Below are 57,671 nucleotides of genomic sequence, written 5' to 3' on the forward strand. Positions count from 1 at the left end.
TTTTTATTCATACGTAGCAGTAAACATCTGTTTTTCAAATTGTTTGTTCTTAATTTCATCAACCAGTGCTAGCGCCAAGTCAGCATAACTGATTTCTGAGATTCCTTTTTTATCAACGATCACGTAGTCGGTTCCTGTCCGATAATGACCAGTTGCAGGTCCGTCAAAATTATAGTGGAATGGCGGTGCCAAATAAGTCCAATTGACGTCCTTACTATCTTGCAAAACTTGGTATGCTTCTTCTAGCAATTCTGACTGTTTCTTCATCGCAGGTAAAAAGTCGAGTACTTTTTTATTGCGGGAATCGTCGGTATAGAGGTTGGCACCTGTTCCGACCTCGATCAAACGTGTGTCAGTTCCAGCAAAGATGTCGACAAAATGTTTATTAACTGGAATATGCTGTTGCTCCTGCCCCACGCGGACTCCAAAGCAACTTACGACAACATCAAATGGTTCGATATCCTCTTTAGTCAAATCTAAGATATCCCTTTTTATCACTGGAATATCTTCTTGAAGTTTTTCAGGCGAACGAACGATGGCAGTTACGTCATAGCCCTGTTTTAAAGCTTGCTCAACTACTAAATGTCCAGTTTTACCAGTTGCTCCAATTACAGCAATTTTCATATTGCATTGCACTTCCTTCAAAAATCGTTGACTCTATTTTACCAAATATGAACACGTTCGGATGGAGCTAACCACATTGAATCTCCAGATTTAATATCGTAAGTCGTAAAGAAATCATCAAGATTCTGCAAAGCGACTGTTGCTCTCAATGGTTGTGGCGCATGAACGTCAACGGCTAATAAGTATTTTTCATAAGTAGGTGTAGCTTTATAGCGCCAACTCTTAGCCCATGTAGCAAAAAATTCTTTAGCATTGAAATTATGCTCAGCCTTGGCAGCTTGTAAAGCAGCATTCAAACCACCGTTATCAGCCATATTTTCACCAACTGTTGAATCCCCATCAACGGTTCCACCGGCATATGGAATGCCATTCCACTCGTTGGCCATTTCTTTAGTAAGTTTTTGGAACTTTGCATAATCAGCCTTGGTCCACCAATTATCGAGATTACCATCTTTATCAAATTGAGCACCAGAATTATCAAAGGCATGAGAAATTTCATGGCCAATTGTGGCACCAATACCACCATAATTTTCACTATCTGTTTGTTCAGTTGAATAAAATGGTGCCTGTAAAATAGCAGCTGGAATCGTGACATCATTAAATTGTGGGTCGTATTGAGCATTGACTAGATAACTAGGCATGCTCCAAACGCTCCGATCAACTTTTTTATCAAAATCACGAACTTGGGCATCAAAGGTAGCTTGATTCAAGTCTTTGACTGTCCGATACAAGCTTTCATCATCTAAAATTTTAACGTGTTGATAATCGTCTTGAATGCTTTCTGGATAAGCTACTTTCAAAGTGATCTTAGCTAATTTATCCAAAGCATTTTGTTTAGTAGCATCGCTTAGCCAGGTATTGTTTTGAATCCGATCATGATAGACTGACAAGATATTTTGAATCAATCTAGTTGCATCTTTTTTGGCATCAGCACCAAAATAAGTTTTTCCATAATACTCGCTCAAAATTTGTTCAAAGTTATCATTGGTTAATTGATAAGCACGCTTTTGATTGTTGGGTAAAGCTGAAACGCCTTTGTATTTTTCGATATAAGGAGCAATTGCTGAAGTCGTTTCCTTCCCTAGTAGTTGTGCGTTATCAGTCAATAATGTCACGATCATCCATGACTTAACCTCTTCGAAATTATTCTTGCTGAGCAAATTGTTGAAATTAGCCATAAATTTCTTATCGCCAATATCGACTACATCAGTATTGCTTGGATAAACGGCTTCTGCAAAATCTCCCACCTTCAAAGTCTTGAAGGATTTAACAAATTTTTGGAAATCCATTGGATGATAAAAGGCATCTGGATCATCGATTGCATTTGTCGGATCAGAAGTATAGTCAGCAATCTTACGGTCAAAAGCTAAAGTCTGTTCTACCATCTTAGAGGCAGTCGTATCATCGTAGCCCATCAAGTTCAGGATTTTTGAAGCTGCTTCTGAATATCTTGAAAGCATGATCGTGCCATCATCGTCGTTATCATAATAAGAACGGTCAGGCAAAATAGTATCAGGAGCGGTAAACATCAAAATATTTTTAGTGGCATCCTTTAAACCAACTTCTGGTTCAAGGTCAAATGGAAGCGGAATGCTTGATTCTGAAAAATTGGCCAATTGTTGATTAAAGTCGTCATAGTCTTTCATTTCTGAAATTTGATTGACGTCAGCTTTAATATCTTGATAGCCACTCTGGTCTTGTTTATAGGTTTCTAAAGCTTTTTGATAAAAATCAACTGCTTGTTGAAGCTGTTCTGAACCTGTTTGCTTGCTGCCGTTTGAAAAACTATTCAAGTCGTTCAACATTTTGGTCGTGACATTATTTTGCATTTCTTCAGACACGCCAATTGAAGACTTATCAGCTGGAATTTCAGCAGATGCCTGCCATTTTCCGTTTACAAAATAGTAGAAATTTTGTTGCGCGGTAGCAGTTGTTGGATCAACGTCCCAGTCCCCACCAGGATATTGTTGAGATGCTTGTTGACTGCTTGTGTTTGTTTGATCTGCAGTTGTATCAGTGTCAGTTGTCTGAGTTGTTGTTGCCTGATCAGGATTGTCTGACGTCTGATTTTGTTGAACTGCCGTTGTTTGATCAGTGGCAGTGACAGTATCGGCATTTGCTGTTTGAGTCGTAGTTAAACCCAACAAAATACCTAATGCAGCTGTACAGATCAATATGCTTCCCCTATGTTTCAATCTAAACCCCTCCTACAAATTAATTTATATACCTACATTTTCATTCAAGTTGACTTAAATTACAATTAATTTTATTAAAGCGATTTAAATTTTGCATAATTAAAAAGCATTTCTGGAGTGTTAACTCTAGAAATGCTGAATACTATTAATTATTATCATTCGAAAATGCGACATACAAGGTAGTTACATCCTTATCACTGACAAACTCGTCAGTTGCCACCCTGTAAAAAATTTGCCCGTCAGATAATCTGACATTTGCAAAATCTGTGTACCAAAGAGTGTTGTTTGCCAACGACAAATTGGGAATAACATTACCTTGATCATCATACAAAGCTGCTCCATTATCATTAAATATAGCAACATTGTAATCAGTCTTAATTGACGAAAAGCCCGTGTCTGGTTGATTGGTAACTCCCGTAGCTGCCTCAGCCGATTGGATCGTGCTAAAACTAATCATCCCCAGTAGCACAAATACTAAACTTATAATAATTTTTCTCATGATTCTCCCCTTTTGATTATTATAAATTTAATTATACGCCACAGAATTTCCACTTCAATCAAGCAAAATAAAAAAGCCTTTCGGCTTTTTCATTATTATCCGAATACTCTTGCGAATCCGGCGATGTTACCTTTGTATCCTGTATAAATTGATGATGTTCCAACATATCCAGGCCATGAATCGATCATGGTATTGGCATCTAGTAAAATACCAACGTGCCAAATAATTCCTGTTGAAGGATCTGTGAAGAATACTAAATCTCCACGTTGTCTTTGTGATGCAGCAATATGTGGTAAGTGTGCTGTATCATTCCACATGTAACGACTGTTCCACTCATTTCCTGGTTGAGCGTGTTGAATTGCTGAAACTGGAAGTGGTGAGATACCTGAAGCGTACATTGCTTGTGTAACTAATCCTGAACAGTCAACACCATAAGCAGGTGAACTAGCTGCTCCTGATACCCAAGGTTGACCAACATACTTGAAGGCTTGGTTGATCATTGCTTCGATATGATCAGAACGTGTACTGTTGATGCCTGTTTGAAGCGGTGCAACGTATGAATCGATTCCATACCAATCTGCTTCAGAAAAGCCCATTGCTTCCCAAGTTGCCAAGTCGGTTTGACCAGTTACAGGAAGTCCTGCATTAGCTTGAAAACGTCTAACCGCATTGATTGTGGCACCGTCATACTCTGTATGACCATTACCTAAACCGAAATATTGTCTAACTTTGTAAGTCTTGATTCCTTCAACGCCGTTGTATAACCAGTATCCAGGTTGTCCATCAGGTTGAATTTGTGTATTAGAGATTGGGAAATAGCCAGCAGGATTTGAATAAACTGGAGTGGTTGTGGCATCAAATGAATTGATCCAGAGGTTATTACCAACTTCCCAATAAGAAATTCCATTTACTGTATCTGTACGACCATATTGCCAGGTTGAATTTGGATCTAAGTTAGCCAAACCGCTGTCTTTAAATCCTGAATCAGAACGGTTTGAAGTCTTTGCTCCCCAATCCTTTACTCTAACCACGCCGTTTTCAGCTTTACCATAGTTTAATGAAACATTGCTACCATTAACATAAGCATTGTTACTTACACGATAATAAGTATTACCAGCTTGTGTTGAAAGCTTTTGGTCAGTGATCCAGTCTGTCTTTGGTTGAAGACTGATAGTTAATTGATTGCCATCGCCATCGTATAAGCTAGCCAATGAATCGCCAGTTGTTACAACACCATTTACGACAGGTGTACTAATTGGTTGATCAGTTGCACCAACGCCACCAGCCTGTGTGTTAGCTTGAGTGGCTTGGTCTGCTTGTGCAGATACTTGAGCAGCCTTTGTTTGTGGTTGAACTGTTGCAGTAGTAGCTTGTGCTGTTTGATCAGCATCATTACTTGCAGTAGCTTGAACTTGAGCAGTTTGAACAGCTGAGTCAGTAGTGTCAGCCTTGGCATTGTTTTGCATCATGGCAACTGAAAGTCCAGCAAGAACTAGGTTGCTAAAAATAATTACTTTATGTTTAGTTTTCATATTTTCCCCTATTTAAAAGATAGTTTAATAACTAATTGCACGTCTATTTTGTGTGTTCCAATTTTGAATAAATGCATTGATATCCATTTGCGTAGAAACGTCAGTCCAACAATCGTTGTAGTAAACGTACTGCGAATCATAGCCAGTAACGGTCAAGGCATGATATGGAAAACCATGCAAAGTATTCCAAGTAACGACCGGGTGACCAATATCAATTTGATATTTAATCGCGTCAAAATTTTGACCAGTCAAATCTTTGGCAGTACCAGCATATTTTTCAACCAGACTCATCAAAGCATTTGGAAAAATAGTAATACCTGTTGAATCCCAAGGTTGTCCGATATAGCCATAATTTGGATCGCTGTTTCTTGGCATTTCTTTGGCTAATTGCATCTTGTCGACATTTGCTCCAGCATATTGAAGCATCATGGTTACCGCTGTGATCTCACAACCATTTGGCAATTCAGGTCTTTGAGCAATCAAAGGAACGCCACTGACCCACGCTGCTGGCAACATGTCAGGTGCATCAGATACAACTAAATAATCTTGTGGAACCCACAAGTTATTGCCGACTTCATACCAATACTTCCCATTTATATTGGCACGTTTGTCGATTTTCCAAGCTGAATCTGTTGGTAAATTAGTTCCAGTGTAACTGGCAGAATCGCCATAGCCAGTGAATGCATGAACATCTGCACCCTTTTTATAGGTAATAGTTGCTGTAGAAGAATAGTCGCTAACGTTACTAGTAAAAGTTCCAGCTTTAGAATTGATATATTCCAAAGTCGATACTCGATAATAAGTTTCTCCTGATTCAGCAGTAACTAATTTATCAGTGAACCAAGCTGACCCTGCGGCAACACTACGATTACTAGGATTTGTCCCAGTTTGATCAGTTAAAGGAGTAGTTTCACTTCCCACAGTAAACACTCCGTTAACATCTACAACACTCGGTTGTGATTGATCATTAGTTGTAGTTGCTTGGGTACTGCTTGTTGTTTGTTTAGCATCATTGCTATTACTATTTTGAACAACAGTCGAACTTGGCTGGTTCTTTGGATCCTGAATATCAGTGTTTTGTGTTGCTGAAACAGCTGGTACATCAGTCTGTGAACTAGTTTGAGAGCTCGACTCATCTGAACTATTCTCAGCAACAGTCTCAGTCGAAACTGACTGTTGATCAGAATCGTTAGTGGCTGCTTTTGAAATTGTTGGATAAGCCAAAACAGACATTGAAACTAATAAACTCGCGTAAATAGAATATTTGAATTGTTTTTTCACTATCTTCCCCCTGTCTAAAGTTCCCTATAACTATAGAACATGAACATGTTAAATATAATGATAAACACGCATCACGTCAATGTTATTTTATAAATCAGAAAAATATTATTCATTATTTTTTTAATAAATATGGAGATTTGACTAATTTAACAACCTTTATTTTTTAAAAAAATGCGTAAAAAAATAATCCATGAAATTATTCATGGATTATCGTTTAGTCACCTCTGGTATAAGAAGCGACGTATTTCTCTCGTTTTTCTTCATCAAATTCGTGTTCACTCTTAGCAATAATGATTGTTGCTAGTGAGTTACCGACAACGTTAACAGCGGTACGTCCCATATCGACTAGTCGATCAATACCAGCGATAAATGTTAATCCTTGCATTGGAACACCGATAGTTGAAACAGTTGCCAACAAGACAACAAATGATGCTCCAGGCACACCGGCCATACCCTTTGAAGTCAGCATTAGCACAACGATCAAAGTGATCTGTTGTCCAAGCGACAAATGAATATTGTAAGCTTGAGCCAAGAATAATGCGGCTAATGATTGATAAATGGCTGAACCATCAAGGTTGAAGGTATATCCCGTTGGAATAACGAAGGAAACAATACCCTTGGTAGCACCATATTTTTGCATCTTATCCATCATCTTTGGCAAAGCAGCTTCCGAACTAGCTGTTGTAAAAGCTAAAACAACTTCGTTTTCAATGATTCTGAATAGTTCATAAAATCTGACGTGGAAAATTCGACCTACCACAGCCATAACTACAAATACGAAAAATGCCATCGTGGCGTAGGCAATCACGATGAATAGTCCCAGTGGTTTCAAAGCTTCAAAGCCCATTTCACCGACTGTTACACCAATCAAGGCACAGACACCAATTGGAGCAACTCTCATGACCCAGTTAGTAACTTTAAACATAACGTTTGCTGTTGCATCGAGGAACTGAGTAATAATCTTACCTTGTTCGCCAATTGCAGCCGTTCCTAAACCGAAGAAGACTGAGAAGAAGATAACCGGCAACATTTCGCCTTTACCCATCGCGTCAAAAATATTAGTTGGAATAATACTCATCAACACCGACCAAATTCCTTCGTGTTGAGCCGTTTTTGCAGATGACGTATATTGCGAAATATCTGAACTCTGCAGATCGTGAATATTAATATAAGAACCGGGATGCGTGACATTAGCAACGATAATACCAATAATGATTGCCAGTGTTGTCATAACTTCGAAGTAGATCAAAGTCTTAGCACCAATTCTACCTAACTTTTTAATATCACCCATGTTAGCAATACCAACTGTTAAACAGGAAATAACAATTGGTAGAACAATCATTTGAATCAAACTGATGAACATCGTTCCGATGTTCTGCATAACTTGAATGGCGCCTTTATTATGGTAAAAAATTTGTCCGAGGATTATACCTAAGACTAATCCAATAATAATTTGCCAGCCAAGACTAATTCTGAAATAGCGTTTTCTTTGCAATTTGGACATCCCCTTAAAAACTCGCTTTTACAATTATATCAAAAATATAGGCCATGGTTGGTATAAATTTAATCAATTAAGACCAATTTTAATTTAATAATGTATTTTTTTATGGAGTGATTTGATTGCAGCGGTTTAGGTTCACTGCCGGTGTCGGAGGAGGATTGCTTCTTTGGCACCGTGACGTAGAGGGCACACTTCGAGCCTCCCGACTTCGTCGCCAGTCTTGAAGCTGTACCTTCCACTAAGCACTGCTTCGCATTGCCAAGTGGAATTTCTCTACTTGGGCCAAACGCAATCCTCCCCCGCTACCTAGGTTAGTTTAGTTCAAAATCCATATTTTTTTGTTGAAAGAAGGTATGTCGGCAGTTTTTTTGCTGAATGTTTAGCTGGTCTAGTTGTATTTACCGACCTTTGGGCGGTTACATGCTGACTTGCTTCGCCTTAAACTGACCAATCAAAAACATATAATTTCATCGGCATAATTGAAGAATATTTTATCGATTATTTATTTTCTAGTACAATTAAGAAAATATTTTGTTTTCAAAAATGTACAGTATAGTTTACATTTTAAATAATTTTAATTATAATGAACTCATAAAGGTTGTGTGCACATGATCGAGAATGAAAAAAAAATCTCAAACAATCTAAAACAATATCGAAAAGCAGAAAAATTATCCCAGCAAGATTTGGCCGATCAAGTGGGAGTGACGCGACAATCGATATTATTGATTGAAAAGGATAAGTTTAATCCCAGTATTTTGTTGGCATTAAAAATTGCCAATGCACTCGGAGTTGATGTAAACGACTTATTCTTCCTTGAGTAAAAGGGGAAATTATTATGTACGATTGGCTAATAAGGAAAATCCTCGGCGTTTCTGTTGTCGATGAATATAAGAAAAGTATGGTCGGAAAAATATTTACAGTGACGTTATCTGTCGCCCTTCCGATAATATTTTTTAGCACCTGGATTGCATCTAACTTTACGACCGATGGAACTACAATTGCTGCTATGGTAATGGTAGAAATTTGTGCAACTTATTTATTTATTACTTTTTTGATTATGAAATTTCGTTTAGATATTCGTGATCGAGATCCACATTATTATCGAAGGACGATTATGCTAACTGTCTTATTGATGGTAATTATGCTAATTGAAGGAATTGTACAACATTATTCATGGCAAGTAATTGCATTCGGGGTAGTGTTTATCGGCATCATATTTCCTATCTTAGAAATCCCGTTACATAATCTTCGTAATCGCAACGATAGAATATAAAAGAATGAGGATGGAAGAAAACAATATAGTTTTCTTCCATCCTCTTTGCGTATACCCATAATTTTGCTTTTAAATTTTTAATAATTCATAATTCAGCATAAGAACTGCCGACATTCCATCTTTCAATCAAAAAAAGGAGATTTTGATTTGAACGTATCTAGGCTCCGGACGGAAATCGATGCCTGGCTCAGCCGAGAAGTTGTCGTTAGCCGGCGATGACGCCAGCTTAGGGCAAATTTAGGAACGTACGTCGCCCTTGGCGCGTGCGCAACAGTTTAAAGTGTTGGCTACGCCAACGAACAACCAAGGATGCCAGACAGATGGCAATCGATTTCCGTCCAGAGCCGGCAGTGAACCTCCACATCAACAATCTCCTCTAACCCTCGCCTACCAAATTGTTACTCGTTCGGTTGGATCTAGCCACATTGCATCTCCCTTTTTAACGTTAAATGCTCGATAAAACTCAGGTTGATTTTGGGCTGTCACGTTCACTCTGATTGGGTATGGTGCATGTGCTTCAAACATCATCCCCGCTTCTCCATCTTTGGCTACGCGGATTCTCCACGATTTTGCCCAAGTATTAAAGAACTCCTGGGCATTAAATCCTGGCAATGTTTGTGCCACTTGCAGTGCCACGCTTAAGCCACCGTTATCAGCCATATTTTCATTCAAACTGGATTGACCATTAACAGTTCCCCAAACGAAGTCGATTCCATCGTATTCCTTTAACATGTCTTGACTAAGTTCAGCAAACTTAGCCTTATCAGCATCAGTCCACCAATCTTCTTTGATTCCGTTCTCGTTGTATTTGGAACCGTTGTTGTCAAAAGCGTGGGTGATCTCGTGTCCAATAACTGCACCGATGCCGCCATAATTTTGGCTGTCAGATTGTTCTGTTGAGAAAAATGGGGCTTGGAGCATTGCTGCATCGATCGTGATGCTGTTTGAAATTGGATAATAGGTAGAGTTCCAATCATAACTAGATTTGGTCCACATTGTTCTATCTAATGGAAGCCCGAAATTGTCACGGTTATAGATGTATCGTGAGTTATTTAATTCCTTATTAATATCGTAAAGACTCTCATCATCAGTAAATTTAACTTTTGAAAAATCCGATTTAGCTGGAATTGATTCTGGATATCCAGCTAAAATAACTATATTTTCAAGCTTGTTGATAGCAGCTTTTTTCGTAGTATCGCTGAGCCAAGTGTTATTCTCTAATTTCTGAACATATGCATCACGAATTTTTTCAGCCATCTCTTGGACCTTCGCACGTGCATTGGATCCGAGATGTTTCATTCCATAATACATGCTGAATTCGTCTTGGAAATAATTCTCAGCAGCATTAAACGCCTTGGTCTGTTTAGATTGAGTTATATTCGCCAACAAATGATCGTCGTTGCTAAATTTTGCCAAAGCTGCTTGACCTGTGGGGCCAAACAATTCAGCGTTTTTATAAACTTGAGAAACTGCTAGCCAATCTTTGAGACTTTGGAAATTCCCATTGCTAAAAATTTTATTGTAGGAATCTGTGTCAAATGACTCTGGTATTTGAACGTTAGTAGCATTGGGAAAAGTATCCCTCATTAACTGTTCTAATTTCAAATAACTTTGAGTTGGATAAACCTTACTGAGTGGAACGGTCGTCAAGTTGCTTGAGTCGGTCCCATTGTTTGTAGGCAGGTCAGCCAATGTACTCGTCAGGTCATTTTGGAAATTCAACGCCCGTTGAATCATCAAATTAGCTTGAGATTGACTGATTCCAAGTTGACCCAATAAAATCGTCATCCCATCAATGAAATCAGCTTTTGAAGTGCTGTTGGCAGTCGAAATATACGGCATATTTGACGCATCTAAGTTAAATGATAAGTCCGTTTTAGTGTTGTCATCGAGATCATTTTTATAAGTTAGACTAAATGGCAAGCTGGCACCCTCAGCATACATTTGAGTCAGTTTACTATTCAGTTCAGAATAATCTTTTAAATTTTCAATGTCAGTAACATCACTGCCTAGAGAACCAGTGTTGATGCTTGAGGAATTCAGCATCAACAAATATCTTTGATAATAATCGGCTGCTTGCTGAATTTGCGGAACGTTAGTTTTTTCAGAACCATTACCTAAATTATCAATATCTGTGGTGATATCTTTGGTAGCTTGCTGCGACTGAATTGTTTGATAGCTAATTACGCCGCCGTCTGAGTCGCTCACTTGAGTATTGTTTAGCCAATCACCATTGACGGAATAATAGAGATTGTCTTGGGGAGTGGCAGTTGTGGGATCAATCGACCAATCTCCGCCAGCATTACTGACAGATTGAACATCCGTGGACGTCTTCGCAGTACTCGTTGTGGACGCTACGGCAGTGGTGTCACTGGAGGTATCAGCTGCTTGAACTGATTGGGTTTCAGCATTTATTCCTATTAAAATAGTCAATACTGCCGAACAAATGAAGATGCCACTTTTTAATCTCATAATTATCCCTCCACGAAGATATTTATCAATTTAATTATACAAGTTGCTCGGCCTAAAAAGATACGATTGTCGGATTTTTCCATAAAAAAACGCCTAATTCTAGTTTGAATTAGACGCTATTTTTGAACTTAAATTCAGCTTCTACCAAATATTGACACGTTTGTCTGGATCCAGCCACATACCATCGCCTTTTTTGACGTTGTAGGTTGTGTAGAAGTCGGAAATGTTTTGGATGCCGACATTTACTCGAAGTGGACCAACTGTATGTTCATCCTTACTAGGTTGTGAATATACTTCAGGAACAACTGGTTGAGCAAATTCCGAAGCCCAATTAGAGAAGAATGCATCAGCATCAAAGTCTGGAAGTTTCTTTGCCGCTTCAAGTGCGACATTGAGGCCTCCATTATCTGCCATATTTTCACTCAACGTTTGTTGACCGTCAATTTGTTGTCCTAATAGAGGTATCCGATCATATTCTTTGACCATTTTATCAGCTAATTTGTCAAATTCCGCCTGATCTTGAGTATTCCAAATATTTCCAAAATCACCATTTGACTGATAATTAGTTCCGTTTTTATCAAAAGCATGAGATATCTCATGTCCAATTACTACACCGATTCCACCATAGTTTTGAACATCTGTATTATCCTTTGAAAAGTATGGATCCGTTATTATTCCCCCGAAAATATAGAATGAATTACTCTCCGGAATGTAATAGGCATTCATAGTAAAACTTGGTTCTGGCCATGCAGAAAAATCATTTGGTTCATTAAATTGATTTGCATCCGTTTCAGTAGAATGCTCATCCATTGCATTTTCCAAATCATACACATTGTCGAACTGTGAAAAATCGATTCCTGAGTAATCAGTATCAGCTGGGATCACTTTGGGATATCCAACATATAGCTTCATGTTGGAAAGTTTATTTAATACTTGTTGTTTACCATCTTCGGATAACCAAGTATTATTCTGAAAACGTTCTTTATAGGTATTGATGATATCGTCGGCAATACCGGTAACCTGATCGATTGTTTCATCATCAACATTTTTCTGACCATAATATCTACTCAATGTGTCCGCAAAATAACTTTCAGTGGTAGAAAATGCCATTGCCTTAATAAAGCTATCTTTGACATCTTGGGTAGCATCATTTGGCAAAGCCATTGTAGAACTGACTGAACCCAGTAAATAGCTTTCGCTATATACTTTACTTACAACCATCCAATCTTTCATTGCAGCAAAGTTAGCTTGATTGAAGATGCTGGATAATCTCGTCAATAATTTTTTATTTTTGATTTGTATTTTAGTTGCCGTTGGATATGCAGTTTGAATATATTCCTTAAGATCAAGATTTCCCGTTTGACGATAAAAGACATCTAGATCCATAAAATCAGGTTTTGAATCTTGTTCAAACTGATATTCCTGCGTGTCCGTTGAAATAGCAGCATCGTTTAAAAGCTGATTAAAGTTCAAACTATTAGTAACCATTTGATTAGCTTTTTCAGTTGAATATCCCAACTGTTCCAAAAATTTAACGTTTTGAGAAATAAAATCTGTGCGTGCTTCAGAATCTTCTTGATCTAGTCCCAGGTTTGGTAAGTGAGACATAATCGATGATTGGTCAAAGGACACTACATGATCCAAATGATTGAGTGAATTAACTAACCATGAAATTGAAATTGGCAATGAGTAACCTTTTTTTACAAGAGTCCATAATTGTTTACTTAAATCTTGGTAATTAGAAATATTTTCTAATTGCTCAATATCTGATTGAAAACTAGAATAATCTGGATTGTCATCATTCAAAAGATCAATTACTCTTTGATAATAATCAGCAGCTTGTTGCATTTGGATTGAGTCAGCTTCTTCTTTGCCAGAAGAAATATTATCCAATCCTTGCATAATCTGGGTATTGGGATCACCATTATCAATCGAATCAGTAGCTGATGAATCATCAACATTAGTAGTCTCAGTATCGTCAGGATTATCTACAGTATCCGGAAACTCATCGGTCGAATCATTCCCAGTCGAGTTTGAAAGTGATTTGACGGATGCATTTAGTGATTCGACAGCATCCTTATTGACCGACAAATAATAATTATTTTGAGGCGTTGCTTCATCTAAAGATATATTCCAATTTCCACCTGCATATTGATCGTTATGTTTAGCGTCATCAATTTTCTCATCTGAGTCATTGGTTAATGGAAAATTCGGTGTCTCAACAATTGTTTGTTGAGTGTTTTCCAATGTCGTTGTATCAGCTTTCGCTGTTTGTGTTTCAATTCCAATTCCTAATAGAATTGTTAAAACTGCTCCACAAATAAATGTCGTACTTCTAAGTTTCATAGGTCCCCTCCTATAATCTTGATTAATAGTATGAATGAAATTCTATTTGATTACAATTATATTTATGTACATTGAGAGTTTTCACTCATATACTAACTGTAGTTAAAGATAAGCTCATCCAGACTTAAATAATCACCGTATATATTACAGGGGGGGAATCCTATGGACAACGAATCACAAACACTTTTTAACTTGATCGACACTGCCTACAACAAATTAGATCAAACTCATGAACAACTGAAACAAAATCTCTTCAACTGTGCTGTGGCGATGAATCAAGATGTCGAATTTGATGAGGTTGTAACCAAAACATACCTCGTTTTACGCAAGTTATCAGCTGAGGATAGGATCAAAATTCCTGAACTCAAGGCCTTAACCGAATATGTTGCACCTATATACAATCAATTAGATGCTAAAGCTCGTCGCAAGGGTGCTTTGGGTGGCGGCATCATTATCGTTGGTGGAATTTAATACTAAAAGAATCCTGATGGATTCTTTTTTTTGCGTTATAACGCCTCTTTTTATCGGTGCAACTATAAAGTCCTATCAATAAAATTAATAATCTCATATGATTTAACTAGAGAGAGGGCGATAGAATGAAAATTAGCGAACAATTAAAGAAGCAACGTAAAATCAATGGGCTTTCCCAACAAGAACTGGCTGACCAATTGCATATCACTCGACAGTCTGTTTCAAAGTGGGAAAACGGCTCGGCTTTACCTAGCTTTTCAAATGTTATTGCAATCAGTGATCTTTTTGGAGTTTCGTTAGACGAATTAATTAAGAAGGATGATGAGCTGAAGATGAAATTTGAAAAAAACACTTCGAGTTTAAGCATATTAGCATTTTTATTCACTGCGATTCCTGTTGCAATGATTATCTACATCATTGCTAATCAAGCATTTGGCGTAAATCAAGCTAATTTCTTGGACTGGGTTTCGGTCATTACATTCATTTCATTTATTGGGATGCTCTTCACCGTAGATTGGGGAAAAATCAAAAAGACTGCCTCAAAATGGAGCATCATTTGGACGGTGCTATTTTTCCTAATGCTGATTATGTCCGGCATACCTTCATTCATTCAAGGTCTCATGCAAGGAATTGCGGATGGTAGCAAATCATTATAGTAGGATGCTGAAAAATTCGGCATCCTTTTTAATTGCTATTTTAAAATACATTGCATGATGTCTAATTTTAGAATAAACTTTTAGCATTATATTTATAGGAGGCACTCAGATGATCTATTCACCATTGAATGAATGTGACGTTCCTGCTATCCGCTAGTCAGTGGATAGCATCCGCTGGCGATTTCATAATGCAAATCACACGCGGAGGAACAATTAATGAATCACGATAAATTATTAGGTGCAATATTTTTAAGTTTGGCAGCAAGCATTTGGGGCGGCATGTTTGTCGTCGTCAAGGTGGTAGTCGCAATCATACCACCGATAGAACTAGTCTTGCTCAGATACTTGATTGCCATAGTCGCTTTATTACTCTTTTCAATCATCACTAAAACCAAGTGGCACATCCGTAAAAAGGATCTCGGACTGATATTTCTGATTGGCCTCATTGGAAATACAATTTCAATTGTTTTCCAAGAAACTGGCACCTGGCTTTCATCTGCTCAAACTGGTGCTGTTATCACTTCTTCAACACCAACATTTATGGTCATTTTTGCTTGGTGGATCTTAAAAGAAAAACTTACCAAGGAAAAAATCATTTCTGTCTTGATGGCAACGCTTGGTGTTATCATGATCGTCGGCGTTCACTTTGAGGGCAAAAACATGTTATTGGGTTCAGTCTGTTTGGTGATTGCTGCACTAACTTGGGCGTTAATGTCCGTCTTAGTGAAAAAAGTTTCTGACCACTATACATCGTTACAGATCACGATCATGTCAACTTTTGTGGCTATCATCTGTTTGACACCATTTGTGATCTCGAATTTTTCAACGATCCAACGAGTTAACTTTGCCGAACCGAAAGTATTTTTAAGTCTGCTTTACTTGGGGATCATTTCTACCGCCCTAGCCTTTGTGCTTTGGAACCGTGGATTAGCACTACTGAATGCCGCAAGTTCAGGATTATTTTTCCTATTCCAACCTCTAGTTGGAACGATTTTAGGATGGTTTTTCCTAGGAGAAAGCATCTCCTGGATGTTCGTCATCGGATCATTGCTAGTAGTGGGAAGTATTTGGTATTCAATTAGATTTTCAAATTAAATGGGGGGATTTAAGTGTCTAGTTCTAATAAGCGGCGTGGAATTTTATTTGCCATCGTTGGATCAACTCTTTGGGGAATGTCCGGAAGCGTGGCGCAATTTGTTTTTCAAAATAAATCGATCTCGCCACTTTGGCTAGTAGGCATTAGGCTTTTCTTCGCCGGACTATTGCTACTAGTGTGGTATACAGCCACTAATGGTAAAAAAGTTTTTTCCATTTTTAAATCTTGGCATGCCGTTCTAATATTGATGATCTTTTCTTTTCTGGGAATGCTGCCATCGCAACTAACTTACTTTATGGCCATTCGTTATGGTAACGCCCCGACGGCAACCGTCCTGCAGTTTCTGGGACCATTGTTCATCATCATTTATTTGGCTTTTGCCAACTGGGAACTTCCCAGACGAGTCGATATGTTTTCAATTGCGTTGGCACTGTTTGGAACATATTTGTTGGTCACTCAAGGAAACTTCAATAAATTAGCTTTGTCTCCATTAGCATTGATGTGGGGGCTTTTAGCTGGTGTCAGTCAAGCATCGTACACGCTGATACCTCGCAAATTATTGGCTGAATTTGACGCACGTTTAGTCGTCGGCTGGGCAATGTTGATCGGTAGTTTACCTTTTGCAAAAATCATTACCACAACCTCAGTCCAACACGTTTCAACTATAGATATCGTAAGTATCATTTTCATCATTGTCTTTGGAACAATGTTTGCTTACCTACTTTATTTAAGAAGCGTCCAATTCATTTCACCATCAACTACTGGAATGCTAAGTGCATTTGAGCCTTTAACGGCAACCATTTTATCTGTCACCTTGTTGAGCACGCCAATTTCCACACCTGAGGTAATTGGTGGGATTCTAATTTTATGCACAACATTCTTACAAGCTTTGCCGCAAAAATCTAAAATTGATATTTAACCTAAAAACGTTGATCAAAAGTGATCAACGTTTTTTTAGTATTAATAGACTGTAAAATCCGACAATGGCCAATACCGCAGAGCGACTTTACCGACAACGGCCTTTTGCTTGATGAAACCAATCAATCGACTATCCTTTGAGACCGTTCGATGATCTCCCATTACAAAATAATCGTTATTTGGAACGCGGTTAAGTTTTTGGATTTTCAACAAATACGGCTTGCTATAAACCTTTTGCCAATCTGGCGACTGCGCCAAAGAATTGATCGTAAACGCATAAGTATACGAATACGGCAAATTCCCATACACGCTATTCTTAGGCTCTTTCAATTTCGAACCCGCCTGCAAAAAGTCTTCCTTGTATAATTTGCCATTGATGTAAATTTTATTATTTTTAGATGTCAGCTTATCTCCTGGAAGTCCAATCACGCGTTTGATATAGAGTTCATTTTTTTCATCGGGAGCTTTTAAAATGATCACATCTCCCCGATTAATCGGGGCATTTCGAATTGCAATCACGTGATTGCCACTTTTAAAGTTGGGCTGCATCGATGGTCCGGTGATATAATTTTTCGATAATAAATATTGGAAGCTAAAATAAATTGTACAAAACACTAAAACAATTACTATGAGAGCCCAGATCAGATGTTTCCATTCGATTTTGGGCATCAATTGTTTGTCTTTGGTATTCATCCCTCTTGCCTCAATTGATCGATAAATTTAATGATGTCACCAGTTATAATACTCCAAAAAATAAAAAATCTTTCAAATTATTGAAAGATTTTTTTAATTTATTAAATTATATCAACACTATTAACATATTCATGTGTTGAGACGCGATAGAAAATTTCTCCGGTCTTAGTATTTTCCTTCATGCCGTTAGTATACCAAGCACTGTCAGCACCTAATGCCCGGCGTTCAATGATCTGGCCATTCTCATCGTACAATGGAATGCCGATCAAGTCTTTGGTATGGATAACTGTATCCAACGGCGTTGTCTTCCAAGTTGGCGTTTCCGAATTCATCGCTTGAACAACGTCAGTAGATTTAACGTATTGATGTTCGCCATTGATTGGGTACAAATAAGTTCCATCGTCCAACTTGATAATATCTTTAGTCGATACTTCATAGTTAGTATCGCCAATTGGTGCCAGCATCTTCAAGTCCATCCCGCTTGGGCTATAGACTGGCGCATTTCCCTTGATCATAAAGGCAATGTAATTGTCGCCAGTTGTTTCTGTGGTATCAGCGTTGTCAGCTTGTACCATCGTGGTATTAATTGTTGCGGCAGTACTGAACAATAATAATCCTGCAAAAAGTCCACCTAAGATTTTTTTCATAATCTTCACCTCAACTTCAGTGTACGGGAAGCGCTTGCAGGTTTCAACCGCTTATTGACCAATGATGCCATAGAAAAACAAGTGAACTAATTCTTTCTCATGTTTCTTCATCTGAGTGGCACGTTCAACTGAAACTCCACCTGGTTGCATAACGTATTTGACATACATGTCTAAATAGATCATTGCACCATAATCAGACAGTTCATCGCTAACAACATGCTCGGTTCGACCTTGGGCGAGTAATTTTCTCCAAAAGCCATATTTCAAACGGTCATATTCTTCCATGACATGGGTGTCGCCATTGCGTCCTTGGAATTCATCGATCATAAATCGGAAAAAGTCATCGTTCATTTGATCTGATACGCCAACGCTTTTTTCCATCATTACTTTCATCTTATCGATAAACGGTTTTGTGGGATCATCTAATTGCTTTTCATAATGGGCATATCCATCGACGACTAACGACAGCACGACTTCACGGGCTAAGTCAGCTTTGCTAGGAAAATATTTGTAAAGCGTCACCTGCGACGAATTAGCCTTTTTAGCGATTTGCTGTACGGAGGTTTTCGTGTAACCATTGGTCACAAACATTTCTGTAGCTGCATTCATAATTGCTTGGCGTTTTAATTTTTTCCGTCTTTCATTGCCGTCCATTATCCTCACCTCAAAAATTATTCTCAAAATATTTCACTTAAAAATGTGTCGTAATAACGTTTTGGATTTAGCTAAGCTGCGATAGTTCAGTTTGTCTATCTTCGTGATTGACAGGGCTTTCTGCTGGCTATACTATACGTGTAAATAGTGAACTATTCAAGAACGATATTTCATTTTTAGGGAGGATCTACAATTATGACTACTGCTCCTATTTTGCATATTGACCATCTTCAAAAAAGCTTTGGAAAGTTTCAAGCATTACGGGATGTCACCTTTGATGTATATCCTGGGGAAGTCTTTGGTTTCATCGGACCTAATGGTGCCGGTAAATCAACGACAATCAGAACAATTTTAGGTATCCTGCGTGCAAGCGGTGGTCAAGCCACCCTATTTGGACAGGATGTTTTTAAAGAATCCGTGTCGATTCACAAACGTATCGCCTATGTTCCAGGAGACGTGTACTTGTGGCCTAATTTGACCGGTGGAGAGATCATCGACTTATTTTTGAAATTGGGCGGAAGCAAGCACTCTGCTAAAACTGATGAAATGATCAAACGATTCCAACTAGACCCAACTAAGAAAGCTCGGACTTATTCAAAAGGTAATCGTCAAAAGGTCGCCTTGATCGCAGCTTTTTCAACGGATGCTGATTTTTACATTTTCGATGAGCCTACTTCAGGTTTAGACCCATTAAATGAAGAATACTTTCAAAAGTCGGTGGCTGAGTTGAAGGCAGCCGGAAAAGCGGTCCTATTATCCAGTCACATTTTATCTGAAGTTGAAAAGATGTGTGACCGCATCGGGATCATTCGAAACGGCGAGATTGTTGAAACTGGAACACTTGCCGAGATGAGACATTTGACTCGAACCGTCATTGAATTTCAAACTGACGAACCGACTGCTGAGTTATCTGGCATGAAAGGCGTCCACAATGTCGTCAAATCTGACAATGGAGTTCAAACATTCTCAGTCGACAGCGACCAGATCGGTCAAGTTATGGACTACTTAGCCTCAAAGAAAATCATCACTCTGCAATCAACTCCACCAACTTTGGAAGATTTATTCATGAGATACTACAACACTAACGGTTCAGTAGGTGGTGAAAAAGATGTTCAGCAATAAATTTGCAAAAACTGGCTTTTTAACTAGATTCAGTTTTCGACGCGACTGGTTAAAATTAGTCGTTTGGACAATTGCTATGGCGGGCTTATTTACATCGGTCGCCGCAAAGTTCACTTCGCTATATGGCACTAAAGAAGCCATCAATTCCATCCTCGATACCCTCAAGTCGCCAGCAATGACTTCCTTATTTGGGAAAGTTCCTGCTGGTGCTCACACTTCAGCCGATATTTTTGCCGCTGAAATGACGGTCTTCATGGCGATCATGGCTGCGATCATGAATTATTCGATCGTTATCAAAAATACTCGTGGCGATGAAGATTCAGGAATCTTAGAAATCATCAGATCAAAGTCGGTCGGCACCCTGTCTAATTTGAGTGCCACTTTGATTGAAGTGACCATCCTAAACTTAGTCATTGGATTACTCTACTCAGTTGGATTAATGACTGCCAACTTAGATGGTACCGACATTAACGGAGACTTTTTACTAGGAATAGGGCTCGGCGTTTCCGGATTGATGTTTGCTAGTATTGCAGCCTTGATTGCTCAATTAGTCGACAATGCCAGAGCTGCTTCAATCTGGTCATATATGATTTTCGGGATCATGTACATTGCCAGAATGGTCACTGATACTACGCATCCCAAAATGACTTGGTGGGTACCCTTTGGCTGGGTCGAAAAATTTTCTACCTATAAAAATAACAACTGGCTACCAGTTTTATTGATGCTGATTTTTTCAATCGTAGTTTCAGGACTGGCTCTTTTCATCAACGGCAAACGTGACCTCGGCTCGGGAATGATTGCTACTAAACCAGGACGTGCACGAGCTTCATTCATGCTAAACGGGCCCTTGGGACTGTTCTGGAGATTGCACCGCACGTCGATCATCGTCTGGACTGTCGGTTTATTGATCTTAGGATTCACCTACGGTTCAATCTTCAACACAGTTGGCGATATCATCAAAACTAATCCGATGATGTCACAGCTGTTAGGGTCAAGTGCCATTAGATCCGCCAATGTCAAAATCATCAAAGAGTTCGTCAGCGTCTTAATGATTGTCTTTGGCGTTTTGGCATTGATTCCAGGAATCCAAATCATCAATTATTTAAAATCAGGCGAAAATAAGGGTTACTTAGAAATGATCCATGCCAAACCTGTCGGCAGAACTCGCTTAATGTCTGACACGATCATCTTGGCAGTCTTCACAACCTTTTTAGCTTTATTCGCCGGCATTTGGGGACTGCAGCTTGGTGGAGTTTACTCTATGACTCATCCGTTAGGACTAGAAATTTTTATGCGTGGATTCTACGCTTACCTATCACCAACGCTGATCATGTTAGGAATTTCAGTCTGTTTAGTCGGCTGGCTTCCAAAATTAGTTAGTTTAAATTATGGCTATTTAATCATTTCCATGTTTATCCAATATTTTGGACAATTGCTCAAATTACCAGATTGGACGCATAAATTAACGCCATTCGGCTACATCCCGAAAGTTCCCGTTCATACTTTGGATATTGGGACCTTCTGGTGGCAAATTGCTATCGCCGTAGTCTTGATTGCGGTTGGTTACATCGGTTATGCTAAACGTGACATCAATGGAGCCAACTAAAGGAGTTAAATTGTTGAAAATAATCGAAGTAACTAATCAGAATAAAGCACTAACCACCAACTTAGTGGATATTTGGGAAAAATCAGTCTTAGCTACCCACGATTTTTTATCAACAGAAGAAGTTGCTACTATTAAAAAGTACGTCCCGCAGGCGATTGCTGAAGTCGAACACTTGGCAGTTGCTGAAGAAGACGGCTCAACCTTGGGATTTATTGGCATTGACCAACATAGAATCGAAATGCTATTTCTCGATCCAGACATCAGAGGACGTGGCCTTGGCAAAAAATTGATTCAATTCATGATCGACAATTATCACGTCGATTCAGTCACAGTCAATGAGCAAAATTCTCAAGCAGTAGGTTTTTATCAGCACTTAGGTTTCAAGACCTACCAACGAACTGACCTTGACGAAGAAGGAAACCCTTATCCACTTTTGTATATGAAGATGTAAAAAGACCTTACTCAGTTAATTTCTGGGTAAGGTCTTTCTGATTGTCTTCTATTTAAACTTGTCCAATCTCAACTTGGACATCCTTGGACAATTTATCTTCTAAATATTTCTCAATGTCTTTATACGATCTCTTAAAGTTCAACTCAATTTGCTGTGGACGTTTTGTGTTAAAGATAACTGCCACACGTTCATTTTGACCAGGTATCTCAATCGGGATCAAGGTAACGTGAACGATTTGCGAATAATCTAGCACACCAGAATAAAATCCACTCAAGATGATCTTTTTAGAACCAATTCCACCAACGCCATTCATGATCGTCAAGGTCACGAACTCAGCAACCATAAGGATGTACGGCAAGCGATTCACCGGAGAAATCATCAGCCATGCACCAACGAAAACCGCAAAAATCAAGGTTGATAGTTTGTAAGTCGCTCTGATTTCAATTTGTGATTGCCAATAAATGCTAAAAATAGCACCTACTAAGAATACGATATCGATAAAAATTATTATTCCATCCATAATCTTCACCGTTCCTTTCTTCGTTGACATATGGAAGAGACACCGGTAAATATTCTTCCTAGTACCTGTATTGTAAGTTACCTACAGCTCTATTTCAATTATTCTAATTTTGTTGTGAACTAACTAGCGAAAAGCCTGATCTCTGACCATTAGCTATCAAATATGATTGATAATTGAAATATTAGCAATCATATTTTTCATTTTTTTAGTAAATAGTCAGAATGTGTTAAGTAATTCACAGAAAATTGTTAATTAGAACTAAGAATAATTAAGCTAAAAATCGATCAGATTTATTCAAAATAAAGAACTGCTCTTTACTATTTACATTATAATCTATTATTGATACTTTGTGTAATATCACTAAATAAAACTTAACGACATCATATTTGATTTGTTCAATAAATATTGCGTCTATTTTTGTAATCAAAAAATTGAAAATGAACTACCAAAATGATATCTATTTTTTATTCACTTTTTAAATAGTGATAAATAGTTATAAAATATTGCTCAATTCGTTACATAATTAACAAAGTTATTGAAATGCCTTTCATGAATATATAGAATAAATTTATATTAAAGAGGAGGAACTCTTATGAAAGAAAATTTCGATTTCTTAATGCCTAGTGTTAACTTCTTCGGCGCTGGCGTTATTAAGAAAATTGGCGACCGTGCCAAAATGTTAAATATGACTAACCCATTGATCGTTACAGATAAGTTTTTGGAAAGTGTCGACAATGGACCTGTTGCACAAGCTACTGACTCATTAAAAGCAGCTGGTGTTAAATTCACTATCTACAACGGTGTTGAACCAAATCCTAAGGTTCACAACATTCAAGAAGCTAAAAAAGTTTACTTAGATAACAACTGTGACGGTATCATCACAATCGGTGGTGGTTCAGCTCATGATACTGGTAAAGGTACTGGTATTATTTTGACAAACGGCGACGATATCACAAAACTTGATGGTATCGAAACTTTGGACAACGCTCTACCTCCATTGATTGCTGTTAACACAACTGCTGGTACTGGTTCAGAACTTACAAGACACTGTGTTATCACTAATACAGAAACACATCTCAAGTTTGTTGTTGTTTCATGGAGAAATATCCCACTTGTATCATTCAACGATCCTATGTTGATGTTGGATGTTCCAAAGGGCTTAACTGCCGCAACTGGTATGGATACATTCGTTCAATTGATCGAACCTTACGTTTCAACCAACCGTAACGAAATCACAGACGCTCAATGTCTTGAAGGTATCAAATTAGTTGAAGAAAGCTTACGTGAAGCTTACGCTAACGGCCATGATGTTGAAGCTCGTACTAAGATGGTTGAAGCAGAAATGCTTGGTGGTATGGCATTTAACAACGCTGACCTTGGTTACGTTCACGCTATGGCTCACCAACTTGGTGGTCAATATGACGCTCCTCACGGTGTATGCTGTGCTATTCTTCTTCCTATCGTTGAAGAATACAACATCATCTCAAGTCCTGAAAGATTTGCTCAATTAGCTGTTGCTATGGGCGAAGACATTTCTGGTCTATCAACTCGTGACGCTGCCGAATTAGCTATCAAAGCTATGAGACAAATGGCTGATGATGTTGGTATTCCTCGTTCAATCAAAGCTATTGGTGCAAAGCCCGAGGACTTTGAATTGATGGCTGAAAATGCTTTGAAGGATGGTAATGCCTTCTCTAACCCTCGTAAGGGTAACAAGCAAGAGCTTGTTGAATTGTTCCAAAAGGCATATGACGCTGAATAATTTATTTTGATTATAAGAAAAAGGAAAACCTTAATTGGTTTTCCTTTTTTTTTTGGCTTTAAATGCTTTGTTGGAGGTATGCGGGCCGACTCCGGGTGGAAAGAGATTGCCCTTTGGACGGCATCCTTGGTTGTTCGTTGGCGTAGCCAACATTTTTAGCAGTAGCGCACGCGCCAAAGGCGACGTACGTTCCATCGATTTTTCGTAAGCCGGCGTCGTCGCCGGCTAATGGCAAACAGACTAAGTTAGGTGAGTAAGCTAATTCTCGACGGAGAATCAGCTTACTCACTTTTTTGTTAAAGTGAATGTGAGATGAATGTCGGATGTGAAATCGGCACATGATGCCGCACGACAAACAGGCAATCTTACTAAGATCATTAGAATCTGCTCTTAGTCTGTGGGCCAATAGGTCATGTATAGAAAATTAAATATGATGGTCTTAGTAAAGATTGATTTCATCTCAACAATTACAAGAAGAGGCAAGAATATGAGAACAGTATTTGGAATCGATGTCAGTAAATCTACTTCGAACGTATGTGTATTGGTAGATTCGAACAAAGTCAGTGAATTTAAAATAGATAACGATCTTATAGGATTTGGGAGATTAGAATCAGCCCTAAATAGTTTTGTGGATCCTGAAGTAATTTTTGAAGCCACCGGTGTCTATTCGAGAAGATTGGCTTATTTTCTTCAGACCCACCACTTGTCGTATGCACAATTGAATCCATTGCAAGCTAGCAAGGAAATGGATGGACTTAGAAAAAACAAAACAGACAAAAATGATGCTTTTCATTTAGCTGAAACGCAGTTCATATTAAATCGTGAGAAGACACGTCTTCAAGATCCTATTTACTCTGAGCTAAAAGACGAAAGCCGATTCTATCAAGAACAAGTGAACGATCTTGTTCAAGAAAAGAATCGACTTCATCGTATCCTACAAATTTCTTTTCCAGATATCACTCAGTTGTTTTCAAATCCTTCAGGTCCCATGTATTGGAACATCGTAAAGACGTTTCCTATTCCATCCATGGTGGACGTATACAGTATTGAACAACTAACGGAAATGATACATGAATTTTCTGGAAATAACGTTGGAGTTAGGACTTGCACAAACCTTGCAAAGAAATTAGTAAATCTTTCAAAAACAGCGGTATCATCCGTATCAATAGATTCGTTGGTAATTGAACAAGTCAAACACCTCGCGACAAGATTGCTAGAGATAAGCCAATGGGAAAATAAAATAATCAAATCAATGGAAAAACTTGCTAAAAAGCTTCCAGAACTAGAAGTACTAAAAAGTATTCCTGGAATCTCCACAGTTACTGCCGTTTCACTAATAGCTGAATTAGGTGATATTCGAAGATTTAGGACGACCAATCAGATCAATGCTTTTGTTGGTATTGACCTAAGACATTACGAGTTTGGTAATTACACAGCCTCTGATAGGATCAGTAAACGCGGTAATCCTTATGCAAGGAAAATACTTTACCAGGCAGTAATGGCTATGGTTTCAACATCTCGATATCAATCCAATCACATCAATGATTATTACCAAAAGAAAAAGCAACCTTCTCAGCATGGGACTAAGAAGATTGCAGTAGCTGCGATGGGTCGTCTTATAAGAACGATCTATCATCTTGTAATGAAAAACGAAACCTATGATTATGAGATTGCTTCACTCGCAAGACACTAATCTAGTTTCTAAAATCATCATATCATAGCCATTTTTTTAAAGAAACATGGCTGTGTTTATTTGGTGTACGCAAATTGAGAAATAACATACTGAGTTGGGTCCAGTTCACACTCCAAATTAATTTAATATATTTGAAATGACAATAAGAGATCACTATAAATACTATTAAATAGCTGTTTACCCTTGACATAAGGTAGAAACTTCACATTTGGGCCAGGCATCTCTTTCCACCCTCCGTCTAAATATAGTTAAGTCAAAATCTCCTCGTAGGTTGAAATAAGGTATGCGACTCTTTCTTGCAAAAAATATTTTACTTGTCCAAATATTTTGGCTAGAATTTTTTTCTAAAAAGCCGTTTAGATACCCTTCTCCTGCTGTTCCGAAGACCATCGCCTCCGCTCGTCTTCTCTTTCGTATTATATAACTCGTGCGAACTACTTGTATCCGTTTGCCTTATTTAGAGTATGGAGGTTTTCGTTGATATTTTTGTCGGCTGTCTTCAATGCCTTGTCGATATCTCCTCCGCTATAGACTGTTTCCATGGCTATTTCTTCTAGTTGTCTGGTCAACTGCATGCCTTCCATCAAAATTCCTGAGTTAAAGTAATTTGGTGTGGCTGCTGCTAATTGTTGGCCTGGAACTTTGGCTGCTGGTGTCTTTTTGTAGAGATCTTTTAAGATGTCGGTTTTTTGTGAATCTTTGTTTAATGCTAAGTATCCGGTATCTTTTTGCCATTGTGCTTGTACTTCTGGTTTTAGAGCGTACTTAATAAATTCGTATGCTCCCTGTTGGACTTCCTTTGGCTTGTCGTTTGAGATCCACAAGGCTGCCCCTCCGATTGCAACTCCGTTGGCCTTTTTGCCATCTGGATGTGGGAAGTACGTGATACCTAATTCATTCTTGTTGTTGGCTGTTAGTTGACCGATACTTGCTGATGATTGGATGAAGATTCCTACCTTATCGGCTAAGAATCCGGCTGTTTGGTTCGCTCCTGCACTGGCACCGGAACCGTAATCGATGAAGTCTCCTGCCTTGATGTTTTCGCGGATCCACTCCAAGAATTTAACGGTATCAGGATTGTTCAAATTGACCTCAGTGGGGTTTCCTGTATGGCCGTCGTTGTTATTTGCTAGTGATGCTCCTGAGTTTGCTAGAGCTTGTTCCATGAACCAACCATAAACTTGGACTGTCATCCCTTTGACCTTGTGGTCTGACTTTTCATAAAGTTCTTTAGCAACTCTAGTAATATCGCTGTATGATGGTGAAACTGGTGGTGGCGTGATGCCGTATTTTTTCAGTAGTGAGGCATTGTAATAAAGCACAGGTTGCGAAGTGTTAAATGGCATCCCTTGTTGCTTGCCACCATTGGCATAGAAGGCTCTCGCAGTTGGTGAGACCTTGCTGACGTCAAAGCTTGGATCTTTGTCCAAGAAATTTTGAATTGGCGTTGTGTAGCCACTGTGGATCATTTGAGCTGTAGAAATATCAAAAGCTTGAAATACTGCTGGCGAAGTTCCTGAGCCATGAGTTTGTAAAATCTTTTGGATAGCTTCGTCATAGGTACCTTGATACTTAGGAATCACTTCATACTTAGTTTGAGATTTGTTAAAGCCATCAACTACCTTTTCCAAGGCATCTTCAGATGGACCACCTAATTCATGCCAAAATACGATCGGTGTTCGACCGCTATTGCTGGCTGATGAATTAGTTGTTGGAATATTGCTGAAGACTGCAACTAAAATTGCACCAATTACTAAGATCAGAGGTAGGATTACCTTCTTAGTATTTTTCATTATTTAACTGCCCCCTCATTCATACCAGATTTAAAGTAATGTTGTCCGATGAACAGAACAATGATCGTTGGAATTACAATGATAGCTGCACTAGCTTGGATCATTCCCCAGTCGTTAAAAGTTTCTTCTGACTGTAATTGTCTAAGTCCATTTTGAATAACACGGGAGTTGTTACTAAAAGTAGTTAACATAGGCCAGAGATATTGATTCCAAGCACCCAAGAAACTATATGCACCAAGAGTTATCATACTGATCTTGTTATAAGGCAATACGATATTCCAATAAAATTGGAAATGGTTAAGTCCTTCAATGTCTGAAGCTTCTTTTAATTCTGCTGGCGTCTGCATAAACGATTGTCTCAACATGAACGTACCAAATGCAGAAGTTAAAAAAGGAACGATCAAAACTGAATAGTTGTCTAGCATGCCTAAGAATTTAACGGTTTGAAAGTTAGGAATGATCTGTGCTTCAAAAGGAAGCATCATCGTAACTAAAAACAATCCAAAAATAAAGTTTCGTCCTTTAAATTTCAAGAAAACAAAGGCATAAGCACTCATTGAACAAAATAGGAGTTGTGCGATCATCGTCAAAGTTGAGATCACAAAACTGTTAGCTAAGTATCTTAAAATCGGCGTTTTGGTAAAAGCCGCCGCATAATTGTCAAAAGATAAACTAGTACTAAAGAAATTACCTTTAGCGATGTCCATGGTTGGTAAAAAACTGGTCCAAATACCAACGAAGAACGGCGCTAAAATTATCAATGCTAAAGCAATTAATAACACGTATGTGCCAACACGCTTTAAGACATTTTTTTCATTCATATCAGCCATTAGTAATTTACTCTCTTTTCTAAGAATTTGAATTGCAATAGTGTAAAGACAGCGATAATAACGGTTAAGATAATCGCCTCAGTACTAGCTTGAGCATAATTACCACTATAAAAGGCATCTTTATAGATTCGATAAACTAGCATGTTCGTAGCGTTGGTTGGTCCACCTTTTGTGATCAGATCAATCAAACCAAAACTCTTGAAGGCTCCGATGATAGTAATTGTTGAAACGAAGAATAGAGTTGGCGAGATCATTGGCAAAGTGATTTTGAAAAATTGATAACGTGATGATGCTCCTTCAACATTAGCCGCTTCATACAATGATTGTGGAACTGACTCGATTGCACCTAATAAAATCAGGAATGTGAATCCCAAATTCATCCAAACAGTCGTAATAATAACTGCCCACATAGCATTTTGAGGATCTGTTAACCAATTGATCGGAGTCATTTTTAAAGCATTGCTGATCAATGCAAAGAATCCAGTTGATGGATTAAAGATGAACAACCAAAAAATGGCAGCTACAGAAACTGAAACACCCATTGTCACTGAATAAAGGGTTCGAAAAACACTGATCCCTGGTAATTTCTTACTAGCGAGATTAGCTAAAAGCAAGCTGATCGATAATGTAAAAAATGTCACAGCTAACACATACGTTAAGGTCACGACCAAACTATTGATAAAATCCGGAGAACTTATCAAACTGGCATAATTGCTAAAGCCAGCGAATACGGTCGTGTTACCCAAAGTATTGGTTAAGAACATACTGATATATAAAGTTCTGAGCATGGGATAAAAAACAAAGAGTGTCAGGATCAGTAGTGATGGTCCCAAAAAGATCAAAGAAAAATATTTGTCGTTAGCATTTAGCTTAAAGGTATGTTTCTTGGCAGTGACCTTTTTAGCTGAAACGGTTTCGTCGGTTGTTGGTGACTTAAGCATTAGCTACAGCCTCCATTTCTTGGGTGATGTTGTTACCATTTACGTCAAACAATAAGAAATTATTAGATGATGTGATCTCAACATTTTCAAAAGCGTCAAACGAATCTGAACTAGGTACGATAGCTGAAATTGTGCCACCATGGCTAAGTTTAGCGTGAACGATCTTTTGATCACCGAGATATTCGACTGTTTTGATGGTTGCATTAGCATGTAATTCATCGCTTTTACGAACTTGGAGTTCATTTGGCCGAACGCCAACGTGAACATTTGATTGTGTCAAATCTTGAGATAACTCAACTTCAAAGTCATTGTTAACTTGAAGGATTCTATCTGAGACCTTTTTGGCAGGTAAGATATTGATTGGTGGAACACCGAAGAAACTGGCAACGAACTCATTGGCGGGATGAGTATAAATCTCACTTGGCGTTCCAACTTGTTGGATCTTTGAATCATTTAAAACCATGATGTGATCAGCCATTGTCATTGCTTCAACTTGATCATGAGTCACGTAAATCAAAGTTAGACCTAATTTTCTTTGTAAAGCATAAATTTCTTGACGCATCTTGATTCTTAATTGGGCATCCAGATTGGATAAAGGTTCATCCATTAAACAGATTTTTGCATCGCTAGCAACAGCCCTTGCTAAAGCCACACGTTGTCTTTGTCCACCTGAAAGCTCACGTGGCTTACGGTCGCGTAGTTCTTCCAAATTAACCATTTTTAACGCATTATCAACACGTTCATTAATGACCTTAGAGTCGTTTTTACGAGCTTTAAGACCGAAGGCCACATTGTCCCAAACGCTTAAAAATGGAAATAATGCATAACTTTGAAAGACCATGGTCAAATTGCGATCCTTTGGTTCCAGATCATTGACCACGCGGTCTTCTATTTTAATTGTTCCAGCAGAAATTGAAGTTAATCCGGCAATCATGCGCAACAAGGTACTTTTTCCGCAACCAGAAGGTCCAACAATCACAAAGAATTCCCCAGTTTGAATCTCTGCAGAAATGTTGTCGATCACCTTTTCCCCTTGATCGTATTGCTTGCTAATATTTTTCAAAATAGTAGACATACATAAACCCCTCCATATCTTTCGATACGTACAAGTATGCGAGTCGAATGTATATATCCAATTTATTTAGTGTAAATTTTGTGTAAATATACTGTATATTTTTTATTTTTTTCAGAAAACTATTCTCAAAAATCATTGGACAATTAATTAAATTTTCACTTATTTCGACAAATTCACTACCAAATTTAGTAGAATATGCTTATAGAAAAGTCGCTGCTTAAAGCGATAATAAAAATAAAGCGAGGAATTGTTCTGAATTGAATGCACTCATAAATATGTATGGTCCGTTCTTTGATCTAAATAACTGGAAAACAGTTATTGAATCTGGAAGCGACTGGATGGTGATTTTTTCACTAGTTGTCATGGAATGTCTCTTGTCCGTTGATAATGCGGTGGTTTTAGCCGCTCAAACTCAGTCGTTGCCCGATAAAGTCCAACAGGAAAAATCCTTATTCTATGGACTGATTGGAGCATATATTTTCCGATTTATCGTGATTGGACTTGGTGTTTATCTGATTAACTTTTGGTGGATCAAGGCTCTTGGCGCCTTATACCTCCTATACCTTGGGATCAGATTTTTCTTAGTGGATAAGAGAAAGGACACTAAAATTGAAGTGCCAAAGGAACGTCCCGAAGTTCACGGTTGGCGTAAATACGTTAAGATATCACAATTCTGGCAAGTGGTTATTTCAATTGAATTGATGGATATCGTCTTCTCGATTGATTCTGTTTTAGCATCCCTAGCCATTTCCGAAAATCCTGTCATCGTCTTGATTGGTGGTATGATCGGTATCTTAGCAATGCGTGGTATTGCCGAAATAATCATGAGCTTTATGAATCGAATCCCTGAATTGCAAGATATGGCCTACTTTTTGATTCTATTTATCGCCATAAAACTATTCTTGTCGATTCCGGCAATCGATATCGAAATTCCTAACACAGTCTTTGTCTTTGTTCTAATTGGTGCCGTCATTGTCACTCTGGTGGTCCACGTCGTTAAAGACAATCGTGCTAAAGCAAAACAAAATAAAAATTAATACTAATAAACGACTTCTGTTGATCAATCGATCGCAGAAGCCCTTTTTTTACCAAAAATTTTTGAAGAACGTATACTGAATTTGAATTTAACTAATACAAAAGAGGTCTTTAAATGAACGCATTGATAAATATGTACGCCCCTTTTTTTGACATCAACAATTGGACTAGTGTCGTTAGTTCTGGCGCCGATTGGATGATAATTTTATCTTTAGTTGTCATGGAATGTATCCTATCCGTTGACAATGCGGTAGTTTTAGCCGCTCAAACACAATCCCTTCCCGACAAAAAAGACCGTGAAAAATCGCTTTTCTACGGTCTGGTCGGAGCCTATGTTTTTAGAGGTATTGTTATTGGTGTCGGTGTCTACTTGATCAACTTTTGGTGGATCAAAGCCTTTGGTGCTCTTTATCTATTTTACTTAGCAATCAAATTCTTCTTCTTTGATAAGAAAAAGTCTGCTGAAACAGAAGTACCGACTGAACGTCCTGAAGTCACTGGTTGGCGTAAGCACATTAAGATTTCACAATTTTGGCAAGTAGTGATCTCGATTGAATTGATGGATATCGTCTTTTCAATTGATTCAGTTTTAGCTGCTTTAGCAATTTCTGACAATCCAGTCATTGTCTTAATTGGTGGTATCATCGGAATTTTAGCTATGAGAGGTATTGCTCAAGTGATCATGGGTCTCATGCAAAGAATCCCGGAATTGCAAGACATGGCCTACTTCTTGATTTTATTCATCTCAGTTAAGCTTTTCTTGACCGTTCCAGCAATCAACATCCATATACCCAATATCATCTTTGTGTTTGTCTTGATCGTAGCAATTATCGTTACATTGATCGTGCATCACTTCAATGTCAAAAAGAAACAGTAATTATAAAAAAGGTCATCAGAGTTTATTAAACCAAACTCTGGTGACCTTTTATTTTGACGAATCTTTCAAATATTGATAAATATCATGATCATGGAAGTAGACGAATACGCCTTTGATTCCGCGTTTTAACAACACGTTCATCGAATTCAAAATGATTTCTGCTTTGACTTCTGATAACTTTTTAACATCATCATCGTGACGTTTCTTGAAAGCTTCTTGATCTTCATATTTACTGATGTCGATCACGATCTTGCCGTCGCCAGCGTATTTGATCGAAGGTCCAATGATCACTGCCACATAATTTAAGTCAAAACCTTGGACAGTATAAATCGAACCTATTTCATTGATAGTGTCATCTTTTTGAGCCCAAGTTACTTTTGAGTAATTGTATTGATCCCATGGTAAATGGAAATCGCCCTCATTAACGTAATGCTTTTTGCCATCCAAGATCGATGGATAATCCGCCGTTGCGACAATTCTTGATTGACCGTAATTATTATTTTTTTCGCGTAATTTCTGATACATCTTTTCAGCATCTTCAAAAATTCGAAAATCATAATCTTCATCCATACCGCCGAGATAATCCGGATCCTTTTGCGTAATTTCAATTGGGTCCAGTTTCAATTTATCGGTCAAATCGTCGACCCAGTCAATGATAGTTTGTGGTGCCTGCATTCTCATCTGGACCTTCAAAGTACTGGAAGCAAATTTCACCTGATAACGTTTGATCAGATCATCGATGATGTCTTGCGACCAATAACTTTTCATCTTTAAAACTTGGCGTTGATCATATACAAAAATCACGACTTTACTCAACTTGATGACTTCTTCAAGTTGATTTTGCTGAGTAAAGTTATTGTAATGGTCGCTTTCGCTGAGTAGCAAATGTGCTTCATCGATCACGACGATATCGGCAGTCTTTTGCTGTTTGTGCATCTGATTTATAAAAGTGGTTGGACGCAAAAAGCGATTCTTTCGTAAATCGTCAAAGTGTCCTGCGTTATCCTGATAAACCTTGAGCAGTTCAGGATGGTTCACTAAAAAGTAATTGTTCGTACCCTGAAATTTTGAGACATCTTCTTTTGCTGCCTGCTCCAACGTCAAAAACAGCTTAGTCAAAATAACGCTTTTGCCAGTGCCGGCATCCCCATTTAACTGGAACACACCTTTGGTACCATCACGTAAATTAGACTGACAGAAATTTAAAATTTTTTCAAAAACAGCTTCTTGCTGTTTAGTCAAATTCTTATTTGGTAAAACGGAATCTAACATCGATAGACCTCCATAACAAAAAACGACCATCTGCTGACAGTCGTTTACTAACTATAATTCTAAATAATCTTCATTTCTGAATTCAGACGGCGTATAACCGGTGTACTTCTTAAATGTTTGCGAGAAGTAACTGATCCGCGTAAAACCAAGCTCGTCAGAAACTTCGCTGATCGAGTGGCTAGTCTGCTTCAAAATGATCATGGCTTGCTGTATTTTACGAGCATTGAGATATACTGAAAAACTCAATTTAGTTTCTCTTTTGAATAGCTTGCTAAAGTAATAATCCGACAAGAAAACCTTGCTAGATACTTGATCTAATGTCAGATGCTTATCAAGGTTCTCATCAATGTATTCAATGGCAGAAATAATTGCTTCGTTTGAAGTTGAAAGTTTCTTCAATTGTTGCAAAGCTAAGTTGTCCTCGTCATTTAGCTCATCAATAATATCGTCAACTTCAACTGGATACTTGATCATAAAGGCGTTGATGCCGTGGTTATCGATCAAGATACGACTGAGGCTTTCGATCAAACGTTTCAAAAAGTCGCAGTGTTCTCTTAACTGAGCGGTCAACAATCCTTTACTACTGACATCTGTATTTGGCCATACAACGCAGACCTTACCGACTATTTGCCCAATCGATGCCACCCTCAATGAGTCATCAGCATAGGCTAAGTTATAGTCCAGATGTTTGTCCGTAATTTCATTCATATTCTTCATTTCGACTAGTTCGTCAAAATTCTGATTGCTAGTATTTCCGAATATGTCTGACTTGAGATCACCAGCGTTATCCAGCACATAAGCCACAATATGATTGGTTGTCGCATAATCCTCTAGAAGCCGAATCAATGTTTTTTCATTGCTCGACAACAGTGCTTGAATATCAAATTCTTCCATATATGTCTTCCCAACTTATTGCTTATGAATAATATTATAATAGCTAAAAATTGGTAATTCAATAAGAAAAAAATAGTCGTTTTCAATATTATGTTGTTGCGTTATTTGAGTTTTTCTTCCAAATACTTGCTTAATACGGCTGCATTGTTGTAAGTTTGCTCTTTTGAGCCATAAAGAAGTAAAACATCTTGATCATTTAATGCAGATTTGACCGACTTAATAAAATCGGGCGTTGCTTCATTTGCATCTAATTCAGCACGATATTTTTTCGTGAATTCTGGAAACTTCTCGGGATCATGCGAGAACCATTTCCGTAGGTCTGCTGATGGTGCAATTTGTTTTGCCCATAAGTCTAACTGTGCCCTAACTTTGGACATTCCACGTGGCCAAACTCGATCAATTAAAATTCGATATCCGGCGGGCAGATCCTTGTCATATATACGTTTAACAATTAATTTACTCATAATATAACTAGACCTCTTTTGAATTAATTTCAACATAATTGTATCATAGCAAACGTTAATACATTTATAGGAGGTTTTATGGCTACTACTAGAGAAATTGTCTCGTTTAGGGATGTAGCAAAGATTTACCGCGGCAAGCCGGCGGTTTCAGACGTCAACATTACCGTAAAAGAGGGGGAATTCGTTTGTTTCATTGGTACTTCTGGTTCAGGTAAAACGACCACAATGCGAATGATCAACCGAATGTTAGAACCTAGTAAAGGAACAATTATTTTTAAAGGGAAAAATATTAAAAAATATGATCCCGTTAAGCTTAGAAGAACAATTGGATATGTCATCCAGAACAATGGGTTGATGCCTCATATGACTATCAAGGACAACATCACCCTCGTACCAAAATTATTGAAATGGCCTCAGGAAAAAATGGACCAGAAGGCCACCGAATTAATCAAACTTGCTGAATTGCCAGAAAGCTATTTGGATCGTTATCCAGCTGAGTTATCTGGTGGGCAGCAACAAAGAATTGGTGTTGTGCGTGCTTTGGCCGCCGACCAAGATATTATCTTGATGGATGAGCCTTTCGGGGCCCTAGACCCAATCACGCGTGACAACTTACAAGACTTAGTTAAACATCTCCAAGAACAATTAGGTAAGACCATTGTCTTTGTTACCCACGATATGGATGAAGCCTTAAAATTAGCTACTCATATCGTCATCATGGACAGTGGAAAAGTTATCCAAGACGATACGCCAGATAATATTTTGCAGCACCCTGCTAATAACTTCGTTAAAAACCTCTTAGGTGAGGAACGTTTATTGCAAGCTCAACAAAATACTTTATCCGTTGGCGATATCATGTCGAAAAATCCAGCTCACATTACTTTAGGAAAATCTCTTTCAGAAGCAATTTGGGAAATGAGCAGACACCATGTCGACTCATTATTAGTTACCGACGATAGTAAAAAATTAAAAGGTTACATTGATCTCGAAACAATTAACGATCATTATTCAAAGGACCTCAGTGTCAGCGATATTTATGCTAACAACTTGATCAAAGTCCGTGCCGACTCATATTTACGAGATACTAGTGAACGGATCTTGAAACAAGGATACAAATACGTTCCGGTTGTCGACTCTGACAACACACTGATCGGAATCGTTACCCGTGCATCGTTAGTAAACGTCGTTTACGATGCCATCTGGGGTAAGGATGAATTAGAAAATCCCGAAGATGCCAACCTACCTGCTTCGATCACCGAAGGAAGTGAAAAGGCATGATTGACTTTCTCAATCAGCACGGTTCCGAATTGATCATTAAAACTTGGGAACAGATCTATATTTCTGGACTCTCAATTTTATTAGGTATTATCGTTGCTGTTCCGCTCGGAATCCTGTTAACCAGGTTTCCCAAGACGGCTAAATACATAATGTCATTTACTAGTATGTTGCAGACAATCCCGTCTCTAGCATTGCTAGCTTTAATGATTCCGATCTTTGGTATCGGAAAACTACCTTCTATTGTCGCTTTGTTTATTTATTCATTATTGCCAATTTTACGAAACACTTACATTGGAATGGCTAAGGTCAACCGCAACCTAGTTGACGCTGCAAAAGGGATGGGTATGACCACCATGCAGTCGATCATGCACGTTGAAATTCCAATGGCCATGCCAATTATCATGTCTGGTATTAGACTTTCCACAATCTACGTTATTTCTTGGTCAACTCTGGCATCATATATCGGTGCCGGTGGTCTAGGTGATTTCATCTTTGATGGATTAAACCTTTACAACCCAAGCTTGATCATTGGTGGAACTATTCCAGTCACGATCCTAGCTATTCTTTCTGACTATTTATTAGGCAAACTAGAAAAGCACATCACACCAGTCACTAAAAGAATTGAGGTGTGATCATGAAAAAATTTAAAAAGATCATCACTTTATTCTGCTTATCACTCTTAATTTTTGTATCAGGATGCGGTTGGCCTGGATTAGGTTCAACTTCAAAAGATACCATCAAAGTTGCCAGTCTTTCGACAACTGAATCAATGATCTTGGCTGAGATCATTATGCAGCTGATTTCGCACGAAACTGATCATCACACCGAGATCGTCAACAACTTAGGTTCTGGACAATTGGTCCATCAAGCCTTAGTTAACGGCGATGCTGATATTGCTTCAGATAACTTTACCGGTAATGAATTGATCACGACCTTGAATCACGCACCAATCAAGGATGAAAAAACTGCTAATCGTGTCATTAAAAAGCTATACAAATCACGATTCGATGAGACGTGGATGCCAACTTATGGATTCCAAAACACTTACAATATGTTGGTCACGCAAGAAACTGCTAAGAAATATCACTTGAATAAGATCAGCGATATGAAGAGCATCGCTTCAAAAATAGATGTCGGTGCTGACAATATTTGGGTCAACCGCCCCGATGACGGATATAAACCTTTTTCACAGGCTTATGGTTTTGAATTCAAGCGTGTCTATCCAATGCAGATCGGATTAGTTTATTCAGCCGTTGCTGCCGGTAAAATGTCAGCTGTTTTAGGATATTCAACTGATGGTCGGATCAAGAGTTACAACTTAAAGATATTACCTGACGACAAAAACTTTTTCCCACCTTACGATGCAAGTATGGTCGTGAATAATTCATTGTTACGAAAGTATCCTGAATTAAAACCATTGCTGCATCGTCTGGATGGCAATATTTCGTTGTCGCAAATGCAGACTATGAACTACCAAGTCGACAATGACCTACGTGAACCTGAAGACGTGGCTCATGAATTCTTAGTTAAACACAACTACTTCCGAGGTGATAAATAATGGCTAATCAACCCTTGTGGAACCAATTGGTCTTTTACTTCACCCATAATGGAATGTATTTATTGGAACAATTTGGACGCCACTTTTTAATTTCATTTTACGGTGTTTTGCTGGCCGCTGTTGTCGGTATACCACTTGGTATTTACATGGCAAATCACTACCACTTAGGCGACTTTATCATTAGTGTCGCAAACGTTATTCAAACTGTCCCATCCTTGGCCATGCTGTCGATCATCATGCTTTGGTTAGGATTAGGCGTGAATACGGTTATCATTACAATTTTCCTATATTCGTTGTTGCCTATTTTAAAAAACACTTACACCGGAATGAAAAACGTTGATCCCAATACTATCGACTCTGCTCGTGGTATGGGGATGACATCATTTCAATTGCTGTATATGGTCAAACTTCCATTAGCTATGTCAGTTATTATGTCTGGTATTAGAACCGCCATGGTGGTTGCCATCGGTAATACCGCTATCGGTGCCTTTGTTGGAGCGGGTGGTTTAGGTGATCTAATTATCCGTGGTACTAATGCAACTGATGGTGCCCCATTGATCTTGGCAGGTGCTTTGCCAACAGCAATCATGGCCATCGTTACTGATTTAATTATCGGCTTGTTGCAAAAGCATTTTGAACCAACCGGCTACTTTAAAGAAGACGAAGAATAATTTTATTAGCACTCATAACTTTTGAGTGCTATTTTGTTGCAATTATCAAATGAGGAACTATAATGTATTTGTAAAGTGAATGAGAGATAAGAAATCACTCACCGTTATAACTCATTTATGGAAGGAAGCATCAATATGGCAAATGAAATTATGGACCGTCGTAATGATATTAGAGATTGGATGAACATGGATCCTTGGATGAATGGATTTACATCATTATTTGGTGATAACTTACCATCAGCTGAAGCTTTGAAAACAGACATCAAAGAATCAGACAAGGATTATCAAGTTCGTGTAGACATGCCTGACTTTGACAAGAAGAACATCGATGTCAGCTACAATAACAATACTTTAACTATCAGCGGACACCGTGACGACTTTGCAGACAAAAATGATAAGAATGGCGATGTCATTATGAGCGAACGTTCAAGCGGACGCTTTGCAAGACAATACCACTTACCAGCTGTTGACTCTGATAACATCGAAGCAAACTATGACAATGGAGTTCTAGACATTAAGTTGCCAAAGTTAGCTAAGACAACAGACTCAAGTCACCATATCGAAATAAACTAATTACAAATTACAAACTAGTACAAAGAGCTTAGGAACAAGATCCTAAGCTCTTTTTGTCTGCGTTATAACGCCTACTCTAAAATTCACAAAATCTTCACATTTTGAGAATAAATAGTTCATAAAGCTTGAGTATAGTATTAGTTGTAGATGAGGGAAGAAAGTTCCTTCCTCTCACCCCCCTATAATAAATAGATATATTTAATCCCCTATAACAATTAAAAAAATAGTATCCTTCCCCGGGATACTATTTTTTTGTTCTAACATTAAATTTGTGATCAACTAGACCAATCTTCACAATTAATTCATAGTTTGAAAATAATTAGTTCATTTTTGTCGGTTATAGTATTACTTGTAGATGAGAGAAACAAACGTCTTTCATCTCTCCCCCCTATAACATATATAAATATTTAATCCCCTAAATATATTAAAGAACACTCCTCCCCAGAGTGTTCTTTTTTTGTTTTTGAAGACCCGACATCTTCACAAATGTTTCATACTCTCAAAATAATTTATTCAATATTTTTGATTATTATAGTACTTGTAGATGAGAGGAACAGAGAGTCCTCTTACTACACTCCCCCCTATAACAAAAATACAACTAAATAATCCCTAACTTAAAAAAATAACACTCCTTCCCCTGAGTGTTATTTTTTTGTGCTCCGAAAATTTAACCATCAAAAAGATAATAATCACAGTTATCAGATACATTTTGCATTGCTAATTTTTAATTGAGAGAAAAGCTGCCAGCATACCTTCATTCAACATAAAAAGAGAATTTGACTTAACTCTGTTTAGACGGAGGACGAAAATCGCGTGGGGACCAAATGCTGAAATCATCCTTAGCAATTTATTGCTTAGGATGAGGCCAAGCTTTAAGAAGGAGCGTACGTCGCCACAGCGCGTGCGCCACCGTTTAAAATGTTGGCTACGCCAACCAACACTAGGGATGCCAGCATGTCACGGATCCCCGAAAGCGATTTTCGTCCGGAGTCGGCCCGCATACAAAAAAGGGCTATGCTCTCGCATAGCCCTTACTACTAATTATTTGGTTTCATTCCATAATGAATCGCTGCCGATTTCATCATAAAATTGTGAACACGAATATTGATAAATCCTGCATCCCGATACATTCTAACCAATTGTCTGATACTGACAAACTTGTTAACCGAATCATCCAAATATTGATACTCTTGCTTCTTGGAAGCAAAAACCTTACCCATTGCTGGCATGATCTCATTGAAATAAAGCTTCCAACCCCACTTAACCACCGGAGTATCCACCTTGAATGCTTCCAAACAAACTAATTGTCCATTAGGCTTTAAGATTCTGAAAATCTCGCTTAAAACTTGGTTAGCATCCGGAACATTTCTCAAGCCAAATCCAATCGTCACGACATCAAATGTATTGTCAGGATAATCCAAATTCATTGCATCGCCTTGCTTGAGTTGAATATTATCAATGCCAGACTCATTAACCTTTTTTTGTCCAATTTTCAACATCTCGCTGCTGAAATCCAATCCAATGATATGCGATTGTGGAAATTTGGTACCTAGCACTAAACTCCAATCAGCCGTTCCACAGCAAAGATCTAAGATATCATGTGGATTTCCCTTGATCATCTCGGTAGCTTGCATACGCCACTTATTATGGGTTCCTAAGCTCATGATCGAGTTTAACTTGTCATAGTTACCCGCAATTGAATTAAATACGTCTTGAACATCTTTTTCTGGGACCTTGTTTGTTAACTTTGCCATCTAAACACTCACCCTTACATTCAATGAAATAGTTATATACCATTATAAGTTAATTTCGGGGTTCAGCGTTAACCATTTACTCATTAAATTTTTTTTCGAGCATAAAATCTCAGATAACGATTTTTTTCAGTCAACTGATACTTCGAAATCCCCGCATTAGCTGATTGAACCACTTTTGAAATATCGGAAATTCCGGTAACTTGTTTAAAAATTGCCCGACTGATAAATCCATGGCAGACTGCCATAACTTTCTTATCGCCCAATTTCGTCACATCTTGCAAAAAGCTTTCGACTCGTTGGTAGACGTGTTCATAGTCTTCAGCATTTTCGGCGTAATTGATATAGCTAGGCAATAAAAATCCATTTTCATCAAAAGTTTGTGGATACTTCTTTTCCAATTCATCCTCTGATACGCCGTCCCATGATCCGTAATCAGCTTCGTACAAACGGTCATCTTGGATCAACTCGTCGTGAACGCCCTTGTTCAAAATCTCTGCTGTCTGCAAGGCTCGTGTCATCGGACTAGTGTATACAACATCAAACGATGACATATCAATTTCTTTGGCTAGATTCTCGGCTTGTTGAATGCCCTTCTCGTTTAAGGGCATATTTGTCGAACGACCGTTAATTCTCATTTCTTTGTTAGTGTCCGTTTCACCGTGACGGACTACATATAATTCAGCCAATTTAAAACTCCTTTTAAATGCAATTTTTTAAAAAATCGAAACACGTTTATAATCTTTGTAAGAATATTATTAATGCCACTCCGCCAAGTCATTCGTATATGACTATATCTTGGGGTTCAGACCTATTGTATGAAATCTGATTATAGGTAGGCAAGCAATATGCTGACCCATCGCTATCGTATTTCTAATAATGCGATAACATCACCGTGCTTTATTGACATACCTTTTCAAATTTTATACTATTAAGAAAATTGAATAACCTTTAATCTTAGTCCCGCGAGGCTAATAAGGATCACTTAAGTCTTTTATTTCGGCAATCACGGGATAGAGGACTATTTTTTTGAAAAAATTTAGGGGGCAATAAATTGGATACAAATGATAAGAATTATCGAAATCCTGAAGCGGTCTTGGACCTCTATGAACGTCCGCCGCTAGCCAGCTGGCCACTACTTTCACTGCAACATTTATTCTCAATGTTTGGGGCTACAGTGTTAGTGCCATTGCTAGTTGGATTGGATCCTAGTATCGCGCTATTCAGTTCTGGTATTGGTACCATCTTGCACATTTTGATCACTAAAGGTCGCATCCCAGCTTACATGAGTTCCAGTTTCTCATTCATTGTGCCAAGTATCGCCTTGATGAAAACCGCCGGATACGCCGGAGTTGCTCAAGGTACTATTGCAGTTGGTCTCGTTTATCTGATCGTTGCAGCAATCGTTGGTATTGCCGGATCTGACTGGATCGATCGAGCACTGCCACCAATCGTTGTAGGACCAATTGTTATCGTCATTGGACTTTCAGTTGCCGGTTCTGCAGCTAACAATGCAATGATGAACGGAAAGCATTACGACTTAAAGTACTTTGGAATTGCGATGGCAACCATGTTGCTGACGGTATTATTCAATATGTATCTTAAAGGATTCTGGAGTAATATTGCGATTCTTCTCGGTATTATTTGTGGCTATGCACTATCAGTTGCTTTAGGAATCGTCGATTTTTCAAAGGTAGCTTCAACGCCTTGGTTCAAGCTTCCTGCATTCGAATTTCCATTTATTAGTTACCATCCAAAACAGATCTATTGGGACGCGATCCTGAGTTTTGCGCCAATTGCCTTTGTTACAATGGCTGAACATTTAGGTCACATCATGGTCCTAGATGAATTAACTCATCGTGACTTCTTCAAAAATCCTGGTTTACACAGAACATTAGCCGGTGATGGTACAGCTTCGATTTTTGCCGGTTTAGTCGGTGGTCCACCAATTACATCATACGGTGAAAACATTGGTGTTATGGCCGTTAACAAGATCTTCAGTGTTTACGTCATTGTCGGTGCTGCTGTCTTTGCAGCATTATTCGGTTTTGTCGGTAAATTGAGTGCTTTGATTCAAACTATCCCTGGACCTGTAATCGGGGGAATCAGTTTTATCCTCTTCGGCGTTATCGCCTCAAGTGGATTAAGAATCTTAGTTGATAACAAAGTCGACTTTAACCGAAAACGTAACTTGATGATTGCATCAGTTATTTTAGTTATCGGTATCGGTAATGCTTACCTAGAAATTGGAACCTTCCAATTTACTGGAATCGGTGTTGCCACGATCATGGGTATTTTATTAAATCTAATTTTGCCAAGAGAAGCTCTTTCAGAAGAGTAAACAAAAAGTCATCCGAAATTTTCGGATGACTTTTTAATTTACTCTGATTTCTTACCTGTATTGTGATTGGCGAAAATAAAGAATTTGGAAAATACATAGTTACCGACAATTGCTAAGAACTGACCAACGATTTTTGACAAGTTACCATTGGCAGACAATAGTGAAATACCGACCCAAAGCGTTAATGCTTCGATCAGATAGGTAAAAATACGCGTTCCGTAAAAAGCTGTCATTTCTTTGATTGCCGTATCGGATTTGTGTCTGAAGACAATCTCACGATCGACCCAGAATCCTACTTGAACACTTAATACCCAAGCAACAATGTTGGCAAATTGGTAATTTAATCTAAAAATCTGAAACAGTAAATAAAAAGTTCCAATATTAACGACTACCGAAATTAGTCCCCATAAAATATATCGAATTCCTTGTTTAACGTTGCTTTCTTGAACAGGATCACTTTCGCTGGGGAAAGTTGTTCCCGCATCATTGATACCTTCTGAAATATCGTTGACTAGTTTAGAAACTTTGTCGTCGTCGTGCAGATGCGTTTGATTATTCATAACTTTGACCCCTTTCCTGTATAGTTCACTAACTCTATATTAGACCTTTTTTAATGATATTAAAATAGTATCACAAAAATTTTTATTAAAAAACGTCCAATTTTTTCAACTGGACGTTTTAATGGATCAATCTATTTATTTAAACGAGCTTGTAATTCAACAATTTGTTTTCTTAATTTGTCGCCAACATCAGTATCTCCAACAGTTTTTCTCTTCGCAGACTGTTCGATAACACGTTTTGTCGATACAACATCGGTCATATCTGCAATTGCTTTAGCCCGTGTTGTAAATGGTTCATGCGTGACTAGTTGGAAGCCATAGGAGTTCGATAGCAAGGTATATCCGCCGATACCAGTGGTCTTATGGTATGGCTTGGACATTCCACCATCGATAACGAAAATCTTTCTGTTGGCCATAATTGGCGTGTGTCCACGTTTGACTGGTGTATGACCGTTAATGATATGGCCTTCATCTGGATCTAGTCCAAACTCTTTGAGTAATTCATCAGCGAACCACTCTTCTTTTCTCAATGAATAATAGGCGTTTTTATGCTCAACGTGAAGTTCTTTGTCTTCAATATAGTAACGTTCAAATGTCGTCATCGATTCCTTACCAAATAGTGGCGACATCTTTCCAGTCCACAAATACCAAATAACATCCGTTTCAAGGCCATCATCCACACTCGGATTTTGGAAACCATCCTTCAAGGTCTTTTCGAAAAAGTCGAATAGAGATTTACCAGAGTAGTCTTTTCCTTCGACAGTCCATTTTTGCATTGTTCCGTCATCATTGACTGGGACGCAGCCGTGCAACAGCAAATTGCCATTGTATTTAAGATACATCGAACCATTGCTCATCATAAATGACATATGATAACGAAGTTTTGGCGAATCAATGAATTGACGGATCAAGTCGTCAATAATGTTCTGTTCTTTTTTAGTCAGATGATAAGGATCATCGGGATCGACCAATTGGAAACAGCCGTTAGTGATCGGATAAATTTTTCCATTGATATCAATGCTCTTTCGGTCTGGTGAAAGCCGATGCAATAGCATTCGATTTTCCATATCAAAATCAGGACGTCGTTTGATAGCTTGCCCTTCGAGTTTAAACTGCATAATTGCCATTGCTTGTTGAACTGTGTTGTCATATATAGAATCTGAGCTATCGATCTCGTCGCCGGTATCAGAACGGGGATTGAAGACTGGGAGCGGCGTATAGTTTTCTTCAGCAAATTCCTTGAGGTCACTTAGATCAATGTCATAAGTATCCGTCAATAATTTCAAATTATTGTAACGAGCACTGATTCTGATCAAGTTGGCCATGCAAAGTTTTGACCCGCAAAGACTGCCGATCCAAAGGATATCGTGGTTGCCCCATTGAAAATCTAAACTGCCCCAACGATTCATCAAGTGGTCCATGATCAAATCTGGACGAGGTCCACGATCATAAACATCCCCAATAATATGCAAGTGGTCAACGACCAAGTGCTGAATAGTATGACAAGTTGAAATGATGAATGAATCTGCCATGCCAAGCTTGATAATATCTTCCATTACTTCGCGGTAATAGCTACGTTTAGTTAAGTCTGACTGGTCTGCATAGAGCAATTCTTCAGTAATGTAAACAAAGTCGTTCTTGATTGCCTTTCTGACCTTTGAACGCGTGTACTTGATCGACGTATAACGCAACATATCGATCAATTCATTAAAGACATCAAAGTACCATTGTTCCAAATCGACGTCCTTAGTAAACTCCTTCTTGATCTGACCTAAAATTTCGGAAGGATAATAAATCAGGAAAGCAAATTTTTTCTGACGGTCCTCGGTTAAGCGACCTGTAAATAATTCAGAAATTTTTTGACGCGTATTTCCGGAACCATTTCTTAAGATGTGAGCAAACTCATCGTACTCACCATGAATGTCACTGACAAAAGCTTCAGTTCCCTTGGGAAGATCAAGAATAGCTGAAAGATTGATAATTTCAGATTTGATTTCGTTATCATTTGTGAAATTTTTCTTCATGTTTTAACCTAGACCTCTCTTTAAAAAAACAATGTAAACGCTTTAATTATTGTACCACTTATATCTATACCATTGGCAGTTCAATTTTTGGTATCACAATATTTTTTATCCTATAATGGCCTTGTGGAGGTGTTAGAATGAGTTTAACAATGAATTCAACGATCACACTAAACAACGGCGTTAAAATGCCACAACTCGGAATGGGTGTCTGGCAAATCAATAACGCTGGAGCTGCACAATCTGTACAATGGGCGATCAAGCATGGCTATCGTGCCATTGATACTGCTAAACAATATGGTAACGAGGCTGGTGTTGGCGAAGGATTAGCCAAAGCATTAGCTGATAATAATTTAAGACGTAAAGATGTATTTTTAACAACAAAGATTTTTAACGGTGATCAAGGCTATCAATCAACTTTGGATAACTTTGAAGGTCAACTGAATCGTTTACAAACTGATTATGTCGATCTTCTATTGATCCACTGGCCAGTAGATGGAAAATATATGGATACTTGGAGGGCTCTTGAAACCATTTATCGCGAAGGTAAGGCTCGGGCAATCGGTGTTTCAAACTTCAATATCTCAAGATTAAAGGATATTTTGAAGATGGCTTCGATCAAACCTGCTGTCAACCAAATGGAATTCAATCCAGTTTGTCAAGAAGGCGATATCAAACAATTCTGCGATAGACATAACATTCATCTTGAAGCCTGGTCTCCACTTGGCGGTGGACGTGTTCTTCAAAACAAGGTCTTAGAATCAATCGCCGATAAATATGATAAGAGCGTAGCTCAGATCATTCTTCGTTGGGACTTACAACGTGGCGTGATCACCATCCCTAAGTCAGTCCATGAAGACAGAATCGTTCAAAACTCTGATATTTATGATTTCGAATTAAGCGAAGATGACGTCAAACTTATCAACGGACTTGATAACGATGATCGGAGTCTTTGGTACGGCGGCTTCAAGTGGTCAGGAAATCCAGAAGGATATACTGATAGCGTTGCTAGCTGGGATGACGATAAAGAATTTATCCATTAAATTGTTAATAGAACCAAAATAAGGAATCGTGATTTCTCACGATTCCTTATTTTATTGCTTAAATTTATTTACCTTGTAACACTAGTTTGTTCTACGACGACTGAATACAGCTAATCCAAGAACAGCCATGATCAACATCAAAACTCCGACTACTAAAGCAGTCTTATTGTTGCTATTGCCTGTTTGTGGGAATTTATTTGATGATGCAGCAATTGGAAGACCACCATTATTCATTGGACTAATTGTGGAAGTTCCAGTTGTTCCATTTGAAGTATTTCCAGTTACATTTGGTAATACTTGTTGATCATTTGTTGATCCTGAAGTTGCAGGATTTGATGAATTGGAACTGTTAGAGTCAGTTGTTCCATTTTCATCGGTACCAGGTTGAGTAGAACCTGATCCTTCATTATTGGAATTGTCGGTACTTGGATTGCCAGTACCTGATCCTGATGCATCAGATTCCTCGTCATTTTCATCAGTATCTGGGTTGCCAGTTCCCGGTTCCTCTGTACCAGGTTCTTCAGTACCAGGATTCTCAGTATCTGGGGAACCAGTTCCTGGCTCTTCAGTACCTGAGCCATCAGTATCTGGATTCCCAGGTTCGGTTGGCTCCGTTGTTCCTGGACCTGGAGCTGGAGTAATTACTGGTGGTTCAATTGGTTCTGTTGGTTCAGTTGGACCTGGATTTGGTTCAGGTTCTGGAGTACTTGGCTCGGTCGTACCTGGACCTGGTTCAGGACTTGGTGCGGGAGTGATTGTTGGTGGTTCAATTGGCTCCGTTGGTTCTGGATTTGGTTCAGGTTCTGGAGTACTTGGCTCCGTTGTTCCTGGACCTGGTTCAGGACTTGGTGCGGGAGTAATTGTTGGTGGTTCAATTGGTTCCGTTGGTTCTGGATTTGGTTCAGGTTCTGGAGCTGGCGGAGTTACAACCGGAGGCGTTGGATTTGGCTCTGGTTCAGGCTCCGTAGTTCCGGTATCAATTTCTGGACGTGAAACTGATGCCTCCGCAGAACCACTATTACCACTATCATCAGAGTAACTTGCTAGGTTTTCAAATGTCCCAGCAGCAGTCGGATCTGATGGTTTAGATTGATAGGTCAACGTTAGATCTCCAACAAACGTACCGTCAGCTTTAAAGGTCAAAGTTTGACCATTCAAAGAAACGTTTACTGGAATTTCATTACCCGTTGAATCCATCAATCTAGCACTTCCTTCAACGTAATTGTGGTTATCGCTCATTGTATCCGTAAAGACAGGATTCAATAATGAATTACCATTTGAAATTACGTCAATTGCCCAATTGATCGTGGTTGGATCATTTTGGTCAACCCATGCACCAGTCTTACTCATTACGATCGGTGCTAATTCTGTAGGTGGTGCTTCAGTACCGTATACAACAATTCTGATGAATCCATTCCGGTTAGTGTATTTTTGAAAGTTCTTATTAACAGTAACCGTTCCTACATGGGATCCAGCTGGAACTGTTGTTGTACCGCCTCTTACACCATTACTTAATGTAAGAGGGAATTCCTTATCAGCCACAATTTTGACATTATCCGGAATTTGAAAATTAAAAGTATCACCTGACTGAGTTTTTACACCTCTAGCGATACTCCATTTGTAATTCACAGTAAATTCCTCATTCTGCGGTAAAACTGCAGTATGGGGCACAACCGTGCCATTTTCGTCTTTGATAACAGCATCGCTTAGGCTAACTCCAGATACATACGGAGTTATATTAGCTGCCGAAGCGTTAGACGTTGAGCCGACAAAAAAGAACAAAAATGCTGCTAAGGTTGCAAAAAGCGAAAGCAAAATTTTCTTCATATAAAGTCCCTTTCGACAACCCCTATATAACCTACCATGTCTATATCCAACTACAATGTAACACCGTGATATTGAAAGTGATAATAGATAGCTTGTTAGTTTCATAACTAACTTTTACCTTAAAACACATTATTTTATCAAATTCAATCATTCAACTAATCCTAATTTATTTCCAAATTTAATCATGGCAAAAAAAATGAACCGCGATAAAAATCGCCATTCACTTTTTAAATCTAGATAAATCTATTAAATATTTTTACGACGACGTAATGTCACCATTCCAATACCAAAAACCATTAACATAATTCCACTTAAAAGATAGACATTATTTTTAGCTTCGCCTGTCTGTGGAAGTGAGTTTAATGAATTAACAGGTCTTGATCCATTAGTAGTAACAGATTGAGGAAGTCCATTTACATCATCCATAATTGATTCTTCACCGTAATCAACAGTACTTCCATTACTTGAATGAGAAGTATTATTGCTTGAGCCATTTCCAGTGAATGGATCGTCTGATTCTGAATCGTTATTATTAGTTGAACCAGATTGACCATTATCAGTTACGTCTGGTTTTGAATTTCCAGAATTTGAATTACCATCTGAAGATCCTGGTTTTGAATCTCCGGAATTTGAATCGCCTGAATTTGAATCTCCAGAATTTCCACCATCTGGATTTTCTGTATCAGGTTCTTGTGTACCTGGATTCTCAGGATCAGGATTCCCTGGTTCAATTGGAGCAGGATTTTCAGGATCAGTTACACCTGGATCTGGTTCTCCTGGTGCAGGCGTTGGATCAGGTTTCCCTGGTTCTGTTGTACCTGGATCGGTTGGTCCTGGTGCAGGTGCTGGATCAGGTTTTCCTGGTTCTGTTGTACCTGGATCAGTTGGTCCTGGTACAAGTATGATATCTGGTGGCAAAATTGGATCTGTTGGTTCAGGATCTGGAGCAGGTGCTGGATTTGGCTTTCCTGGCTCTGTTGGTGGTGCTGGAACACCTGGTTCGGTTGTTCCTGGACCAGGAGCTGGAGTAATTACCGGTGGTTCAATTGGTTCTGTTGGTTCTGGGTTTGGAGCTGGATTTGGGTTTGGTGCCGGTGTTGGTCCTGGAGCCGGTGCCGGAGCTGGATTTGGTGCTGGTTCCGGATCTGGGTCTGGAGCCGGTGCTGGTGTTGGCTTGATTTCTTCACGCGAAATCGTGCCTTCAGCTGAACCAGTATTTCCCTCATCATCTGAATAGACAACAGTATTGTCAAAAGTTCCGGCAGCTGTTGGATCATTTGGCTTAGTTTGATAAGTCAAGAATAAATCTCCAACAAATGCGCCCTCTGCTTTGAAAGTTAATGTTTGTCCAGATTGAGAAACATTAACCGGAATAGCATTTCCTCGAAAATCAACCAATTTAGCTGTGCCTTCGACATAGCTTTGGTTTGCACTCATTGTATCCGTAATAACCGGATTTACTAATGAATTACCCTTCCCGAGCATAGTAACCGTCCAATTGATGGCAGTTGGGTTGCTTGGGTCAACCCATGTACCTTCTTTACTCATAGCAATTGGTGATAATTCGCCAGGAGTTTCTGGTACAGTTCCGATTACGTACACGCCAATATTTCCGGTACGGTCAGTGTTAGGGAAATTCTCATTAACGGTATAAACCCCCGTATGAGCACCCTTTTTCACAACAACGTTACCAGTAACGATTCCCTTTGCGTTGATCAAAGGAAAATCTTTATCCTCATGAACATAAACATTACTTGGAATCTCGAAAGTGATGGTATCTCCAGCACTAACTGCTGCCCATCTAGATACTTTATAATGATAGTTCACAGAATATCTTTCGTTCATGGGTAGTTCATCGTTTGGACCAATAACTCTGCCATTTGAATCCTTAATGACAGCGCTACTAACGCTAACCCCCGAAGTAGATGAAGTAATATCTTTAGCCTGACTGACTGAAGTTGTACTACATACTACCAACAAAAATGTAGCTATTGTCGCAATTAACCAAGGCAATAGTTTTCTCAAAAAAAATCCTCCTAAATTACTACCTCCTATATGAGACTTTCTATCAATATCACTATCTAAACTAACACGTTTGAAACAGTTAAGATAGCAATTAGACTTGTTAGGAACATAACATTTATTTTCATGTGCCTTTATAATTTTTTCCATAAAATTTTTGCAACAAACACCGATATATCAGCATTCATGCATGCAATAAAAAAAGGACGCGATTTTGAAATCGTGTCCCAGAAAAATTAATTATTTGATCTTAAACTCTTTGGATTTAGAATCATATTCAAAATAATAGCTGAAAAACTTCCGACAACTAATCCATTATTTAAGATTGTTTGCAATGTTGAAGGCAAGAAGTGAAGTAACGTTGGTTGAACTGTTACACCAATTCCTAAACCAATTGCGATTGCCATGATCAACAAGTTGCTATTAGTCATTTTAACTTGAGATAGCATCTTGATACCTTGAGCACCAACCATTCCAAACATTACTAACATAGCCCCGCCTAACACTGAGTTAGGAATTAGGGTCGCAACTGCTCCGACCTTGGGGATCAATCCTAGTAAAATCAATAAGAATGCAGAAAAATAAACTGGTTTATTCTTTTTGATACCTGATAATTGCACGATCGCAACATTTTGTGAAAAAGTCGAGTATGGAAATGTATTGAAAATCCCGCCTAAGATAGCAGCGATACCTTCTGAAGCGTATCCACGTTGCATATCATTTTTACTCAAATCACGTTTTGTTACTTCGGCTAGAGCATAATAAACCCCAGTCGATTCGATCATACAAGTTAAAGCAGCCAACAGCATAATTACAATTGATGACCACTCGAACTTAGGCGTTGCAAAGTAAAATGGCATTGGCACTTGGAACCAGTGTGCTGAACTAACGCTCTCAAAACCAATCTTACCCATAAATACAGCAATGATGTATCCAGCAACAATACCGATCAAGATAGCGATCTGTTGAATAAAACCACGACCCCAGATCGTAAAGGCAATAATGATCAATGCTGTGACAAAACCAAGGATCAAGTCTTGAGGACTACCAAAGTTTTTGGCTGTGGCATCCCCACCACCAATGTTTTGAAAAGCTACTGGAATTAAAGTAAAACCAATCAAAGTGATCAAAGATCCAGTAACCACTGGTGGGAAGAATTTCTGTAGATTTGCGAACAATTTGGATATCAGTAGTATAAAGACACCGGCGGCAATAATCGCACCATACATGTAGGCAATCCCAAAGTGGTGCCCAACATTTTGCAATGGTGTAACATATTCGACCGCTGAACCAAGTACCACCGGTAAACCGATACCTGTTAGAGGAGTGCGTTTAATTTGTAATAACGTTGCCACTCCACACATAAAAATGTCGACAGAAATCAAATAAGTCATTTGTGTAGCTGAAAAACCTAGTGCTGTACCAATCAAAATTGGCACTAAAATATCTCCTGAATACATGGCCAACAAATGTTGTAGGCCGAGGATCAGATTTTTAAAAAATCCGTCCGCTTGTTTATCCATTTTTAAGTCCATATCTACCCCCTACTTATTTGAAAAATTATATCATCTTTTTTGACCGATATGACAGTGCCATTAAATAAATTTGATTATACCTATGCTAAAATAAAGCTAATTACACTTAGGAGGGTTCCACAAAAATGAAAAAAAATCATTTAGAGGATGCCTGTACCTCCGTTCTTGTTGGTAAAAATGCCAGCATCGATGGTTCTACAATGATCGCAAGAAATGACGATACTTTTGATCCAATCAATCCTCAAAAATTTGTCATGCATCCTGCTGTCGAAGGCGAATCAGGAAGAAAAGTTAAATCTTACTTGAATAAATTTGAGGCTGAACTACCAGCTGATAATTACAAATGGCCAGCCGTTCCAAACGTTGATTACAAAACTCTGGGCTATTACGATGAGAGTGGTATCAACGGTGCTAACGTTGCCATGTCAGCAACTGAAAGTACTTATGGTAACGAACGTGCTTTAGCATTTGATCCACTAGTTAAAGATGGTATGGACGAAGACGTTATCGTCAGAATGGTCTTGCCATTTGTTGACTCAGCTAAGTCAGCCGTTTTAAGAACTGCTGATTTGATCAAACAATTTGGATCACCTGCTGGAAACTCACTACTATTCAGTGACAAAGACGATATTTGGTATATGGAAATCGTTACTGGACATCACTGGGTCGCTCAACGCATCCCTGATGACTGTTATGCTGTTGCTGCTAATCGTGTTTCGATCCAACAAGTTGATTTCAATGACCCATCACAATTTATGTGGTCAGATGGAATTCAAGAATTTGTTGAAGAACATCATTTAAATACTGATAAAACTGGATTCGATTTCAGACATATCTTTGGTACGACTAACCTTAAAGACCGTCACTACAATACTTCACGTGTTTGGTTCGGTCACAAGTACTTCAATCCAGAGATTGAAGAAGACCCAGAAGATGGCGATCTACCATTCATCATGAAGACTGATCACAAGATCAATGTCGATGATATCGAATATGTCTTGGGTTCACATTATAATGAAACCCCATTCGATCCATACAGTCCTTATGCTTCTGAAGACGATAAGCATCGCTATCGCCCAATCGGTTTGAACAGAACTCAAAACTCGCATGTTTTGCAGATCAGAAACGACGTTCCTGAAGAATTTTCTGCAATTATGTGGCTCTGTGTCGGTTTTCCAACCTTTACCCCATACATTCCTTTCTACACTAATATGGACGAAACTCCAGAATCATATAGTGACGTTGCTCCTAAGTTTGAATTCAAAAATGCCTATTGGATGTACAATGCTTTATCAATGCTAGTTGAATCGCATTACACAGAATTCATTCAAGACGATATCGACTACTTAACTGAATGTCGCCAAGAATTAAGAACAGCCATTGCTGAAACTGATAAGTTAGCTAAGGATCACTCAGGCAACGACCTATCCGCCTTTTTAACCAAGAGAAACAACCAAATCGTTGACCAAATGGCTCAAAAAGCACATCAAATGTTTGCCGACCTTTACACTAAAGGAATTCGTCTTTCGAAATTAACTTTTGATATGGATGCAAACCTATAATACGCAAAAAAATCACTTCATTATGAAGTGATTTTTTGTTTCTTTTAACTAATCTACATCTACTTTCATCGAATTTTCTGCATCGATATGTTTTACCGAATAGAAAGCATACATTAGCAATCCGATCAATAACCAGCCTGCATAGTTGAGCCAAGCATTTAGGGGGAGATTGGCTAGTAGCAAGATACAAACGATCATTGATGCGATTGGAATAACGTATCCAAATGGAACTTTGAAAGGACGTTCTAGATCTGGGTGCTGACGGCGTAACAAGATAACCATCAGAGAAATCAAGAAGAACACACATAGCGAGCCAACGTTAGCGAACACGGCTAAATTCTTAATATCCAACAATCCTGCACAAATTGCGGCAATGAATCCAATTAGCCATAAAGCGTTATTAGGACTACCTGACTTCTTATTTAATGTAGCAAATTTCTTAGGAAGGAATCCACCACGACTCATAGACATCATGATGTTGGCTGAAGCGTAGATAAACGCGAGCACAACAGCGATGATACCAAGGATCGCACCGGCAGCAATTATTTGTGCTGCTACATTATGACCTTTTTCTAGAAGAACGAATGACATAGCTTCCGGAACGTTTAAACGATCAAACTTTACGACACCTGTCATTACCAAACTTACAACAACGTACATTAGGGTAGCTACAATCAGGGAGATGAGGATAGCTTTAGGGAGAGTCTTTTGCACGTTTTTAGTTTCCTCAGCAGAAGTGGCTAATGCATCAAAGCCTAAGAAGGCAAAGAACACTGTTGAGGCTCCGGCGAAGACGCCAGATACACCGTATGGTAAGAATGGTGTCCAGTTACTTTTATTAATATCTGAAAATCCTACGACTACAAACAAGACAATGATTGCAATCTTAACTAGAACTAAGATATTATTTAAAACTTTACTTTCGCTAGTACCTTTCGATAAAACAAATGTTACAAGAAAAATCATGATGACAGCAGGTAGATTGATGATCCCGCCATTAAATGGAGACATAATTAAAGCTTTGGGAATTTCTACGCCAAATTCGGCGAAGAATGAATGGACATATCCAGACCATCCATTCGCTACAGTTGCGGTAGTAGTAATATACACACCTAACAATGTCCAACCGGCAAAGAATCCTACACGTTTTCCGATCGAGGCCCACGCGTATACATAAGCACTACCAGAATTGGGGATACTAGTAGTTAGCTCCGCATAGCACAGACCGATCAGTCCACTGGCTAATGCCGCGATCAAGAATGAATAGACAACTCCAGGTCCCGCATCGGTTGCAGCCACGATACCAGTCAATACTAAAATACCAGTACCGATGATTGCTCCGATCCCCAGAATCGAAAGATCAAACAGACCTAAGGTTTTCTTACGATCACCTTTTTTGGCATTATCCAAAAGGATCTTTATGTCAATTTTGTTATTATCCATTGTTTGTTACATTAACTGGTCTGAAGGTCAGCAGCAAATGGTGCGTATGGTAATTCCAAACTATCTGCTACGGCCTTTTCAGTTAATTTACCATCCCAAGTATTGATACCTGTCAAGATAGTATTGTTCTTTGCGGCTTCGTTTAATCCCTTGTTAGCAATTTCTACTGCATAAGGAATTGTTGCACTGGAAAGTGCTTCAGTAGCAGTCTTTGGAACTGCACCAGGTATATTAGCAACTGTATAATGCAAGACATCATGTGATACGAATACTGGATCACTATGAGTTGTAGCTTTAACGCTAGTTTCGAAAATACCACCTTGGTCAATTGGAATATCAACCACTACAGAACCAGGTTCCATACTTTCGATCATTTCAGTTGTAACTAGTTTTGGAGCAACTGCACCTGGAATTAATACAGCCCCGACTACTAAATCAGATTTCTTAACGCACATGGCAATATTATGAGGATTTGAGATCAATGTTTGAACTTTTCCATCAAAAATATTTTCTACTTCTGCCAATCTTGCTGCGTTGATATCAAGAATTGTTACGTTTGCACCTAATCCAACTGCAATCTTAGCTGCGTTGAATCCTACTGTTCCGGCGCCGATGATGGTTACTTCACCACGTCTAACACCGGGAACACCTGAAAGTAACAATCCTTTACCACCATTTACTTGTTCGAGGAAATGTGCCCCTACTTGGACTGACATACGTCCGGCAATTTCACTCATTGGAACTAATAGTGGCAATCCACCTCTTGGTCCAACCATCGTTTCATAACCAATTCCGGTGGTTCCACTCTTGAGTAGAGCTTCGGTGAGTTTCTTGTCAGCAGCTAAGTGAAGATATGTATAAATAATCAAATCATTTCTAAAATATTTGTACTCAGCTTCCAGAGGTTCTTTAACTTTGATAACCATATTGCAGTTCCAAGCATCCTCTGCTGAACCCATCTCTGCTCCCATTTCTTTATATTGTGGATCTGTGTATCCTGATCCAACACCGGCATTGGTCTCAACTACGACCTCATGCCCAGCCCGAACCAAATTTGCAACTCCGGCCGGTGTAATACCAACACGTTCTTCGTGATTTTTAATTTCTTTGGGTATACCAATTTTCATAATGGCGCCTCCTTAAAATTGAAATCGCTTTCTTAATGCAATCACAGTATAGCAAGATTTTATAAATTTCACAATCACTTTTCGTAAGATATTCTTACAAAAATAGTTATAACATTGCCGTGTCAACGGTTATGATTAAGTAAATATTTATAATATATTGTTATAATGGGATAGAACTTTTTTCACAATGTGGCAAACGTCATGTCATTTATTAAATAAATGCTATGCCAATTTTTTGTTATCCAGATAAAAACATTCCCAAATTAAGACTCCTAACGGTATAATAGGCGTAATAGTTTTTGGTTACGGAGGGGTTTTTATGGAAGAAAGTACTAAAGAGATCAGAAAAAGACTAAAAAAAGGTTTCTTTCTGGCACTAATTGCTTCAATTACTTGGGGTATTTCTGGAGCTGTTCAACAAATTGTCGCTAAAGACATGAACATTCCTGCAATGTGGTTCGTTGGCGTTAGAACAACTGTCGCCGGAGTTATCCTGTTAGCAATTGCTTTAATTGTTTTACCCAAAAATGAATTCTTTTCGATTTTTAAATCTTGGAAAGAAACGCTGACTTTGATTGCGTTTTCAATTTTTGGATTGTTTTTAAATATGTACACGTTCTTTTATGCTATTCAACAAGGAAATGCATCAACTGCAACAATCCTTCAATACTTATCGCCATTGTTTATCATGTTAGGATCGATAATCTTTTTCCATAAAAAAGTATTACGTGTCGACGTGATTTCTTTTGCCCTCGCTTTACTTGGTGTTGTATTGCTGATCACACGTGGTGACTTCTCAAAACTCGCCATTCCTTTTTCATCAGTACTTTGGGGAATTGGTAGTGGTATCACCGCTGCTTTATATATCGTTATCCCACAACAATTGATCGCTAAGCACAACGGACTTTTGGTAACTGGTTGGGGAATGCTTTTTGCAGGTATTTTCTCAAACTTTTTCCATCCAATGTGGGTCAACGCACCGCACCTTTCAACAAAAGGATTGCTGGGCGTTATTGGCGTTATCTTATTGAGTAACGTTATTGCCTTCTTACTTATGGTATTCAGTACTAAATACACCACTGCCGCAACTATCAGTATCACTGATGCGGTCCAGCCTTTTACTACCCTAGTGTTAAGTGTTCTATTCTTATCGCTACAAGTTAACT

At 38.5% G+C, this 57,671-nt stretch carries 50 protein-coding genes (1 of these 50 cut by a window edge); 22 read left to right on the forward strand and 28 right to left on the reverse strand.

Translation table 11 applies throughout. The features are described 5' to 3' along the window. Positions 1-3: 3 nt before the first annotated feature. The 6 genes from LKF16_RS05975 to LKF16_RS06000 all read right to left on the reverse strand — a co-directional run bounded on the left by LKF16_RS05975 (position 4) and on the right by LKF16_RS06000 (position 7,635). On the reverse strand, positions 4-624 hold the full coding sequence (locus LKF16_RS05975) for an NAD(P)-dependent oxidoreductase (protein ID WP_291469602.1): 621 nt from the start codon (positions 622-624) through the stop codon (positions 4-6). A 38-nt stretch (positions 625-662) separates the two neighbouring features. Next, a complete protein-coding gene (locus tag LKF16_RS05980; RefSeq protein ID WP_291469603.1) occupies positions 663-2,819 on the reverse strand; it encodes a M13-type metalloendopeptidase in 2,157 nt (718 codons plus the stop codon). A gap of 145 nt (positions 2,820-2,964) precedes the next feature. Then, positions 2,965-3,318: a hypothetical protein gene (locus LKF16_RS05985; protein ID WP_291469605.1), complete on the reverse strand. Its 354-nt coding sequence runs from the start codon at positions 3,316-3,318 to the stop codon at positions 2,965-2,967. Positions 3,319-3,413: 95 nt separating this feature from the next. Next, a complete protein-coding gene (locus LKF16_RS05990) occupies positions 3,414-4,850 on the reverse strand; it encodes an NlpC/P60 family protein (protein ID WP_291469607.1) in 1,437 nt (478 codons plus the stop codon). Between the two features lie 24 nt (positions 4,851-4,874). After that, complete coding sequence (locus tag LKF16_RS05995) at positions 4,875-6,131, reverse strand: C39 family peptidase (RefSeq protein ID WP_291469609.1); 1,257 nt, start codon at positions 6,129-6,131, stop codon at positions 4,875-4,877. A 214-nt stretch (positions 6,132-6,345) separates the two neighbouring features. Then, positions 6,346-7,635, reverse strand: a complete 1,290-nt coding sequence (locus LKF16_RS06000; protein ID WP_434735159.1) for a dicarboxylate/amino acid:cation symporter — start codon at positions 7,633-7,635, stop codon at positions 6,346-6,348. Between the two features lie 605 nt (positions 7,636-8,240). Between LKF16_RS06000 and LKF16_RS06005 the strand changes: the two genes are divergently transcribed. Both LKF16_RS06005 and LKF16_RS06010 read left to right on the forward strand, forming a co-directional pair. Continuing rightward, positions 8,241-8,453 (forward strand): helix-turn-helix transcriptional regulator, encoded by a 213-nt coding sequence (locus LKF16_RS06005; protein ID WP_291469612.1) that lies wholly within the window; start codon positions 8,241-8,243, stop codon positions 8,451-8,453. Between the two features lie 14 nt (positions 8,454-8,467). Next, a complete protein-coding gene (locus LKF16_RS06010) occupies positions 8,468-8,905 on the forward strand; it encodes a hypothetical protein (protein WP_291469614.1) in 438 nt (145 codons plus the stop codon). A gap of 387 nt (positions 8,906-9,292) precedes the next feature. Here the strand turns inward: LKF16_RS06010 and LKF16_RS06015 are convergent, their stop codons facing one another. Further along, positions 9,293-11,377, reverse strand: a complete 2,085-nt coding sequence (locus tag LKF16_RS06015; RefSeq protein ID WP_291469616.1) for a M13 family metallopeptidase — start codon at positions 11,375-11,377, stop codon at positions 9,293-9,295. 141 nt (positions 11,378-11,518) lie between these two features. Then, positions 11,519-13,723 carry a M13 family metallopeptidase gene (locus tag LKF16_RS06020; RefSeq protein WP_291469618.1) on the reverse strand — a complete coding sequence of 735 codons (2,205 nt, stop codon included), beginning with the start codon at positions 13,721-13,723 and terminating at the stop codon, positions 11,519-11,521. 162 nt (positions 13,724-13,885) lie between these two features. Here LKF16_RS06020 and LKF16_RS06025 point away from each other — a divergent pair, with 162 nt between their 5' ends. From LKF16_RS06025 to LKF16_RS06040, 4 genes are all read left to right on the forward strand, one after another. Next, a complete protein-coding gene (locus LKF16_RS06025; protein ID WP_291469620.1) occupies positions 13,886-14,194 on the forward strand; it encodes a hypothetical protein in 309 nt (102 codons plus the stop codon). Positions 14,195-14,319: 125 nt separating this feature from the next. Beyond that, positions 14,320-14,850, forward strand: a complete 531-nt coding sequence (locus tag LKF16_RS06030) for a helix-turn-helix domain-containing protein (protein ID WP_291469622.1) — start codon at positions 14,320-14,322, stop codon at positions 14,848-14,850. A gap of 216 nt (positions 14,851-15,066) precedes the next feature. Beyond that, positions 15,067-15,945, forward strand: a complete 879-nt coding sequence (locus LKF16_RS06035; RefSeq protein WP_291469624.1) for a DMT family transporter — start codon at positions 15,067-15,069, stop codon at positions 15,943-15,945. Between the two features lie 14 nt (positions 15,946-15,959). Further along, positions 15,960-16,865, forward strand: a complete 906-nt coding sequence (locus LKF16_RS06040; protein ID WP_291469626.1) for a DMT family transporter — start codon at positions 15,960-15,962, stop codon at positions 16,863-16,865. Between the two features lie 41 nt (positions 16,866-16,906). Here LKF16_RS06040 and lepB read toward each other — a convergent pair whose 3' ends face one another. The 3 genes from lepB to LKF16_RS06055 all read right to left on the reverse strand — a co-directional run bounded on the left by lepB (position 16,907) and on the right by LKF16_RS06055 (position 18,858). Next, a complete protein-coding gene (gene lepB, locus LKF16_RS06045) occupies positions 16,907-17,557 on the reverse strand; it encodes a signal peptidase I (RefSeq protein WP_291469628.1) in 651 nt (216 codons plus the stop codon). Positions 17,558-17,658: 101 nt separating this feature from the next. Continuing rightward, positions 17,659-18,204 (reverse strand): SLAP domain-containing protein, encoded by a 546-nt coding sequence (locus LKF16_RS06050; RefSeq protein ID WP_291469630.1) that lies wholly within the window; start codon positions 18,202-18,204, stop codon positions 17,659-17,661. 51 nt (positions 18,205-18,255) lie between these two features. Then, complete coding sequence (locus LKF16_RS06055) at positions 18,256-18,858, reverse strand: TetR/AcrR family transcriptional regulator (protein WP_291469633.1); 603 nt, start codon at positions 18,856-18,858, stop codon at positions 18,256-18,258. A gap of 195 nt (positions 18,859-19,053) precedes the next feature. Here LKF16_RS06055 and LKF16_RS06060 point away from each other — a divergent pair, with 195 nt between their 5' ends. Genes LKF16_RS06060 through LKF16_RS06070 form a run of 3 tightly spaced genes read left to right on the forward strand, consistent with a single transcriptional unit; the run spans position 19,054 to position 22,037 of the window. Beyond that, the gene (locus LKF16_RS06060; protein WP_291469635.1) at positions 19,054-19,980 is read left to right on the forward strand and encodes an ABC transporter ATP-binding protein; all 927 of its coding nucleotides are present in this window, start codon (positions 19,054-19,056) and stop codon (positions 19,978-19,980) included. Further along, entirely contained in the window at positions 19,967-21,586 is a 1,620-nt protein-coding gene (locus LKF16_RS06065; RefSeq protein ID WP_291469637.1) for an ABC transporter permease, read from the forward strand. The genes LKF16_RS06060 and LKF16_RS06065 overlap by 14 nt, the downstream gene beginning before the upstream one ends. A gap of 13 nt (positions 21,587-21,599) precedes the next feature. Continuing rightward, positions 21,600-22,037 carry a GNAT family N-acetyltransferase gene (locus LKF16_RS06070; RefSeq protein ID WP_291469639.1) on the forward strand — a complete coding sequence of 146 codons (438 nt, stop codon included), beginning with the start codon at positions 21,600-21,602 and terminating at the stop codon, positions 22,035-22,037. Positions 22,038-22,089: 52 nt separating this feature from the next. On the opposite strand, the gene LKF16_RS06075 is transcribed toward LKF16_RS06070, so the two are convergent. Further along, the gene (locus tag LKF16_RS06075) at positions 22,090-22,587 is read right to left on the reverse strand and encodes a hypothetical protein (RefSeq protein WP_291469641.1); all 498 of its coding nucleotides are present in this window, start codon (positions 22,585-22,587) and stop codon (positions 22,090-22,092) included. A 562-nt stretch (positions 22,588-23,149) separates the two neighbouring features. Here LKF16_RS06075 and LKF16_RS06080 point away from each other — a divergent pair. Further along, positions 23,150-24,319, forward strand: a complete 1,170-nt coding sequence (locus LKF16_RS06080) for an iron-containing alcohol dehydrogenase (RefSeq protein WP_291469643.1) — start codon at positions 23,150-23,152, stop codon at positions 24,317-24,319. Between the two features lie 487 nt (positions 24,320-24,806). Beyond that, positions 24,807-26,012, forward strand: a complete 1,206-nt coding sequence (locus LKF16_RS06085; protein WP_291469644.1) for an IS110 family transposase — start codon at positions 24,807-24,809, stop codon at positions 26,010-26,012. Between the two features lie 434 nt (positions 26,013-26,446). Here the strand turns inward: LKF16_RS06085 and LKF16_RS06090 are convergent, their stop codons facing one another. Genes LKF16_RS06090 through LKF16_RS06105 form a run of 4 tightly spaced genes read right to left on the reverse strand, consistent with a single transcriptional unit; the run spans position 26,447 to position 30,651 of the window. Further along, positions 26,447-27,805: an ABC transporter substrate-binding protein gene (locus tag LKF16_RS06090; protein ID WP_291469647.1), complete on the reverse strand. Its 1,359-nt coding sequence runs from the start codon at positions 27,803-27,805 to the stop codon at positions 26,447-26,449. Next, positions 27,805-28,626 carry a carbohydrate ABC transporter permease gene (locus tag LKF16_RS06095; protein WP_434735176.1) on the reverse strand — a complete coding sequence of 274 codons (822 nt, stop codon included), beginning with the start codon at positions 28,624-28,626 and terminating at the stop codon, positions 27,805-27,807. Before LKF16_RS06095 ends, LKF16_RS06090 begins: the two co-directional genes overlap by 1 nt. Before the next feature lie 8 nt (positions 28,627-28,634). After that, positions 28,635-29,576, reverse strand: coding sequence for a carbohydrate ABC transporter permease (locus tag LKF16_RS06100; protein WP_291469651.1), 942 nt, complete (start codon positions 29,574-29,576; stop codon positions 28,635-28,637). Then, entirely contained in the window at positions 29,569-30,651 is a 1,083-nt protein-coding gene (locus LKF16_RS06105) for an ABC transporter ATP-binding protein (protein ID WP_291469653.1), read from the reverse strand. The genes LKF16_RS06100 and LKF16_RS06105 overlap by 8 nt, the downstream gene beginning before the upstream one ends. A gap of 275 nt (positions 30,652-30,926) precedes the next feature. Between LKF16_RS06105 and LKF16_RS06110 the strand changes: the two genes are divergently transcribed. Both LKF16_RS06110 and LKF16_RS06115 read left to right on the forward strand, forming a co-directional pair. After that, on the forward strand, positions 30,927-31,688 hold the full coding sequence (locus LKF16_RS06110) for a DUF475 domain-containing protein (RefSeq protein WP_434735177.1): 762 nt from the start codon (positions 30,927-30,929) through the stop codon (positions 31,686-31,688). A 113-nt stretch (positions 31,689-31,801) separates the two neighbouring features. Then, positions 31,802-32,563, forward strand: a complete 762-nt coding sequence (locus tag LKF16_RS06115) for a DUF475 domain-containing protein (RefSeq protein ID WP_291469657.1) — start codon at positions 31,802-31,804, stop codon at positions 32,561-32,563. A 48-nt stretch (positions 32,564-32,611) separates the two neighbouring features. Here LKF16_RS06115 and LKF16_RS06120 read toward each other — a convergent pair whose 3' ends face one another. The 3 genes from LKF16_RS06120 to LKF16_RS06130 form a co-directional block, all read right to left on the reverse strand. Then, the gene (locus LKF16_RS06120; RefSeq protein WP_291469659.1) at positions 32,612-33,835 is read right to left on the reverse strand and encodes a DUF2075 domain-containing protein; all 1,224 of its coding nucleotides are present in this window, start codon (positions 33,833-33,835) and stop codon (positions 32,612-32,614) included. Positions 33,836-33,886: 51 nt separating this feature from the next. Further along, positions 33,887-34,729 (reverse strand): helix-turn-helix domain-containing protein, encoded by an 843-nt coding sequence (locus LKF16_RS06125; RefSeq protein WP_291469661.1) that lies wholly within the window; start codon positions 34,727-34,729, stop codon positions 33,887-33,889. A gap of 101 nt (positions 34,730-34,830) precedes the next feature. Beyond that, positions 34,831-35,193, reverse strand: coding sequence for a DUF488 domain-containing protein (locus LKF16_RS06130; protein WP_291469663.1), 363 nt, complete (start codon positions 35,191-35,193; stop codon positions 34,831-34,833). A gap of 78 nt (positions 35,194-35,271) precedes the next feature. On the opposite strand from LKF16_RS06130, the gene LKF16_RS06135 reads away from it, so the two are divergent. The 5 genes from LKF16_RS06135 (at position 35,272) to LKF16_RS06155 (ending at position 39,273) form a co-directional block, all read left to right on the forward strand. Further along, entirely contained in the window at positions 35,272-36,471 is a 1,200-nt protein-coding gene (locus tag LKF16_RS06135; RefSeq protein WP_291469665.1) for a betaine/proline/choline family ABC transporter ATP-binding protein, read from the forward strand. Continuing rightward, positions 36,468-37,103: an ABC transporter permease gene (locus LKF16_RS06140; protein ID WP_291469667.1), complete on the forward strand. Its 636-nt coding sequence runs from the start codon at positions 36,468-36,470 to the stop codon at positions 37,101-37,103. The genes LKF16_RS06135 and LKF16_RS06140 overlap by 4 nt, the downstream gene beginning before the upstream one ends. A gap of 2 nt (positions 37,104-37,105) precedes the next feature. Beyond that, the gene (locus LKF16_RS06145) at positions 37,106-38,029 is read left to right on the forward strand and encodes an osmoprotectant ABC transporter substrate-binding protein (RefSeq protein WP_291469668.1); all 924 of its coding nucleotides are present in this window, start codon (positions 37,106-37,108) and stop codon (positions 38,027-38,029) included. Beyond that, positions 38,029-38,700, forward strand: coding sequence for an ABC transporter permease (locus LKF16_RS06150; RefSeq protein ID WP_291469670.1), 672 nt, complete (start codon positions 38,029-38,031; stop codon positions 38,698-38,700). Before LKF16_RS06145 ends, LKF16_RS06150 begins: the two co-directional genes overlap by 1 nt. Positions 38,701-38,835: 135 nt before the next feature. After that, a complete protein-coding gene (locus LKF16_RS06155; protein ID WP_291469672.1) occupies positions 38,836-39,273 on the forward strand; it encodes an Hsp20/alpha crystallin family protein in 438 nt (145 codons plus the stop codon). Between the two features lie 1,037 nt (positions 39,274-40,310). On the opposite strand, the gene LKF16_RS06160 is transcribed toward LKF16_RS06155, so the two are convergent. Next, on the reverse strand, positions 40,311-41,027 hold the full coding sequence (locus LKF16_RS06160) for a demethylmenaquinone methyltransferase (RefSeq protein WP_291469675.1): 717 nt from the start codon (positions 41,025-41,027) through the stop codon (positions 40,311-40,313). An 83-nt stretch (positions 41,028-41,110) separates the two neighbouring features. Further along, positions 41,111-41,713 (reverse strand): histidine phosphatase family protein, encoded by a 603-nt coding sequence (locus LKF16_RS06165; RefSeq protein WP_291469676.1) that lies wholly within the window; start codon positions 41,711-41,713, stop codon positions 41,111-41,113. A 365-nt stretch (positions 41,714-42,078) separates the two neighbouring features. On the opposite strand from LKF16_RS06165, the gene LKF16_RS06170 reads away from it, so the two are divergent. After that, a complete protein-coding gene (locus LKF16_RS06170) occupies positions 42,079-43,365 on the forward strand; it encodes a uracil-xanthine permease family protein (RefSeq protein ID WP_434735160.1) in 1,287 nt (428 codons plus the stop codon). Positions 43,366-43,403: 38 nt separating this feature from the next. Here the strand turns inward: LKF16_RS06170 and LKF16_RS06175 are convergent, their stop codons facing one another. Then, positions 43,404-43,925 (reverse strand): GtrA family protein, encoded by a 522-nt coding sequence (locus LKF16_RS06175; protein WP_291469678.1) that lies wholly within the window; start codon positions 43,923-43,925, stop codon positions 43,404-43,406. A 131-nt stretch (positions 43,926-44,056) separates the two neighbouring features. Beyond that, entirely contained in the window at positions 44,057-45,949 is a 1,893-nt protein-coding gene (locus tag LKF16_RS06180; RefSeq protein WP_291469680.1) for a fructose-1,6-bisphosphatase, read from the reverse strand. Positions 45,950-46,086: 137 nt separating this feature from the next. Between LKF16_RS06180 and LKF16_RS06185 the strand changes: the two genes are divergently transcribed. After that, positions 46,087-46,989, forward strand: a complete 903-nt coding sequence (locus LKF16_RS06185) for an aldo/keto reductase (protein WP_291469682.1) — start codon at positions 46,087-46,089, stop codon at positions 46,987-46,989. A gap of 81 nt (positions 46,990-47,070) precedes the next feature. Here the strand turns inward: LKF16_RS06185 and LKF16_RS06190 are convergent, their stop codons facing one another. The 3 genes from LKF16_RS06190 to LKF16_RS06200 all read right to left on the reverse strand — a co-directional run bounded on the left by LKF16_RS06190 (position 47,071) and on the right by LKF16_RS06200 (position 52,373). Further along, on the reverse strand, positions 47,071-48,816 hold the full coding sequence (locus LKF16_RS06190; protein ID WP_291469684.1) for an Ig-like domain-containing protein: 1,746 nt from the start codon (positions 48,814-48,816) through the stop codon (positions 47,071-47,073). Positions 48,817-49,062: 246 nt separating this feature from the next. Next, a complete protein-coding gene (locus LKF16_RS06195; protein ID WP_291469686.1) occupies positions 49,063-50,841 on the reverse strand; it encodes an LPXTG cell wall anchor domain-containing protein in 1,779 nt (592 codons plus the stop codon). 233 nt (positions 50,842-51,074) lie between these two features. After that, positions 51,075-52,373: a nucleobase:cation symporter-2 family protein gene (locus tag LKF16_RS06200; protein ID WP_291469688.1), complete on the reverse strand. Its 1,299-nt coding sequence runs from the start codon at positions 52,371-52,373 to the stop codon at positions 51,075-51,077. Positions 52,374-52,498: 125 nt separating this feature from the next. Here LKF16_RS06200 and LKF16_RS06205 point away from each other — a divergent pair, with 125 nt between their 5' ends. Further along, entirely contained in the window at positions 52,499-53,935 is a 1,437-nt protein-coding gene (locus LKF16_RS06205; RefSeq protein WP_291469690.1) for a C69 family dipeptidase, read from the forward strand. 48 nt (positions 53,936-53,983) lie between these two features. On the opposite strand, the gene LKF16_RS06210 is transcribed toward LKF16_RS06205, so the two are convergent. Together LKF16_RS06210 and ald are read right to left on the reverse strand one after the other, a co-directional pair. Next, positions 53,984-55,378: an APC family permease gene (locus LKF16_RS06210; protein WP_291469692.1), complete on the reverse strand. Its 1,395-nt coding sequence runs from the start codon at positions 55,376-55,378 to the stop codon at positions 53,984-53,986. An 11-nt stretch (positions 55,379-55,389) separates the two neighbouring features. After that, positions 55,390-56,505, reverse strand: coding sequence for an alanine dehydrogenase (ald, locus tag LKF16_RS06215; protein ID WP_291469694.1), 1,116 nt, complete (start codon positions 56,503-56,505; stop codon positions 55,390-55,392). 319 nt (positions 56,506-56,824) lie between these two features. Here ald and LKF16_RS06220 point away from each other — a divergent pair, with 319 nt between their 5' ends. Then, positions 56,825-57,671 carry the 5' portion of a DMT family transporter gene (locus LKF16_RS06220; RefSeq protein WP_291469696.1) on the forward strand. Its footprint extends 77 nt past the window's final position, so the window shows 847 of its 924 coding nt (coding positions 1-847); it begins with the start codon at positions 56,825-56,827; its stop codon lies beyond the right edge, outside the window.

The sequence above is a fragment of the Companilactobacillus sp. genome (assembly GCF_022484265.1).
Classification (GTDB): Bacteria; Bacillota; Bacilli; order Lactobacillales; family Lactobacillaceae; genus Companilactobacillus.

Bases quoted from the DNA above. Each gene is read 5' to 3' on its own strand.
- LKF16_RS06205 (WP_291469690.1), top strand. From the start codon at position 52,499: ATGAAAAAAAATCATTTAGAGGATGCCTGTACCTCCGTTCTTGTTGGT.
- LKF16_RS06075 (WP_291469641.1), bottom strand. From the start codon at position 22,587: ATGTCAACGAAGAAAGGAACGGTGAAGATTATGGATGGAATAATAATT.
- LKF16_RS06155 (WP_291469672.1), top strand. From the start codon at position 38,836: ATGGCAAATGAAATTATGGACCGTCGTAATGATATTAGAGATTGGATG.
- LKF16_RS06115 (WP_291469657.1), top strand. From the start codon at position 31,802: ATGAACGCATTGATAAATATGTACGCCCCTTTTTTTGACATCAACAAT.
- LKF16_RS06210 (WP_291469692.1), bottom strand. From the start codon at position 55,378: ATGGATAATAACAAAATTGACATAAAGATCCTTTTGGATAATGCCAAA.
- LKF16_RS06175 (WP_291469678.1), bottom strand. From the start codon at position 43,925: ATGAATAATCAAACGCATCTGCACGACGACGACAAAGTTTCTAAACTA.
- LKF16_RS06130 (WP_291469663.1), bottom strand. From the start codon at position 35,193: ATGAGTAAATTAATTGTTAAACGTATATATGACAAGGATCTGCCCGCC.
- LKF16_RS05990 (WP_291469607.1), bottom strand. From the start codon at position 4,850: ATGAAAACTAAACATAAAGTAATTATTTTTAGCAACCTAGTTCTTGCT.
- LKF16_RS05985 (WP_291469605.1), bottom strand. From the start codon at position 3,318: ATGAGAAAAATTATTATAAGTTTAGTATTTGTGCTACTGGGGATGATT.
- LKF16_RS06135 (WP_291469665.1), top strand. From the start codon at position 35,272: ATGGCTACTACTAGAGAAATTGTCTCGTTTAGGGATGTAGCAAAGATT.
- LKF16_RS06050 (WP_291469630.1), bottom strand. From the start codon at position 18,204: ATGAAAAAAATCTTAGGTGGACTTTTTGCAGGATTATTATTGTTCAGT.
- LKF16_RS05975 (WP_291469602.1), bottom strand. From the start codon at position 624: ATGAAAATTGCTGTAATTGGAGCAACTGGTAAAACTGGACATTTAGTA.
- LKF16_RS06095 (WP_434735176.1), bottom strand. From the start codon at position 28,626: ATGAATGAAAAAAATGTCTTAAAGCGTGTTGGCACATACGTGTTATTA.
- LKF16_RS06090 (WP_291469647.1), bottom strand. From the start codon at position 27,805: ATGAAAAATACTAAGAAGGTAATCCTACCTCTGATCTTAGTAATTGGT.
- LKF16_RS06140 (WP_291469667.1), top strand. From the start codon at position 36,468: ATGATTGACTTTCTCAATCAGCACGGTTCCGAATTGATCATTAAAACT.
- LKF16_RS06060 (WP_291469635.1), top strand. From the start codon at position 19,054: ATGACTACTGCTCCTATTTTGCATATTGACCATCTTCAAAAAAGCTTT.
- LKF16_RS06160 (WP_291469675.1), bottom strand. From the start codon at position 41,027: ATGGCAAAGTTAACAAACAAGGTCCCAGAAAAAGATGTTCAAGACGTA.
- LKF16_RS06035 (WP_291469624.1), top strand. From the start codon at position 15,067: ATGAATCACGATAAATTATTAGGTGCAATATTTTTAAGTTTGGCAGCA.
- LKF16_RS06120 (WP_291469659.1), bottom strand. From the start codon at position 33,835: ATGTTAGATTCCGTTTTACCAAATAAGAATTTGACTAAACAGCAAGAA.
- LKF16_RS06100 (WP_291469651.1), bottom strand. From the start codon at position 29,576: ATGCTTAAGTCACCAACAACCGACGAAACCGTTTCAGCTAAAAAGGTC.
- LKF16_RS06020 (WP_291469618.1), bottom strand. From the start codon at position 13,723: ATGAAACTTAGAAGTACGACATTTATTTGTGGAGCAGTTTTAACAATT.
- LKF16_RS06200 (WP_291469688.1), bottom strand. From the start codon at position 52,373: ATGGACTTAAAAATGGATAAACAAGCGGACGGATTTTTTAAAAATCTG.
- LKF16_RS06150 (WP_291469670.1), top strand. From the start codon at position 38,029: ATGGCTAATCAACCCTTGTGGAACCAATTGGTCTTTTACTTCACCCAT.
- LKF16_RS06080 (WP_291469643.1), top strand. From the start codon at position 23,150: ATGAAAGAAAATTTCGATTTCTTAATGCCTAGTGTTAACTTCTTCGGC.
- LKF16_RS06185 (WP_291469682.1), top strand. From the start codon at position 46,087: ATGAGTTTAACAATGAATTCAACGATCACACTAAACAACGGCGTTAAA.
- LKF16_RS06110 (WP_434735177.1), top strand. From the start codon at position 30,927: ATGTATGGTCCGTTCTTTGATCTAAATAACTGGAAAACAGTTATTGAA.
- LKF16_RS06025 (WP_291469620.1), top strand. From the start codon at position 13,886: ATGGACAACGAATCACAAACACTTTTTAACTTGATCGACACTGCCTAC.
- LKF16_RS06085 (WP_291469644.1), top strand. From the start codon at position 24,807: ATGAGAACAGTATTTGGAATCGATGTCAGTAAATCTACTTCGAACGTA.
- LKF16_RS06180 (WP_291469680.1), bottom strand. From the start codon at position 45,949: ATGAAGAAAAATTTCACAAATGATAACGAAATCAAATCTGAAATTATC.
- LKF16_RS06065 (WP_291469637.1), top strand. From the start codon at position 19,967: ATGTTCAGCAATAAATTTGCAAAAACTGGCTTTTTAACTAGATTCAGT.
- lepB (WP_291469628.1), bottom strand. From the start codon at position 17,557: ATGAATACCAAAGACAAACAATTGATGCCCAAAATCGAATGGAAACAT.
- LKF16_RS06055 (WP_291469633.1), bottom strand. From the start codon at position 18,858: ATGGACGGCAATGAAAGACGGAAAAAATTAAAACGCCAAGCAATTATG.
- LKF16_RS06030 (WP_291469622.1), top strand. From the start codon at position 14,320: ATGAAAATTAGCGAACAATTAAAGAAGCAACGTAAAATCAATGGGCTT.
- LKF16_RS06190 (WP_291469684.1), bottom strand. From the start codon at position 48,816: ATGAAGAAAATTTTGCTTTCGCTTTTTGCAACCTTAGCAGCATTTTTG.
- LKF16_RS06005 (WP_291469612.1), top strand. From the start codon at position 8,241: ATGATCGAGAATGAAAAAAAAATCTCAAACAATCTAAAACAATATCGA.
- LKF16_RS06015 (WP_291469616.1), bottom strand. From the start codon at position 11,377: ATGAGATTAAAAAGTGGCATCTTCATTTGTTCGGCAGTATTGACTATT.
- LKF16_RS06145 (WP_291469668.1), top strand. From the start codon at position 37,106: ATGAAAAAATTTAAAAAGATCATCACTTTATTCTGCTTATCACTCTTA.
- LKF16_RS06105 (WP_291469653.1), bottom strand. From the start codon at position 30,651: ATGTCTACTATTTTGAAAAATATTAGCAAGCAATACGATCAAGGGGAA.
- LKF16_RS06000 (WP_434735159.1), bottom strand. From the start codon at position 7,635: ATGTCCAAATTGCAAAGAAAACGCTATTTCAGAATTAGTCTTGGCTGG.
- ald (WP_291469694.1), bottom strand. From the start codon at position 56,505: ATGAAAATTGGTATACCCAAAGAAATTAAAAATCACGAAGAACGTGTT.
- LKF16_RS06125 (WP_291469661.1), bottom strand. From the start codon at position 34,729: ATGGAAGAATTTGATATTCAAGCACTGTTGTCGAGCAATGAAAAAACA.
- LKF16_RS06010 (WP_291469614.1), top strand. From the start codon at position 8,468: ATGTACGATTGGCTAATAAGGAAAATCCTCGGCGTTTCTGTTGTCGAT.